Raw genomic sequence first — 57671 nt, 5'->3', positions numbered from 1 at the left:
GCGGCTCACGCGACCAGTTGGAGATCGCGCCCAATCTGTGGGCTGGGGTCGGGCTGGTGCGCGGCGGCGCGGGAACGGCGCTGGTCGGCAGCCATGCGGAGATCGCCGACCGGATCGAGGAGTACCACGCGCTGGGCATCGAGCACTTCGTGCTGTCGGGCTATCCGCATCTGGAGGAGGCGTACTGGTTCGGCGAGGGCGTGACCCCGGAGCTGGCGGCACGCGGCCTGCTGACGGACGCCCGCCCGGCCCCGGGGACGGGCGCCGCACCGCTGCTGGTCGCCGGGGGCCGCTGACGGACGAGGCTCACCGCCCAGCGGCGCCTCCGGGCGCCGCTGGGCGGCTCCAGTTCTGGTCCACCGACGGCGACTTGGCTCCCTTGCACCCGTAAGGTGACACTCGTAAGGTGACACACGTGACCTTGAGTGGGAACGGAAAGCCCTACGGGACGAGGATGCTGAGGGGCTTCGCCGGATCGTCGTGCCCGATGGTTCGGCCGCGGGATCCCCGGCCATCGGTGCTCGCCGCGCCAAGCCCGTACTCGTCCGAGTCTCCTGGCCCGCTTCTGTGGTCACCGCGTCGGCTCCCCCGCCGAAGCATCAGCTCTTGGACGAGGAAGGCGACATGACGACCACCGCATCCGAGCCCGCTTCCACCGAGGAAGCACCGTTCTTCCCCGCCCCCCGCACCTGTCCGTTCAGCGCGCCACCGCGGCACGCCGATTTCCGGGAAGCCGGCGGTCTGCACAAAGTCACCATCTGGGACGGCTCCAGGCATTGGCTGGCCACCCGGCACGCGGACATCCGCGCTGTCCTCTCCAGCCCGTCCTTCAGCGCCGACGTGCGCCATCCCGGCTTCCCGCTGGTCCACTCCAACCAGCCCGAACACGAGGGCGGTCTGTTCCTGCGCCTGGACGACCCCGAGCACGTCCGCCTCCGGCAGATGCTCACCAAGGAGTTCAGCGTCAAGCGCACCCGGGCGTTGCGCGAGAAGCTGCTGGAGATCACGGACGAGCTGATCGACGCCATGCTCGCCAAGGGCGGACAGGCGGACTTCGTCCGGGACTTCGCGCTTCCCCTGCCCTCCCGGGCCATCTGCCTCATCCTCGGCGTCCCCTACGAGGACCACGAACTCTTCGAGCGCCACGCCAACGCCGGCACCGACCTGGACGTCAGCCACGAGGAGCGCGCACGGACGCAGCGGGAGGCGTTCGAGTACTACGCGGCCCTCGTCGCGCGCAAACGGCGTGAACCCGCGGACGACATGATCAGTCGGCTGCTGGCCGACCACACCGGCCCGGACGGGTTCACACCGGAGATGCTGCCCGTTCTGGTCGGGATCCTGGTCGGCGCCGGGCACGAGACCACCGCCAACATGCTGGGTCTGGGGACGGTCGCGCTCCTGCTCAACCCCGGCCAGCGCGACCGGCTGCGGGCCCATCCCGAGCTGGCTCCCAGTGCCGCGGAGGAGATGCTCCGCTACTGGAGCATCGTCTCCACCGATCCACGACGCGTGGCCCTCGAAGACGTCGAGGTGGGCGGGCAGCTCGTCCGTAAGGGCGAAGGGGTCATCGTCTCCCTCATCGCCGGAAACCGGGACCCGCGTGCCTTCGGCGCCGACGAGGGCGAGTGCCCCGCGGACACGCTCGACATCGGCCGCCGCGCCCGCCACCACGTGGCGTTCGGTTTCGGCACCCACCAGTGCCTGGGCCAGAACCTGGCGCGGGTGGAGATGCAGGTCGCCTGGCCACGGCTCTTCGAACGCATCCCCGGCCTGCGGCTCGCCGTCGCCGAGGACGAGCTGCCGTTCAAGAAGAACTCCATCGTCTACGGCCTCACGTCCCTCCCGGTCACCTGGTGAGCGGCACACCGGAGAACCAGTCGTTCGAGGTCGGCGGGCACGCCGACGGCCACGGCACCCGTCTGCCGGGCAAAACCGTGCTGGTGACCGGCGCCGGAAGCTCGGGCGACTTCCTGGGCACCGGAGCGGCCACGGCGATCCTGATGGCCGCCCAGGGTGCCACCGTCGGCATCCTCGACATCAGCGGTGAGCGCGCGGAGCACACCGTGAGGCGCATCGAGGAGAGCGGCGGCCGGGCGATCGCCCTCACCGCGGACATCACCGATGAGGAAGCAGCACGGGCCGCGGTGGACGACTTCGCGGACCGGGCCGGACGCCTGGACGCGCTCGTCAACAACGCGGGCATCAGCGGCGAGGGCGGTATCGCGGCCACCACACGCGCGGGCTGGGACCGGGTTTTCGCCCTCAACGTCACCGCGGCCATGCAGGTGGCCCGCGCCGCACACCCCCACCTCGTGCGCGGCGGTGGGGGATCCGTGGTCAACGTCTCCTCCATCGCGGCCGTCCGCGGATTCGGCAGCGGCGCGTACGGGGCCAGCAAGGGCGCGCTCCAGTCGCTGACCATCGATTTGGCCTACAGCTGGGGCCGGGACAACATCCGCGTCAACTGCCTCGTACCCGGCCACCTGCACACCCCCATCGGCGACCACGGCGGCGAAGAGGGCCGCCGGATGCGCCGCGCCGCCAACCTGCTCGGTGTCGAGGGCACGGCCTGGGATCTCGCCTGGGCGGTCCTCTTCCTCGCCGGTGCGGAATCACGCTGGATCACCGGCGCGGTGATACCGGTGGACGCGGGCACCACCGCGGTCACCGCACTGGCCATGCTGCCGCACCTCGCCGAACCCCGACAGGGCACCGGGAATCCGCACGGCCCCCCGGGTACCGCAGAATGAGATCCATGAACGAGGACACCGCGGCCGACACCACCCGCAGGCGCAATCCCCGCGGCCAGGGGGACCGGCTCCGCGCGGACATTCTGGCTGCCGTGGCGCGGCTCCTCGACCAGAAGCTCACCGACAACCACCTCCCGGTGTCTCTCCGGGAGGTGGCACGCGAAGTCGGCATCGCCGCTCAGAGCATGTATCTGCACTTCGCCGACAAGGACCAACTCGCCCGCGCCGTTGCCGAGGACGGCTACCAGCGTGTCGTCGCGGCCATGCGCGACGCCGACACCGAGGCCGCTGCCCTCGGAGCCGACGTCGGCGAACGCCTCCGCGCCCAGGCGAACGCCTTCTGCACCTTCGCCCGCACCGAGCGCGGCGTCATCCGCCTCATGTTCGGCCACAACTCCTCAAGCTTCGGCGAGCCCGACCAGACCCACCCGGCCCGCCTGCTGTGGCAGCAGTGGCTGGACGCCATCCACACCTGCGAAAATGCGGGGCTGGACTGGCCGGACGGCGCCGAACAGACCGCGATACACCTGTGGTCCGCCCTCTTCGGCCGCTTCGCCCTGTGGACCTCCACGTTCGAGCGGCACGATGCGCGGGACCTCACCGTCTTCGTCGACCGCATCGTCGACACGCTCCTGCGCGACGCACGCCGGTGACCGCTGTCGGCAGACCCGCACCGTGGAGCTTCGCACCGGCCCCGCGAGTCAGGGCCCGCCGTCGACGAACAGCAGCCTGCGGTTGAGGGCGTCCTTGCGGATCTCCAGCGCCTCGGCGTACTCAGGCCACTCGTACCAACGGCTGACGCCCCCGTGCGAGGTAGCGGCCGCCGTAGCGGGCGATCGACGCGGCCGCCAGCTCGCGGTAGGTGTCGGCTCGCGGCTCATCGACCACCTCGACCTCGGAGATTACGTACGCCGGCATGCTCTGCATCAGCTCCTTCGGGCTTCGGTGACGAACTCGGCCCAGGCGGCGGCCGGGACGACGAGGGCGGGGCCGGTCTTGTCCTTGGAGTCGCGGATACCGACCTCGGCGGTGTGGGTGAGGTGGGCGATCTCCACGCATACGGTTCCCTCGTTCTGGCTGTAGGAGGACTTGATCCAGCAGCTCTCTGGGGCGATATCGCGTGCCAGGCGGGTCATCTCAAACCTCTCGGGCTAGTCGTTGCAGGAATGCCGGTGTCTCGGATGGGGCGAGGGCGCCCGCCCGCAGAGCGTCGAACCTGCGGGTGAAGGACCACACAGCCGTGTCCTTGTCATTGATCTCCGTCCCCTGGGCCGCATCGATTTGCACGATCGTCGGCAGCGGGACACCAAAGTCCAACAGGCTGAAGTTGGAGGCCGAGCGGTAGGTCGCGGTGGCCATCGGGAGGATCTGCACTGTCACGTTGTCGAGTTGGGCGAGCCGCTCGATCTCCTCGTACTGCTCACGCATCACGTCGGGACCACCGAGCACCCGGCGCAGCGCGGCTTCGTCCTGGACGACCCAAAGCTCCAGCGGGTCGCCCCTGCGGTGCAACGCCTTCTTGCGTTCCATACGGATCTGGGTGTTGCGCTCGACGAACTCAGTCGTGTACTCGTGCACGGGTTTGGCGGACAGGAACATCTCCCGGGCGTACCGCTCGGTCTGCAGCAGGCCGAAAACCACGTTCGGTTGCCAGGCGCGGCTACTGCGGGTGCCGGTCTCCAGGCCGACGTACAGCGCCATCCCGGACGGCATGACGTTGCGGTAGACGGACCACCAACCCCGGTTGCTCGACTCCCGGTGGACGTCGAGAAGGAATTCCACATCCTCCTCGTCGTCAACCCCATATCGGTCCAGCAGGATCCGGAGTTCCGCGGCTGTCTTGAGCCCGGTCAGGCCATTCTCCACTCGGTGGAGCTTCGAAGGGGAGAACGTCAACCCATCCACCGCCTCCGCCAGGGTGAATCCGGCTCTGTCCCTCAATTGTTTGAGTTCGTGGCCGAGTTGCATGCGACGGACAGTGGGTCCTGTTGGTGCTGCCACGAGTACGCCTCCCGGTGGGTTGAGTCTGCCATGTCGTGGTGCGAGTTCAGAGTCTGGCACCGGGAATCCGCCGTGTTCTGACAACAGCTCACTCGGTCATATATGCCATCTCAAGCGAGAATTTCAATCGCTCTTGCAGGACAACTCTCACAGCCTCGAAGCTGTTTCCGCCATCACGTCCCCCTTCCATGGAGCCGCCCCATGCCATCCCCACGCCCACGCCTCCTCCCCTGGCCCGCAGAGAACGGCAAGCCCTGCTACCTCGTCTCCGACGACTCCGGCGCGGGCTACATCTCACGGCTCGCCGACGAGATGGAGACGGTGCAGCTCCGCACCGGAGCCGAGCTGCTGGCGCACGCTCGCCCGCTCCTCCGGGACCGCAAGGCGCACGCCGGTGAGCTGCGCTTCGTGGGGCACCGGCTCGCCGAGGCGCTGCATGACGCGCTGCGGGTGGCCGAGAGCCGGGGCATGCGGCTGGAGGACCGGGAAGATCCGGCGCCGGAGCCGAGTTAGTAGAAGCATGAACAACGTGGAGGTCGTGGTCGTGGGCGCCGGGCAGGCGGGGCTGTCCAGCGTCTATCACCTGCGGCGGGCGGGGTACGAACCAGAGACCGGGTTCGTGGTGCTCGACCACTCCCCCGCCCCCGGCGGCGCGTGGCAGTTCCGGTGGCCGTCGCTGACGTACGGCAAGGTGCACGGGATGTACGACCTGCCCGGGATGCGGTTGACCAGCGACGATGCCGACCCCGAGCGGCCGTCGTCCGAGGTGATCCCGGCGTACTTCGCACGCTACGAGCGCGCCTTCGACCTGCGAGTTGTCCGCCCTGTCCACGTCACCGCCGTACGCGACACCGACGACGGCAGGCTGCTGGTCGAGACCTCGGCCGGGACGTGGTCCGCCCGCGCGCTGATCAACGCGACCGGCACCTGGGACCGCCCCTTCTGGCCGCGCTACCCGGGGCAGGAGACCTTCCGGGGGCGGCAGGTGCACACGGCCCAGTACCCGGGGCCGGAGGCGTTCGCCGGGCAGCGGGTGGTCGTGGTCGGGGGCGGGACGTCCGGGGTGCAGCATCTGCTGGAGATCGCCGACGTGGCGGCCGCGACCACCTGGGTCACCCGCCGCCCGCCGGTGTTCCGCAGCGGTCCGTTCGGCGAGGACCAGGGGCGGGCCGCGGTGTCGCTGGTGGAGGAGCGCGTACGGCGGGGGCTGCCTCCGCAGAGCGTGGTGTCGGTGACCGGGCTGCCCATGACGGAGGCGATGGAGCGGGCCCGCGCACGGGGCGTGCTGGACCGGCTGCCGATGTTCGACCGGATCACCCCGGACGGGGTGAGCTGGGCGGACGGTCGCACGGTGGCGGCGGACGTCATCCTCTGGGCCACCGGTTTCCGCGCCGCGATCGACCACCTGGCCCCGCTGCGGCTGCGCGAGCCGGGCGGCGGGATCGCCGTCGAGGGGACCAGGGCCGTCCGGGATCCGCGGGTGCACCTGGTCGGGTACGGGCCGTCGGCGAGCACGATCGGGGCGAACCGGGCGGGCCGGGCCGCCGTACGCGAGATCCGGGCGCTGCTGGACGCCGCCTCCGTCCCGGCTGCGGTCTGACGGGCGGGAACAGCCCGCGGCTCACGCGCCCGGCTTCGGCGCCAGCGTCGAGTCCCGTACGACCAGTTCCGGCTGGAGGACGATGCGCCGGTGGCGGTGGGCGTCGGCGTCCTCGCCCGTCTCCTCGATCAGCAGCTCCGCCGCCGTACGCCCCATCCGGAACGCGGGCTGGCGCACCGAGGTCAGCGGCACCGCCGCGGCCGCCGCGAACTCGATGTCGTCGTACCCCACCAGCGCCACCTCGCCCGGCACCGACACCCCGGCCGCGAAGAGCGCCTGGAGCACACCCAGCGCCAGCAGGTCGTTCGCACAGAACACCGCGGTCGGCCGGGGCGAGATGCCCAGCAGCCGCGCACCGGCGTCGCGGCCCGCCGCCACGTCCAGCCGCTCGGCCTCGATGTGCAGCAGCGCCTCCGGCGGCAGGCCCTCCTCGGCGAGCGCGGCGAGCGCCCCGGCGCGGCGGTCCTGGCACTGCGGCAGGTGCATCGGGCCGCTGACGTACACCAGCCCGCGGTGGCCCTGAGCGATCAGGTGGCGGGCGGCGAGCGCGCCGCCCTCGATGTCGTCGACGGAGACCGAACAGCCGTCGGCGCTGGGCACCTCGCGGTCGACGAGGACGAAGGGGATGTCGTGGCGGCGGAAGTTCTCCAGGTTGCCGCCGGTGGCGTCGGCGGGGGTCACCAGGACGCCGCGCACCCGGTGCTCGGCGAAGAGCCCCAGGTAGTCGGCCTCCTCGTCGGCGCTCTGCGCGCTGTTGCACACCATGACGCCGAGGCCCGCGTCCCGGGCGGCGCGCTCGGCGCCGCTGGCCACGTCCACGAAGAAGGGGTTCGCCATGTCCAGCACCAGCAGCGAGATGATCCGGCTGCGCCCGGCGCGCAGCTGGCGCGCGGATTCGCTGCGTACGTAACCCAGCCGCTCGATCGCGGCCTGCACCCGGTCGCGGGTGCCCTCGGCGACCATCTCCGGCCGGTTGATCACGTTCGAGACGGTGCCGACGGACACTCCCGCCTGCCGCGCGACGTCCTTGATCCCCACCATGCGTCCCACGACCTCGGCCTCCGCCTTTCCGCGGCCCACCTCGGCCGCGGGACCCATGCTATGGCGTGGGCGGCGGAGAATTCCTCCAGCCCCGCCGCGGGTGCGCCCCCGGCCATGGAGGCCAGAGGGTTACGGGCAGTTCTCGGTGGATCCGTCGGCGCTGACGCGCAGCGCGCCGCCGGAGGTGTTGGCGCTGCCGGTCAGGCAGTATCCGCCGACGTTCTGGAACATGAGGTCGGCGGGGCTGTCGTCGCCGCGCTGCGCGATGAAGTGGTCGAAGCGCAGATCTCCGCCGTTGTTGGCGATCACCGCCGGACGGCCGTCGTCCTTCGCGAACCGCACCGAACTGTCGGTGAAGGTGATGCGGTCGGTGTTGTGGAGGTACCAGCCGAAGGCGGGGCGGGTGCCGATGCTCTTCGGGTTGTAGTCCTTGGCGTCGTTGCCGGGTACGCCGGTGGACATGGTGCCGTTGCCGCCGGGCACGGTCAGGTCGACCCCGGTGAAGGTGACGTCGCTGATGTGGTTGCTTCCCGACTCGCCCCACAGCGTGGGGCTGAAGGAGGGGCTGTTGCCGGTGCCGGTGATGTTGTCGTAGGTGATGCCGCTGATGTGGCCGACGCCCGGGTTGTTTCCGCAGCGTTTTCTCGTCCCGATCTTCTGCATGATGGGCGAGTGGACGTTCTTCATGGTGATGTCGCGGTAGTGGACGTCGGAGATGTCGCCTCCGTCCATGGACACCATGCCGAGACCGGACTTGTCCGCGCCGTTGATGGTGATGCCCTGGAAGTCGTAGTCCGTGAAGTCGCCGCAGGTCTCGGAGCCGAACATCAGGGCGTTGCAGCACTTCGCGGAGAGCTTGCTGTCCCGCACCTTCACATGACCGTTGGGGAGCTTGGCGCCGAGGGCGTAGTCGCTCTTGAAGACGAGCGCGTCGTCGTTGGCCGCGATGTTCGCGTCCGTGATGGTGGCGTTGGTGGTGCTGATGACGTTCCATCCGTCGCGGTCGCTCGCGGTGTCGATCGTGAGGTGGTCGGATGTCACGCCGTCACAGCCGTTGGTGAGCGCCGCGAAGTGGCCGCCGCGGCGGAGGGTGATCCCGCTGAGGCTGAGCCCCTTGCAGCGGGTCAGTGAGATGATCTTGTCTGCCTCTCCGGAATCCGGGTTGCCGGTGATGAGGTTGCCGGCGCCGTCGATCGTGCCGGAGCCGGTGAAGCCGATGTTGGTGAGCTTGTCGCCGTAGAACATGGCGTTGTGGAAGTGGCTGTGCCCGTAGTCCTGGTAGTCGTCGTACGGGTTGGACTCGGGCTTGTCGTAGGTGTCCGCGCTGGACCCGAGGATGGTGGCGCCGGAGTCGAGCTGGAGGGTGACGTTGCTCTTCAGGTGCACGGTGTTCTTGGACTTGTACTGTCCGGAGGGGAACTCCACGATCCCGCCTCCGGCGGCGGCCGCCGCGTTGACGGCCTTCTCGATCGCGCCGGTGTCATTGGTGGACCCGTCGGCCTTCGCCCCGTAGTCCTTGACGTCGAAGGTGGCTGCGGGCTTGGCGAGGGGCGCGGCCAGGGTGGGCGCCTGGGCGGACCCGAAGACGATGGCGAGGATGAGCGCCGCTGACGCGGCGATTCTCTTCACTGTTCCTTCTCCTTCGCATATCGCTGGATGTTCACTTCACGGTGATCCGATGTATGCGCCGAAAGGTTCAGACCATCGTGGAATGTACTCAGCCCGTCGAAGGTGTCAATGGACGTCGCGAATCCGGACTTGGTCAGCCGCGCAGCCGGGTCAGGCTCGATCCTCGGACGACGAGTTCGGGTCGTAGGACGATCCGCCGGTGGCGATGGTCATCGGACCCCTCACCCGTCTCGTCGATCAGCAGCTCCGCCGCCGTACGCCCCATCCGGAACGCCGGCCGGCGTACGGACGTCAGCGGCACCGCAGCGGCCGCCGCGAACTCGATGTCGTCGTAACCCACCAGCGCCACCTCGCCCGGCACCGACACCCCCGCCGCGTACAGCGCCTGCAACACCCCCAGCGCCAGCAGGTCGTTCGCGCAGAACACCGCCGTGGGGCGCGGCGCCATGCCCAGCAGTCGCGCCCCCGCGTCCCGGCCGCCCGCCACGTCCAGCCGCTCCACCTCCACATGGCGCAGCGCGGTCTCGGCGACCCCCTCCTCGCGCAGGGCGTTCAGCGCGCCGGTGCGGCGGTCGCGGCACTGGGCGAGGTGCATCGGGCCGCTGACGTACGCCAGCGCGCGATGGCCCTGGCCGAGGAGGTGGCGGGCGGCGAGCGCGCCGCCCTCGATGTCGTCGACCGACACCGAACAGCCCTCGGCGGCGGGCACTTCGCGGTCGACGAAGACGAACGGAATGCCGTGCCGCCGGAACGACGCCAGGTTGCGGCCGGTGGCGTCGGCGGGGGTGACGAGGACGCCGCGCACCCGCTGCTCGGTGAAGAGCGAGAGGTAGTCGGCCTCTTCCTCGGCGCTCTGCGCGCTGTTGCACACCATCACCCCGAGGCCCGCCTCGCGCGCCGCGCGCTCGGCGCCGCCCGCCACGTCCACGAAGAAGGGGTTCGCCATGTCGAGCACCAGCAACCCCACGATGCGGCTGTGGCCCGCGCGCAGCTGACGCGCCGACTCGCTGCGTACGTACCCCAGCCGCTCGATGGTGGACAGCACCCGGGCCCGGGTCTCCTCGGACACCGAATCCGGGCGGTTGATGACGTTGGAGACCGTGCCGACCGACACCCCGGCCTCCTTCGCCACCTCCTTGATGCCTACCGCATGGGCTCGCAACCCCCTACCCCGGCAGTCGGAAGTCGATGACGCGGAGGGCGGAGGGCGTGGTGCCGCTCGACTTCCGCTGGTACATGAACGACAGCACGCCGTCCTGGGCGAGGCGGGTGTCGTCCACGACGACCTCGCCGAAGGCGTTCAGCCCGCTGCCGTCGAAGAGCGTCTTCCAGTCGGTGTACCCCGAGGCGCTGGACGCGGCGACGATGCGGCCGTAGGGCATGACGGCGTAGGCGTTGTCGTACTTGTCGAAGGCCAGGTGGGTGCGCTGGCTGGAGTTGAGCGCCACCGGGATCTCGGTCTTCTTCCAGGCGCCCGCGGCGTCCTTGAAGAGGTGGAAGGCGCGGCCGTTCGTGGTCCGGTCGGCCACGTAGTCGGTGGTGCACTGGCCGAAGCGGCCGGGGACGTAGCTGATGACGGCGTGCGGGCGCCCGGCGGAGTCGGTGGCCTGGCTCTCCTGGTTCATCAGCGAGTGGTCGGGGTTGAGGGGATCGACGACCGTGCCGGTGTCGTTCACGGTCACCTGGTCGGCGCCGCCGGTGGTGCCGACCACGGTGCCCGCCGCGTTGCGCCAGGTGCGGCCGCGGTCGGTGCTGTAGACGTAGCCGGTGTCGTGGTTGGTGAGGCCACCGGCATTGCACATCACCGCGTTGTTCTGCTCGCGCCAGGTGTAGAAGGCGTGCAGTCGGCCGTCGGCGCCGTAGTCGATGCCGTGCAGATACATGTTGCGGGCGGTGCTGGAGCCGTGCTCGCTGGTGTACGTGCCCGTGGACGCGGACCATTCGCCGAGCGCGGTCCACTTGGTGCCGTCGTACTCGGCCAGCGCGTTGCGGCCGTTCCCGGACACCCCGACCCGGTAGCTGAGCTGGAGGCGGCCCTCGGGGGTGGCCACGAACTGCGGATACGTGAACCGGGAGGTGAGCGCGAGCCCGTCCAGGGTGGTCTGCACGGCGCCGAACTGGGCGCTGTTCCACGCGTGTCCGGCGGGGTCGTCCAGCAGCCCGGCCACCGACTTCACGTAGAAGAAGCCGCTGCTGTGCGAGTCCATGTTGAGGTGCAGCCGGCCGTCGACGCGCGAGATCCCCATGGAGATCACGTTGTGGGAGTCGTCGGCGGTGAGCTGGTGCGCCAGCCGGACGGTCTGCCAGTCCGCCCGGCCCAGCGCGCGGCGGCCGATGACGGCGGTGCGGTCGGCGGTGTACCAGACGGCGTACTGATAGCCCTTGTAGGTGAGCAGCCCGTTCTTCTGGAACGCGTTGTTGTTGACCAGGCCGTTGTACGACTCGAAGTAGATGGCCTTCGGGTCGAGCTGGGTGTCGGCGACCTTGCTGACGGCCGGGCCGGGGGCGCTCGGGGCAGCGGCGGCCGCGTTTCCGGCCGGGGTGGCGGCGGTGAGGAGGGCAGTGGCCAGCACGGCTACGGCCAGGGGTCTCATATCCGTAGGTCTCCGTGTCCTTAAGCGAGGTGGAACACTTCGGTGAGCGGTGTCATGGCCTCATCCGGCTTGGCGCCGTCCAAGGCTTCAAAGCCCCCCTCATTCTCAAAAAATGGCGCCATCTCGGCCTGCCACCGTGCGTTGACCTCGGTGGCGGCCATCGCGGCCTGCGCCGCCGCGAAGTCCTCGGTCTCCAGATAGCCGACCAGCAGCCCGTCCTCCCGCAGGAAGAGCGAGTAGTTGTGCCACCCGGCCTCGGAAAGCGCCTCCAGCATCTCCGGCCACACGGCCTCGTGCCGTTGGCGGTACTCGGCCAGCCGCTCCTGGCGGACCTTCAGCAGAAAACACACACGCCGCATCGCCGACCGCCTCAGAAGTGGAACTTGTCGATGTTGGACTTGTCGAAGACGGTGGGCGGGCCGAGGATGACCTCGCCCTGCTTGCCGATCGTGTACTCACCGAGCTTCCCGGCCTTGAACTTCTCCCCCTCGGCCCCGGTGATCTGCCCGGAGGCGAGCGCCGCGGCGGCGTACGAGCCCAGGTACCCCAGCTTCTTGGGGTCCCACAGCGCGAACTGCTCGACGGTGCCGTCCTTGACGTACTTGCGCATCTGGTTGGGCGTGCCGAGGCCGTTCAGCACGACCTTGCCCTTGTACGAGGAGTCGCTGATGTAGCGGGCGGCCGCGGCGATGCCGACCGTGGTGGGCGAGATGATGCCCTTGAGCTTGGGGTACGCCTTCAGCAGGCCCTGGGTCTCCTGGAACGACTTCTGGTCGTCGTCGTCCCCGTACACCGTCTTGACCAGCTTCATGTTCTTGTAGGCGGGCTTCTTCAGCTCGTCCTTCATGAAGCCGATCCAGGTGTTCTGGTTGGTCGCGTTCTGGGTGGCCGAGAGAATCGCGATCTCGCCCTTGTAGTCGAGCTGCTTCGCCAGGTGCTTCACCTGGCTGCGGCCGATTTCCTCCGAACTGGCCTGGTTGATGAACACCTGGCGGCACGCCGGGGCGGTGTCCGAGTCGTACGCGACGACCTTGATGTTCTTCTTCATGGCCTGCTTGAGCGGGCCGCACACCGCGTTGGGGTCGTTGGCGGCGATGAGGATGGCGTCCTGCCGCTGCTGGACCAGGGTGTTGATGTACGACACCTGGGAGGAGGCGCTGGCGTCGGACGGGCCGACCTCCTTGCCCTTGCCGCCGAACTCCCGGGCGGCGCCGATCCCCGAGGTGTCCAGGATCTTCAGGTACGGGTTGTTGATCTGCTTGGGCAGGAAGGCGAGCTTCAGCCCCTTCTTCAGCGGCGCGTCGGGGTCCGCCTTGGCATCGCTCTTGGCGGGACCGCTGTTGTCGGTGTCCTTCTTGGTGGTGCCGCCGCAGCCGGCGAGGGTGACGGCGAGGGCGCAGACCGCGACGGCGGTGGCGGCGGCGCGGCGCCTTGGAATATGGCTGCGGCGCGCAGCGCCTCGTTTGAGGGTGGTGGCGGGTGACGGGAGGGCGGAGCGCTGGATCATGGGTGACCTTTCAGGCTGTATCTGTGTCAACTCGTCGTGGCGGCGCGCCGATGGCGCCAGGCGCTCACGGTGGTGATCATGCGGGGCGTGAGGACGGACGCCACCAGCAGCAGCCCGGTGACGATCACCTGGACCTCGTTGGCCACGTCGTTGAGGGTCAGCAGGTTCTTCAGGACGCCGATGAGCAGCACCCCGGCGACCGCGCCGAACAGGGTGCCCTTGCCGCCGTCGAAGTCCACGCCGCCCAGCAGGACGGCGGCGATGACCAGCATTTCGAAGCCCTGCCCGTTGTCGGCGCGGGCGCTCCCGTACCGCAGGGTGAACACCACCCCGGCGAAGGCCGAGACCAGCCCCGCCACCACGAACAGCAGCAGCTTGACCCGCTTGACGCGGATGCCCGCGAAGTACGCGGCGTCCTCCTGGGCGCCGATGGCGAACAGCGACCGGCCGAGCCTCGTGGAGTGCAGCACCACGGCGGCGACGACGGCCAGCACGATGAACAGCGCCACCGGATAGGTGAGGAAGGTCCCGGGCACGGTGGTGGTGTCGACCGCCCACTTCGCGTACGTCTCGGGGAAGTCGGTGATGGCGTTCGAGCCGAGTACCACCGAGGCCAGCCCCCGGTACAGCGCGAGCGTGCCGATGGTGACGGCGAGCGACGGCAGCCCGACCCGGGTGACGAGCCAGCCGTTGAGCAGCCCGCCCGCCACGCCGACCAGCAGCACGACCGGCACGATGGTCTCGAACGCCCAGCCCTGGTCCCACAGTTCACCGGCCAGCGCGCTGGACAGCCCCAGCATCGAGGCCACCGACAGATCGACCTGCCCGGCCACCACCAGCAGCGTCATCGGCAGCGCCATCAGCGCGACCTCGGCGATGTCGTTGAAGGCGAAGGCGAGGTTGTCGCGGCTCGCGAAGCCGTCCGTCGTAGCGAGCCCGGTGACGAAGACGACCACCAGCAGCACCCCGACGGCGGTGTCCCACCTCGGCTTCATCGCGCGCTCCTCTTCCTCAGCGCACGGGTCATGCGCACGTTCACGATCCGGTCCACGCTGATGGCGGCCAGCAGCAGCGCGCCCGCGATGGCGTCCGCCCAGAAGGAGTCGACCTTCAGCACGGCCAGCGCGCTGCCGATGGTGGTGAGCAGCAGCGCCCCCAGTGCCGCGCCCCACACGGTGCCGGTGCCGCCGACGATGGCGACGCCGCCGACCACGACCGCGCTGACCACGGTCAGCTCCCAGCCGTGCGCGTTGTCCGCGACGACGGTCCCGAAGCGGGCCAGCCACAGGGCGCCCGCGAAGCCCGAGACGGCGCCGGAGAAGAGGTACGCGCCGAGCACCCGGCGCCGGATGGGCACCCCGGCGAGCCGGGCGGCCTCGGGGCTGGAGCCGATGGCGTACAGCTCCCGGCCGCTGCGGTACGTCCGCAGGAAGTACGCGGTCCCGGCGAGCGCCACGAAGGAGATCAGCGGCAGATAGGGCAGCCCCAGCACGCTGCCGCTGCCCAGGTCCAGCACGGACTGCGGCACGTCGGCGGCGTTGATCTGCTCGCCCTGCGCCCACCAGTAGTCCAGGCCCTGGATGATGTAGAGCATCCCGAGCGTGACCACCAGCGCGGGCACCTTGCCGAAGCTGACGAGCGATCCGCTGACCAGGCCGCAGACCGCGCCGACGACGACGCCGAGCAGCAGCACCGTCAGCACGCCGTGGTCCGTGCCGGAGACGAACTTCCCGCAGGCGAAGGCGGACAGGCCCACCACGGAGCCCACCGACAGGTCGATGTTGCGGGTGATGACCACGACGGACTGCCCGACCGCGAGCAGCACCAGGATCGCGGCGTTCAGCAGCAGGTCCTTGATGCCCTGGTCGTTCAGGAAGCGGGGCTCGGCGACCCAGGTGAACAGCACCAGCAGCACCAGCGCGCCCGCGATGCTGATCTCCCGCGCCCGGAAGACGGCGTCGACGAGCGAGCGAGCCGAGCGGTCCGCATCCGCCGCCGGTGCGGGTTTGTCGACCGTGACCGTCATGCAGCCCTCCCGTTCAGTCCCGTCGCGGCGGCCATCACCGACTCCTCGGTGGCCTCGGCGCGCGGGATCTCGGCCACCATGCGGCCCTCGTGCATCACCAGCACCCGGTCGGCCATGCCGAGCACCTCGGGCAGATCGGAGGAGATCATCAGCACCGCGAGCCCGTCGGCGGCCAGCGACGACAGCAGCCGGTGCACCTCGGCCTTCGTCCCGACGTCGATGCCGCGCGTCGGCTCGTCCACGATGAGCACCGCCGGGTCGGTGGCCAGCCACTTCGCCAGCACCACCTTCTGCTGGTTGCCGCCGGACAGCACCGCGACGTGGTCGCCGAGGCTGCCGTACTTCAGCTGCAGCCGTACCGCCCAGTCCGACGCCCGCCCGCGCTCCAGCGCGCGCTTGACCATCCCCGCGCGGCCCAGCCTGTCCAGGCCGGTCAGCCCGATGTTGCGTTCGATGGACATCTCCATGACCAGGCCGCGCTGGCGCCGGTCCTCGGGCACGAGCGCGAGCCCGGCGTCCATCGCGGCGGTCGGCGAGCCGGGCCGCAGCACCGTGCCGCCCACCCGCACCTCGCCCGCGTCCGCCCGGTCCACGCCGAAGACGGCCTGCGCGACCTCGCTGCGCCCGGCGCCGACCAGCCCCGCGAGCGCGACGATCTCCCCGCGCCGCACGTCGAACGACACGTCCCGGAAGACGCCCTCCCGGGTCAGCCTGCGCACCGACAGCGCCGTCTCGCCGACCCGCGTCCGCTGCTTGGGATACAGCTCCTCCAGGTCCCGGCCGACCATGCGGCGTACGAGGTCGTCCTGCGTCAGCCCGTCCAGCGGCTCGGACGCCACCCAGCGCCCGTCCCGCAGCGTGGTGACCCGCTGGCACAGCTCGAAGATCTCCTCCAGCCGGTGCGAGATGAACAGCACCGCCGCGCCCTCCGCGCGCAGCGCCTCGACGACCGCGAAGAGCCGGGCGGTCTCGCTGCCGGTCAGTGCCGCCGTCGGCTCGTCCATGATCAGTACGCGGGCGTCGAAGGAGAGCGCCTTGGCGATCTCGACGATCTGCTGGTCGGCGATGGACAGCCCGCGCGCGGGCCGGTCCGGGTCGAGGTCGACACCGAGGCGCGCCATCAGACCGGCGGTCGAGGCGCGCACCGCCTTGTGGTCGATCCGGCCGAACGCCCGCCGGGGCTGGCGGCCCATGAAGATGTTCTCGGCGATCGACAGATCGGGGAAGAGCGTCGGCTCCTGGTAGATCACGGCGATGCCCACGTCGCGGGCGTCGGCGGGACCGTGGAAGACCACCGGCCGCCCGTCCAGCAGCACCTCGCCGGAGTCCGGCCGGTGCACCCCGGCCAGCGCCTTGATGAGCGTCGACTTGCCCGCGCCGTTCTCCCCGGCCAGGGCGTGCGCCTCACCGGCGAAGAGCTCCAGCGAGACGTTCCGAAGGGCCCGTACGGCGCCGAAGGACTTGTTCACCCCCTTGAGGGCGAGGACCGGAACAGACTGACTCACGGAGTCTCCTGAAGCACGCGAATGAAATGTTTCAATCTGGATTCCGGGAAGCTAGCTCCGAGCCATGCACCCGTCAAGGGGGTGCGCGGCAGGTAAATCCCGTACCTGCGCGACCACTTGACGCACCCCGGCCATCGCCCCTACGGTCCAGGCGCCTGTTCGATTGAATCGTTTTCATCCAGCCGTTCCTGGAGGAAGCCCGTGATCAGCAGACGCCACCTGCTCGCCACCACCGCTGCCACCGGTACGGCCCTCACGGGTCTGCCCGCCCTCACCCCGACCGCCGCCGCGGAGAGCCGCCCCACCGCGGGACTGCGGATCCGGAGCACCACCGTCGAGTACGCCACCCATCCGCTCGGCCTGGACACGCCCCGCCCCCGGCTGAGCTGGATCCTCGAATCCGACGCCCGCGACCAGTCGCAGAGCGCCTACCGCATCCGGGTCGCCACCTCCCCGGACCGGCTCGGCGACCCCGACGTCTGGGACAGCGGCAAGCGGACATCGAGCCGGTCGGTCCTGGTCGACTACGACGGCCCTGCCCTGCGCCCCCGCACCCGCTACCACTGGTCCGTACGCGTCTGGGACGACCGCGGCCGCCCCTCCCCGTGGTCCGCCCCGGACTGGTGGGAGACCGGGCTGCTCGGCGCCGGGCAGTGGCAGGCGCGCTGGATCACCGCGCCCACCGAGGTGACCGCGCCCCCGCAACTGGACGGCGCCTCCTGGATCTGGTTCCCCGAAGGCGACCCGGCCACCGACGCCCCGGTGGCCACCCGCTGGTTCCGCACCACCGTCCGGGCCATCACCGGCACCGTCCGGCGCGCCCGCCTGGTGGTGACGGCCGACGACGGCTTCACCGCCCACGTGAACGGCACCGAGGTCGCCACCCGCGAGGCGCTGGGCGTGGCCAAGGCGTGGGCCCACCCGGTCACCGTCGACGTCACCGAACACCTGCGGCAAGGAGCGGCCACGCTCGCGATCGCGGCCACCAACGCCGAGCAGGGCCCGGCCGGTCTGCTGGCCACCCTGGAGCTCACCACCGAGGACGGCGTCACCCACCACCACACGGACCGGACCTGGCGCACCACCGACCAGCGGCCACCCGCCACCTGGACCTCCCCCGGCCACGACGACAGCGACTGGACAGACGCCAAGGAACTCGCCCTCTGGGGCAGCGGGCCGTGGGGCAGGGTGCTGCCCCAGCAGTCGCCCGCCCAGCTGCGCCGCACCTTCACGCTCGCGGGCAAGCCCGTCGCCCGCGCCCGGCTGTACGCCACGGCGCTCGGCCTGTACGAGGCCCACCTCAACGGCGTCCGCGTCGGCCACGACCAGCTGACCCCCGGCTGGACCGACTACCGAAGGCGCGTGCAGTACCAGACGTACGACGTCACCCGTGCGCTGCGGCGCGGCGCCAACGCCCTCGGCGTGACCCTCGCCCCCGGCTGGTACGCCGGAAACGTCGCCTGGCTCGGCCAGCACCAGTACGGCACCCACCCCGCGCTGCTCGCCCAGCTGGAGGTCACGTACACCGACGGCAGCACCGAGCGCGTCACCACCGGCCCCGAGTGGCGCGCCGCCACCGGTCCGCTGCTGACCGCCGACCTGCTGATGGGCGAGGCGTACGACGCCCGTATGGAGACCCCGGGCTGGACCTCACCGGGCTTCGACGACTCCGGATGGCGGCCCGCCACCACCGCCGAGAACGTCACCACCGAGGTGGTGGCCCAGGTCGACGCGCCGACCCGGGTGGAACGCGAGCTCACCCCCGTCAAACGCACCGAACCCACCCCGGGCGTCCACGTCTTCGACCTGGGTCAGAACATGGTCGGCAGTGTCCGCCTCAGGGTCTCGGGACCGGCCGGCCGCACGGTCCGGATCCGCCACGCCGAGGTGCTGAACCCCGACGGCACCGCGTACACGGCCAATCTGCGCACCGCCCACCCCGTCGACACGTACACCCTGAAGGGCGGTGGCACCGAGACCTACGAACCGCGCTTCACCTTCCACGGCTTCCGCTACGTCGAGGTCACCGGCTACCCCGGCACACCGCCTCTCGACGCGGTGACCGGCCGGGTCATGCACACCGCCGCCCCGTTCACCATGTCCTTCCGCACCGACGTGCCGATGCTCAACCAGCTCCACTCCAACATCACCTGGGGTCAGCGCGGCAACTTCCTGTCCGTCCCCACCGACACCCCGGCCCGCGACGAACGGCTCGGCTGGACCGGGGACATCAACGTCTTCTCCGGCACGGCCGCGTACACCATGGAGTCGGCCCGCTTCCTCACCAAATGGCTCCGGGACCTGCGCGACGGGCAGGGCGCGGACGGCGCCTTCCCCGATGTGGCACCGGTCGTCAGCGGCCTCGGCAGCGGCACCGCGGGCTGGGGCGACGCCGGGGTGACCGTCCCCTGGAACCTGTACCAGGCGTACGGCGACACCCGGGTGCTGCGCGAGAACTGGGCCGCCATGCGCGGCTGGATCGCGTACCTGGAGAAGCACAGCTCGGACCTGCTGCGCCCCGCCGAGGGCTACGGCGACTGGCTCAACGTCGACGCCGAGACCCCCAAGGACGTCATCGGCACCGCCTACTTCGCGCACGCCACCGACCTCGTCGCCCGCACGGCACACGTCCTCGGCGAGGACCCCGCCCGCTACGAGGACCTGCTGGCCCGCGTCAAGAGCGCGTTCACCGCCGCGTACGTCTCCGCCGACGGCAGGATCAAGGGCGACACGCAGACGGGTTACGTCCTGGCGCTCTCCATGGACCTGCTGCCCGCCGCCCTGCGCCGCCCGGCGGCCGACCGCCTCGTCGCCCTGATCGAGGCCCGCGACGGACACCTGTCCACCGGCTTCCTCGGCACCCCGCGGCTGCTCCCGACGCTCACCGCGACCGGCCACACCGACCTCGCCCACCGCCTCCTCCAGCAGCGCACCTTCCCCTCCTGGGGGTACCAGATCGACCGGGGCTCGACCACGATGTGGGAGCGCTGGGACTCCATCAAGCCGGACGGCGGCTTCCAGGACGTCGGGATGAACTCCTTCAACCACTACGCCTACGGCTCGGTCGGCGAGTGGATGTACCAGAACATCACCGGCATCACCCCCGCCGCCCCCGGCTTCCGCCGGATCCTCATCCGGCCGCGCCCCGGCGGCGAGGTGCGTTCCGCCGAGGGCCGCCACGACTCCCCCTACGGGCCGATCGCCACCCGCTGGTCGCAGCGGGACGGGGAGTTCACGCTCGCGGTCTCGGTACCGGTCAACACCACCGCCGAGATCTGGGTGCCCGCGCGCCGCGCATCCGACGTGACCCAGCGGGGCGCCCGGTTCCTGCGGCTGTCCGACGGCTGCGCGGTGTACGCCGCGGGCTCGGGTTCGTACCGCTTCTTGACGCGCACCGACCTGCGCGATTAGCTTTCTTGAATCGTTTCATACCGAGGAGACCCATGTCTGACGTTCCGGCCGTGAAGGCGGCCCTCAAGAGCCAGGCGATCGAGACGCCGTCATGGGCGTACGGCAACTCCGGGACCCGTTTCAAGGTCTTCGCCCAGCCGGGCGTCCCCCGCACCCCGCAGGAGAAGCTGGACGACGCCGCGCAGGTGCACGCCTTCACCGGTGTCGCCCCCACCGTCGCCCTGCACATCCCCTGGGACAAGGTCGACGACTACGCGGCACTCGCCAAGCACGCCCAGGAGCGCGGGCTGAAGCTGGGGGCGATCAACTCCAACGTCTTCCAGGACGACGACTACAAGCTCGGCTCGGTCACCCACCCCGACCCGGCGGTCCGCCGCAAGGCCGTGGGCCACCTCCTGGAATGCGTCGACATCATGGACGCCACCGGCTCCCGCGACCTCAAGCTGTGGTTCTCCGACGGCACCAACTACCCCGGCCAGGACGACATCGCCGCCCGCCAGGACCGCCTCGCCGAGGCCCTGAGCACCGTCTACGACCGCCTCGGGGACGACCAGCGCATGCTGCTGGAGTACAAGTTCTTCGAGCCCGCCTTCTACACCACCGACGTCCCGGACTGGGGCACCGCCTACGCCCACTGCCTGAAGCTCGGCCCCAAGGCCCAGGTCTGCGTCGACACCGGCCACCACGCCCCGGGCACCAACATCGAGTTCATCGTCGCCCTGCTCCTGCGCGAGAAGAAGCTCGGCGCCTTCGACTTCAACTCCCGCTTCTACGCCGACGACGACCTCATGGTCGGCGCCGCCGACCCCTTCCAGCTCTTCCGCATCATGTACGAGGTCCACCGCGGCGGCGGCCTCACCTCGGACATCGCCTTCATGCTCGACCAGTGCCACAACATCGAGCCCAAGATCCCGGCGATCATCCGCTCCGTGATGAACGTCCAGGAGGCCACCGCCAAGGCGCTCCTGGTCGACCGCGACGCCCTCGCCGCCGCCCAGCGGTCGGGCGACGTCCTCGGCGCCAACGCGGTCCTGATGGACGCGTACAACACCGACGTACGCCCCCTCCTCGCCGAGGTCCGCGAGGAGCTGGGCGTCGACCCCGACCCGATGTCCGCGTACCGGGCCTCCGGCTGGGCGGAACGGATCGTCGCGGAGCGCGTGGGCGGCCAACAGGCCGGCTGGGGCGCCTGATCCGCGCCGCGGCCGCCGCGCCGGCCGGGCGCAGCCCCACCCCGCCGCGAAACTCACTGAGACAGGCCCGCACCCCACACATGAGGACGACATGACCGCAGAACTCCACCCCGAGGCGGCCACGCTGCTGGAGCGGAGCCACCGCCTCGGCGCCGATCCGCGCAACACCAACTACGCGGGCGGCAACACCTCCGCCAAGGGCACCGACACCGACCCCGTCACCGGCCAGGACGTCGAGCTGATGTGGGTCAAGGGCTCGGGCGGCGACCTGGGCACCCTCGCCCCGGCCGGACTCGCCGCGCTGCGCCTGGACCGCCTCCGCGCGCTCACCGGCGTCTACCCGGGGGTGGAGCGCGAGGACGAGATGGTCGCCGCGTTCGACTACTGCCTCCACGGCAAGGGCGGCGCGGCACCGTCCATCGACACCGCCATGCACGGCCTGGTCGACGCCGCCCATGTGGACCACCTCCACCCCGACTCCGGCATCGCCCTCGCCTGCGCCGCCGACGGCGAAGCGCTCACCAAGGAGTGTTTCGGCAACCAGGTGGTCTGGGTGCCCTGGCGCCGCCCCGGCTTCCAGCTGGGTCTGGACATCGCCGCCATCAAGAAGGCCAACCCCCAGGCCATCGGCTGCATCCTCGGCGGCCACGGCATCACCGCCTGGGGCGACACCTCCGAGGAGTGCGAGGCGAACTCGCTCCGCATCATCCGCACCGCCGAGGCGTTCCTCGCCGAACGCGGCAAGGCGGACCCCTTCGGCCCCGTCGTCCACACCACCCTCCCCGAGTCCGAGCGCCGTGCCCGCGCCGCCGCGCTCGCCCCGGTGATCCGCGGCCTGGCCTCCACCGACCGCCCGCAGGTCGGCCACTTCACGGACAGCGACACCGTCCTGGACTTCGTCTCCCGCGCCGAACACCCCCGCCTGGCGGCGCTGGGCACCTCGTGCCCGGACCACTTCCTCCGCACGAAGGTCCGCCCCCTGGTCCTGGACCTCCCGCCGGACGCACCGCTGGACGAGGCGATCGACCGCCTGCGCGAGCTCCACACCGCGTACCGCACCGACTACGCGGCCTACTACGACCGCCACGCCACCCCCGACTCCCCGGCGATGCGCGGCGCCGACCCGGCGATCGTGCTGATCCCGGGCGTGGGCATGTTCAGCTACGGCAAGGACAAGCAGACGGCCCGGGTCGCGGGTGAGTTCTACGTCAACGCCATCAATGTGATGCGGGGCGCCGAAGCGGTCTCGTCCTACGCGCCCATCGAGGAGTCGGAGAAGTTCCGCATCGAGTACTGGGCGCTGGAAGAGGCCAAGCTCCAGCGCATGCCCAGGCCCAAGCCCCTCGCGACCCGTGTCGCCCTGGTGACCGGCGCGGGCTCGGGCATCGGCAAGGCCATCGCGCACCGGCTGGTGGCCGAGGGCGCCTGCGTGGTGGTGGCGGACCTGAACGCGGACTCGGCGACCGCTGTCGCCACCGAGCTGGGCGGCCCCGACAAGGCGATCGCCATCGCGGCGGACGTCACCAAGGAAGACGACATCCAGGCGGCCTTCACCGAGGCGGTCCTGGCCTTCGGCGGCGTGGACCTGCTGGTGAACAACGCCGGGATCAGCATCTCCAAGCCGCTCCTCGAAACGACCGCCAAGGACTGGGACCTCCAGCACGACATCATGGCGCGCGGCTCCTTCCTCGTCTCCCGCGAGGCGGCCCGCGTGTTCATCGCCCAGAACATGGGCGGCGACATCGTCTACATCGCCTCCAAGAACGCGGTCTTCGCGGGCCCGAACAACATCGCCTACTCCGCCACCAAGGCCGACCAGGCCCATCAAGTGCGCCTGCTCGCCGCCGAGTTGGGCGGCCACGGCATCCGCGTCAACGGGGTGAACCCCGATGGCGTCGTCCAGGGCAGCGGCATCTTCGCGGGCGGCTGGGGCGCGCAGCGCGCCGCGGTGTACGGCGTGCCCGAGGAGAAGCTGGGCGAGTTCTACGCCCAGCGCACCCTGCTCAAGCGCGAGGTGCTCCCGTCCCATGTGGCGAACGCGGTCTTCGCGCTCACCGGTGGCGATCTGTCCCACACCACGGGCCTGCACATCCCGGTCGACGCGGGGGTCGCGGGGGCGTTCCTGCGCTGACGCGACCACCCCGACCACACCCACGTCAACTGACTACGAGGTTTACGTGCCACCCACAGAACACCGCTTCGCCGCCGTAGACCTCGGTGCGTCCAGCGGGCGCGTCATGGTCGGCCAGGTCACCCCGGACACGCTGACGCTCCACGAAGCGCACCGGTTCCCCAATGAACCGGTGCGCCTCTCCGGCACCCTGCACTGGAACATCCTGTCCCTCCACCAGGGCGTCCTGAACGGCCTCAAGGCGGCGGCCGCGGCCGCCGCCACCCCCCTGACCAGCATCGGCATCGACACCTGGGCGGTCGACTACGGCCTCCTCGACGCCACCGGCGCCCTGCTCGCCAACCCCGTCCACTACCGCGACACCCGCACCACCGGCGCGGCGGACAAGGTCGCGGCGGCCCTCCCGCCCCGGGCCCTCTACGCGGCCACCGGCCTCCAGCACCTCCCCTTCAACACGATCTACCAGCTCGTCGCCGCCCAGGGCACCCCCGCCCTGGCCGCCGCCCACCGACTGCTCCTGATCCCGGACCTCATCTCGTACTGGCTGACGGGCGAGGCGGGCACGGAGCTGACGAACGCGTCGACCACCCAGCTCATCGACCCGCGCACCCGCACCTGGTCCGCCCACGTCGCGGACGCCCTCGGCATCGACCTGTCGCTCTTCCCGCCGCTGCGCCGGCCCGGCGATCCGGCCGGAACCCTGCGCCCGGACGTCCTCGCCGAAACCGGCCTCCCGCACCCCACCCCGGTGACGGCGGTCGGCTCCCACGACACCGCGTCCGCCGTCGTGGGTGTCCCCGCCACGAGCCCCCGCTTCGCGTACATCGCCACCGGCACCTGGTCGCTGGCCGGGCTGGAGCTGGACGCGCCGGTCCTCACCGAGGCGAGCCGTCGGGCGAACTTCACCAATGAGCTGGGCGTGGACGGCACGGTGCGCTATCTGCGCAACATCATGGGCCTGTGGATGCTCCAGGAATGCCTGCGCACCTGGGAAAACACCGGCAGCGAGCACCACCTCCCCACCCTCCTCGCAGCGGCGGCCGAGGCCCTTCCCCTCCGCTCCGTCGTGGACGCGGGCGACCCCGCGTTCATCGCGCCCGGCGACATGCCCGACCGCATCGCCGCCGCCTGCCACCGCACCGGCCAGCCCGCCCCCCGTAACCCCGCCGAGACGACCCGCTGCGTCCTGGACTCCCTCGCCCTGGCCCACCGCCGCGCGATCGAGGACGCCGTCCGCCTGTCGGGCCGTACGGTCGACACGGTGCACATCGTGGGCGGGGGCGCGCACAACGCGCTGCTGTGCCGGCTCACCGCCGACGCCTGCGGCCTGCCGGTGGTGGCGGGCCCGGCCGAGGCGGCGGCTCTCGGGAACATCCTGGTGCAGGCCCGTACGGCCGGAATGGTCGGCGGCGGGCTGTCCGACTTGCGCGCACTGCTTCACAGCACCCAGCCACTGAGGCAGTATGAGCCCACAGGTGATCATTCGGCGTGGGACAGGGCAGCTTCCCGCCTGGAAGGCGCACGGGTCACCGAGACCGAGGCGGCCGAGGAGGAACGGTGCGGGTAGCGCTCTTCATCACCTGCGTCAACGACACGCTGTATCCGCGCACCGGCCAGGCCGTGGTCACCCTGCTGGAGCGACTGGGCGTGGAGGTGGACTTCCCACCCGAACAGAGCTGCTGCGGCCAGCCGCAGTTCAACACCGGCTACCGCCACGACACCGAGCCCCTCCTGCGCCGCTACGCCACCGCCTTCCGCGGCTACGACTACATCGTCACGCCCTCCGGATCGTGCGCCGCGATGGTGCGCGACAACTATCCGCGGATGGGGGCGCGGGCCGCAGCCGAGGGCCGGGGCCAGGAGCTGGCCGACCTGGCCGCGACGGCCGCCCCGAAGACGTACGAGCTGACCGAGTTCCTGACCAACGTCCTCAAGGTGACGGACGTCGGCGCCTACTATCCGCACACCGTGACGTACCACCCCACCTGCCACGGGCTGCGCATGCTCGGCCTGGGCGACGGGCCGCGGACGCTCCTCGCCGCGGTCAAGGGTCTCGACCTGGTGGAGCTGCCGGGCGCGGAGGAATGCTGCGGTTTCGGTGGCACGTTCGCGGTCAAGAACGCGGCGGTGTCGGCGGCGATGGGCGCGGACAAGGCGCGCAACATCACCTCGACCGGCGCCGAGGCGGTCTGCACGGTCGACAATTCCTGCCAGATGCACATCGGCGGCACACTCGCCCGCCAGGGTTCGACGGTCCGCCCCGTGCACATCGCCGAGATCCTGGCCAGCACGGAAGGAGACGTCTGGTGAGCGGAACCCACCAAGCCACCTATCTGGGGATGCCCGCCTTCCCGGTGGCGGCCGACGCCTCCACCCGCAACACCCAGCTGCGCGCCAACCTGCGCCACGCCACCCACACCATCCGCGCGAAGCGCGCCACGGCCGTGTCCGAGCTGGACGACTGGCAGCGGCTGCGCGCCGCGGGCGCGGCCATCAAGGACCGTACGCTGCGCCACCTGGACCACTATCTGGAGCAGTTGGAGAGCGCGGTCACGGCAGCCGGGGGCCAGGTGCACTGGGCGGCCGACGCCGACGAGGCGAACCGGATCGTCACCGAGCTGGTGCGGGCCACGGGCGAGCGCGAGGTCGTCAAGGTCAAGTCGATGGCGACGCAGGAGATCGGGCTGAACGGCGCCCTCGCCGGCGCCGGGATCACGGCGTACGAGACGGACCTCGCCGAGCTGATCGTGCAGCTAGGCGACGACCTCCCGTCCCACATCCTGGTCCCGGCGATCCACCGCAACCGCGGCGAGATCCGCGACATCTTCACGGAGCGGATGGCCGGATGGGGCCGCCCGGCCCCGGAGGGGCTGACCGACGCGCCCGCGGACCTGGCCGAGGCGGCGCGCCTGCACCTGCGCGAGAAGTTCCTGAACGCCAAGGTGGGGATCTCCGGCGCCAACTTCATGATCGCGGAGACCGGCACCCTGGTCGTCGTGGAGTCCGAGGGCAACGGCCGGATGTGCCTGACCCTCCCCGAGACGCTGATCTCCGTCGTCGGCATCGAGAAGGTGGTCCCCACCTTCCAGGACCTGGAGGTGTTCCTCCAGCTCCTCCCCCGCTCCTCGACCGCGGAGCGGATGAACCCGTACACCTCCACCTGGACCGGCACCACGGACGGCGACGGCCCGCGCACCTTCCACCTCGTCCTGCTGGACAACGGCCGCACCGACACACTCGCGGACACCGTGGGCCGCCAGGCGCTGCGCTGCATCCGCTGTTCGGCGTGTCTCAACGTGTGTCCGGTGTACGAGCGGGCGGGCGGCCATGCGTACGGCTCGGCGTACCCGGGCCCGATCGGCGCCATCCTCACCCCGCAACTGCGCGGCACCCAGAGCGAGTTGGATGCCTCCCTCCCGTACGCGTCCTCCCTGTGCGGCGCGTGCTACGAGGTGTGCCCGGTGGCCATCGACATCCCGGAGATCCTGGTCCACCTGCGCGAGCGGGTGGTCGAGGGCGGCCCGGCATCGGTGCGCGGCACCCGCGCGGTCGTCAAGCCCGCCAAGGGCCACGCCGCGGAGCGGGCCGCCATGCGGGCCGCGCGCTGGGCCCTGGACCACCCCGGCGTGCTGCGCACCGGCCAGCGCCTGGCCGCCCGCACCCGCCGCTTCCACCCGCGCCGCCTGCCCGGTCCGGGGCGGGCGTGGAGCGATACGCGGGAGCTGCCGAAGGTGCCGGCGGAATCGTTCCGCGACTGGTGGCAACGTACACGGGGCGATGGCGGAACCGTTGACGGCCGAGACGCGAGGAGGACCCGATGAGTTCCCGAGCCCTGGTCATGGCCCGTATCCGCCGCGCCCTGGCCGATGTTCCGCGCGCCGAGACGCCGTCCGAGGTGGCGGTCGACCGTACGTACCACCGCGCACACGGCGACCGCACCACCGCCGAGACCGTCGACCTGCTCGCGGAGAACCTCGCCGACTACCGCGCGATCGTGCACCGCACCACGGCCTCCGACCTGCCCGCTGTGATCGCGGGCTTGCTCACCGCACGCGGTGCGACGAGCGTGGTCGCCCCGTCCGGCCTGCCCGCCGAGTGGCTGGCGGCGACGGATGCCGTACGGCTGACGGACTCCCCCGACCAGACGCCCCACGACCTGGACGACGTGTCCAGCGTGGTCACCGCCTGCGCGGTGGCCATCGCCGAAACCGGCACCATCGTCCTGGACGCCGACACCGACCAGGGCCGCCGCCGCATCTCCCTCGTCCCCGACCACCACATCTGCGTGATCCGCGTCCCGGCCCAGGTCGTGGACTCGGTCCCGCAGGCCCTCGAACGCCTCGACCCGGCCCGCCCGTTGACCTGGATCTCGGGCCCGTCGGCGACGAGCGACATCGAGCTGGACCGGGTGGAAGGCGTCCACGGCCCCCGCACGCTTGAAGCGGTCCTCGTAACGGACTGAATTCCTCCACGCGTTCGAACACGCCGCATACCCTCCGTCGCTCGCGGTGACCGCGTGTCGTACGGTGCTGGTTGGATTGACGCTGTGTCGAACGGGGAGGGCGAGCAGTGAGCGGCGGCGGTGGTGGCGGTGGCGCCAAAGGCGGCAACATAGACCTGGCCTTCGACAAGGAGTCGCAGGCCGAGATCGTGAAGGGCCTGCGGGCGGCGATCGGCGAGCTGAAGGAAATCGCCTCGGCGTCGGACGCCGAGATGGGGGCGGGGTTCGAGGAGCTGTCCATGACGTCCATGGAGGCCGGACACAACGGCCTGGCCAAGGACTTCGAGGACTTCTGCGAACTGTGGGACTGGGGTGTGCGCGGCCTGATCGAGGACGCGGGCAAGCTCGCCGAGAAGGTGGGACTGGCGGCCGGTTCGCAGTGGGAGCAGGAGCAGTACGCCCAGGGGACGTTCAAGGTGGCCGCGAACTCGGTGCTGGGCAACCCGCACCTGGACGAGAAGACAGTCGTGAAGAAGGACATGGACGAGCTGATCTCGGTCGACACCTGGACGCCGGACTACAGCAAGGAGTCCTTCGAGAAGGCCGCGTCCGACGCCGAGAAGACCTGGGACACCGCCGGCGAGGAGGCGGGCCATCGGTATAAGTCGACCGGCATGCAGCAATTCGTCGACCAGGCCGCCGAGGAGAGCGCCAAGAGGGGCGAGCGCTGATGGGGCTCGGTGACCTGACGCCCGACTGGATGGACGACGCGGTCGAGAAGGGCACCGAGGCCCTGGGCGACACCGTCGAATGGGCGGGTGACAAGACCGCCGACGGCCTCGACAAGGTCGGCTGGGAGGGCGGCGCGGACTGGGTCCGCGACAAGTCCCGTTCCACCGCGAACTACCTGGGCGCGGACGTCGCCGAGATGCAGCTCGGGGAGACCGAGGACCCCAAGAAGCTGATCTACGGCAGCGTGAGCCGGATCCGCTCCACCGTGAAGCACCTGAAGGACTTCCAGTCGGCGTTCGAGAAGGTCGGCAACGGTCTGAAGGCCCTGGACTCCTCCCACTGGAAGGGCGAGGCGGCCGACGCCTTCCGCGACGAGGTGTCGGTCAAGCCGAAGGAGTGGTTCAAGGCCGCGGACGCGTGCAAGAAGGCCGCCGGGGCGCTGGAGGACTTCGCCGGGACGGTGGAGTGGGCGCAGGTCCAGGCGCAGGAGGCGATCGACGCGTACAAGGCGGCCAAGACCGCCTCGGAGAACGCCCGTTCCGCGCACAACGACAAGGTGGACGCGTACAACGCCGCCGCCAAGGCATACAACGCGAAGGTGGACGACGGCAAGGACCCGGGCGCGAAGCCCACCAAACCGGGCGATTTCCACGACCCCGGCACCGCCAAGGCGAAGGCCGCGCAGGAGAAGCTGGACGAGGCGCGGCGCCAGCGGGACGAGGCGGTCATCACGGCGCGCAAGGCGGTCCAGACGGCCAAGGACGCGGCACCGCCGAAGCCCTCGTACGGCGACCAGCTCGGGGACGGCGTTGAGGGGCTGGGCCTGGACGCGATGCACTTGACGGGCGGAGTCATCAAGGGCGTGGCGGGGCTGAACTCCTTCGCGCGCAGCCTGAATCCGATGGACCCGTACAACCTGACCCACCCGGCCGAGTACCTCACGGGCCTGAACAGCACGGCGGCCCAGCTCCACACGGTGGCCAGCAACCCGGGTCCGGCCCTCAAGAACATGTACAACGAGTTCTCCAAGGACCCCTCGGAAGGTTTTGGCCGGGCCCTCCCCGAGTTGTTCGGCACGAAGGGCCTCGGCGCCGTTCGCAAGGGGGCCACGCTGGGCAAGTCCGGTGGTCTCCTGAACAAGGCTCGCGAGGCGATCAAGGGCCGCAAACGCGGCGAGAACACCACCGATAACAAGAACAAATGCAGCGACGGAACCGACCCGGTCGACCTGGCGACGGGGAAGATGTACCTCCCGCAGACGGACGTCTCCCTGCCGGGCGCGCTGCCGCTGGTGTTCCGTCGCCAGGTGGAATCCGGCTACCGGGTGGGCCGGTGGTTCGGCCCGTCGTGGTCGAGCACGGCGGACCAGCGGCTGGAGATCGACGCTGAGGGCGTCGTCTTCGTCAGCGAGGACGGTCTGCTGCTGGAGTACCCACACCCCGCGCCCGACGTCCCGACCTTCCCGTCCGCGGGCCCTCGCTGGCTCCTCGAACGCGACTCTCATGGCGACTACACTCTCACCGACCCCGCCACCGGTCAGGTCCGCCACTTCAACGGCCCACGGGACGTGGAGCCCGGCGGCGACGGGGTCGCACCGCTGGAGCAGATATCCGATCGCTCCGGCCACTGGATCACCTTCGAATACGACGCCGAGGGCACCCCGACCGCCATCGCCCACAGCGCCGGATACGAGCTGAAGATCAGCACCGCCGAGGGTCGGATCACCGCTCTCCACCTGGCGGGCGCCGCCGAGGACGGCGGCGACCAGGAGCTGATCCGCTACGCGTACACGGACGGCAACCTCACCGGCGTGACGGGCTCCTCCGGTCTGCCTCTGCGCTTCGAATACGACGAAGAACGCCGCGTTATAGCGTGGATCGACACCAACGACCGCCGCTACGACTACGCGTACGACCACCGGGACCGCTGCGTCGCCGAGGGCGGCGAGGCGGGCCACGTATCGATCCACATCTCGTACGACGAGGTCGATCAGGCAACCGGCCACCGCGTCACGACGGTCACCACGCCCGAGGGCCACACCTCGCGGTATCTCGTCAACGACGCGGGGAAGGTGGTCGCCGAGACCGACCCCCTGGGCCACACCACCCGCACCGAGTACGACCGCTACGACCGCGTCCTCTCCCGCACCGACCCCCTGGGCCGCACCACCGCCTTCGTCTACGACGCGGCAGGCCACCTCACCCGGATCACCGCTCCCGACGGCAGCGAGTCCACGGCCTCGTACAACGACCTCGGCCTGCCGACGTCCACCACAGGCCCGGACGGCGCCACCTGGACCCAGACCTACGACGAGGCAGGCCACCGCACCTCATCCACCGACGCGGCAGGCCACACGACCCACTACACGTACGACTCGTACGGCCACCTGTCGTCGGTCACCAACGCGCTGGACGAAACCACCCTGGTCCGCTGCGACAAGGCGGGCCTGCCGGTGGAGATCACCGACCAGCTGGGGGCGGTGACCCGCTATGACCGCGACGCCTTCGGCCGCCCCGTCACCATTACCGACGCACTCGGCTCCGCCATCCACCTCACCTGGACGGTGGAGGGCAAGCTCACCCGCCGCACCAACCCCGACGGCTCCACGGAAACATGGACGTACGACGGCGAAGGCAACTGCACCACCCACACCGACCCCCTCGGCGCCACCACGACCTTCGAATACACCCACTTCGACCTGCTCGCGGCCCGCACCGGCCCGGACGGCGTCCGCTACGAGTTCGAGCACGACGCGGAGTTGCGCCTGACCCAGGTCACCAACCCCCAGGGCCTGACCTGGTCCTACACCTACGACCCCGCCGGCCGCCTGACCTCCGAGACGGACTTCGACGACCGCACCGTCACGTACGAACACGACGCGGCCGCCCAGCTGATCCGCCGTACCAATCCCCTGGGCCAGGCCGTCACCTACGAGCACGACACGCTCGGCCAGATCACCCGCAAAACCGCCGAAGACCAGGTGACCACCTTCACCTACGACCCGGCAGGCCGCCTCACCACGGCCACCGGCCCCGACACCGAGGTCGTCCACCAACACGACCGCCTGGGCCGAATCAAGTCGGAAATGATCAACGGCCGCGTACTGGCCCACTCGTATGACCCCCTGGGCCGCCGCACACGCCGCGTCACCCCGACCGGCGCGACGACGACATACACCTACGACGCGGCAGGCAACCGCACCGCCCTGACCGCCGGTGGCCACACCCTGACCTCCGAACACGATGAGGCGGGCCGCGAGACCACCCGCCGCATCGGCGACACCCTGACCATCACCAACACCTGGGACCCGCTAGGCCGCCTGACCGAACAATCCCTGACCGGCGCATCCCTCATCCAGCACCGCGCCTACACCTACCGCGCAGACGGCAATGTCACCGCCGTGAACGATCGTCTGAGCGGACCGAGCACCCTTGACCTGGACGCGGCAGGCCGGGTGACGTCCGTCCGGGCCAACGGCTGGACCGAGACCTACGCCTACGACGAAGCAGGCAACCAAACCCAGGCAACCTGGCCCACGTCCCACCCCACCGAAGCCACCGGCGAACGCACCTACACCGGCACCCGAATAACCCGCGCGGGCGCCATCCGCTACGAACACGACGACGCGGGCCGCCTCACCCTCCGCCAGAAGACCCGCCTTTCCCGGAAACCCGACACCTGGCGCTACACCTGGGACCCCGAAGACCGCCTCACCAGCGTCACCACCCCCGACGGAACCCTCTGGCGCTACCTCTACGACCCCTTCGGCCGCCGCACCGCCAAACAACGCCTCGCGGCCGACGGCGAAACCGTCCTCGAGCAAACGGACTTCACCTGGGACGGCCCCACCCTCGTAGAACAAACCACCACCACCCCGGACCTCCCGAACCCGGTCACCCTCACCTGGGACCACGACGGCCTACGTCCCATAGCCCAAACGGAACGCATCACCGAGGCCACCACCCAGCGCGAGATCGACGCCCGGTTCTTCGCCATCATCACCGACCTCGTCGGCACCCCCACCGAACTCGTCGACGAAACAGGCACCATCGCCTGGCACACCCGCTCCACCCTCTGGGGCACCACCACCTGGGCCGCCAACAGCACCGCCTACACCCCACTCCGCTTCCCCGGCCAATACTTCGACCCGGAAACCGGCCTCCACTACAATTTCCACCGCTACTACGACCCCGATTCCGCCCGCTACCTCTCCCCCGACCCCCTAGGCCTAACCCCCGCCCCCAACCCCGCAACCTACATCCCCAACCCACATACCTGGACCGACCCGTTCGGACTCTCCCCCTGCCCAGAGGAGCCGACCAGGCTCTATCGAGCTCCGCATGCCGGAAACAGATCTTTGGAATCCCAAGGACTGAATCCCAATCTCCACCCTGACACCCCCGAGGGTGGCGCCGGTACCGCGTATCTAGGCGAAAGCGAAAAGGTGGCCCAGAAATACGCCGATCAGGGAATTTACGAGGACGGCTACCATGAGTACGTAATGAAACCAGGGTTCAGGGAAGCGTTCCCCGATAGCGTGACACCAGCATATCGACGCACACACGACAACAAGCCCGACGAGTATCAATGGCTGATCCCGAGGGGCGAAATTCCGCGATTCAATTCATTCATTGCCGAGGTCAACTGGATAAACTACTACGGTGGCATCACATGGAGAGACTGACACCATCGCAGGAGTAACTCGAATGCCGAATTCCGAACATTGCTCTCCCCGCGCATTCCTCGAAGCGCTCGAGATCGGTCAGGTCTGCAGGGGGGTCGTGAAATCAGTGGCCGACTTCGGGGTATTTGTGGATCTGGGTGGCGCCGTCGGGATCGTAACCCCAGCCAACCTCTCCTGGAAGCGCATCGACCACCCCTCACAAGTCACCCGGACAGGCCAAGAGGTTCTCGTCACCGTACTGAGTGTCGATGTTGAACGCGAGCAGGCGTCAGTCTCCCTCAAGGAGTTGCACCGGGACCCCTTCCTCGACTTCACGCGCTCCCGCTTCGACTCCACCATTACGGGGACAGTCACCAAGGTGGCCCCAGTGGGAGCGTTCATGCAACTGGAAGACGATATTATCGGATTCCTGCCTGTTTCCGAATACACGCACTGCGGGCGCAGCGTAAATGTGGGTGACACCCCAACCGTAAAGGTCACCTACGTCAACGTCACTCGCCGGCAAGTAGTCTTGTCGCTCATCCGAGCTGACCAAGATTCATGACAAGGTCAGCTTGATCACGGCAACGCAGTCTCCCTCCCGGCCCCGCTGGCAGCGCAGACGCGTGGACCTTGCACGTCTACGCTGCCCACCATGCCTACCGACAGCGCCCCCGAGCCCGCTCTCATCCTCTGGGATGTGGACCAGACGTTGGTCAGTATCACGGGCGGTGTGAGCCGCAGCCTCTATGAGCGGGCCTTCGAGAAGGTGACCGGGAGGGCACTCGGGGGGCTGGCAGCCATGGCCGGCCGCACCGAGCAGGCCATCATGGTGGAGACGCTGCGTCTCAACGGCATTGATGAGCCGGAAGTACTGTTCGACGACTTCTACGCCGCCCTGACGGCGGCAGCCGAAGAGTTGGAGGGGCGGATGCGCGAGGTCGGGGTGGTGTTGCCGGGTGCCCGGGAGGCCATCGCCTCGTGTGCGGCTCGCCGTGCCGTGCAGTCGGCGGTTACCGGCAATCTTCGCCCCGTCGCCATGACCAAGCTGGCCGCGCTCGGTCTGGGCGATGGGCTCGACTTCGAGGTCGGCGGATATGGCGACGACGGCAGTGATCGGGCCGACCTCGTGCGTCGGGCGCGCAAGCGAGCGTCCGAGAAGTACGGACACGGCTTCGACGGCAAGCGGACCGTGGTCATCGGCGATACGCCGCACGATGTGCGCGGTGCCCTCGCTGTCGACGCCCTGGCCGTGGGCGTCGCCAGCGGGCGTAGCTCCGCCACGGAACTCCAGGGGGCCGGGGCGGACATCGTGTTAGCGACGCTCAGCGACTTCGCCCACCACTGTGGGGAAGCCCTCGGCTGGGGGTAGCGGCTCAGGCCGCCTCCCCCAGCACCGCCCGGATCACGTGCCGCGCGTTGCGCGCCATCGCCGGGTTCGTCGTCCGGTGGTCCGGTAGCGCGATCAGGGCCTGCGAGAGGGTCCGTGCGCGGCCGCGCGTCCAGGTCGCGTCGTCCACGCCGAGGGCCTCGCGGAAGACATCCCGAGCAGCCGCAGGCAGCAGGTTCCACGCCGGGAACAGGTCGCAGGCCGGGTCGCCCACCCCCATGCACCCGAAGTCGATCACCGAGGTCAGCCTGCCGTCACCGTCCACCAGCAAGTTGCCCGGCATCAGATCGCCGTGCAGCCACACCGGCGGCCCATCCCAGTCCGGGACGCGCAGCGCGTCCTCCCATACGGCGGTGGCTGCGTCGCAGTCGATGCCCTCCTCCGGGATGCCGCGGAGCTTCTCAATCGCCGCGCGGGTGTACGCGTCGAGCGTGGCGAGAGGGCCGCCCCGGTAGGCCTCCGGGGCATCCGCCAGGGGGATGTTCCGCATCGCCGCCACGAACTCGGCCAGGTCCTTGGCCAGCAGGAGCGGTTCGCTCAGCGCGCCCTCCTCGGGGTTCTCCCCCGCCAGCCAGCGGTGCACCGACCACGGCCACGGGTAGCCCTCGGCGGGCTCTCCGGTCCCGAGCACCTCGGGAATGGCCGTGGGCAGGTGGGGCGCGAGGCGGGGCAGCCACGTCCGCTCCGTCGTGACGTCCGAGGCTCCGCCCGCCACCAGCGGAAGCCGTACGGCCATGGCGTCGCCCAGCCGGTACACGGCGTTGACGGTGCCGCCGGACGGGAACCGCCGCACCGGCAGGTCCGCCCACTGCGGGAACTGTCCGGCGATCAGCCGCCGTACGAGGCCATCGTCGTCGAGGGGGTACAGACCGGGGCTCATGGGGCACCATCCGACCGCTGGACGCCGACGACGGCAAACGATTTTCGGACGGCAGGGCGCTGAACAGCCGTTTTTCCAACTTCACAGGCCGGCGGCTTCCCCGTAGGCGACGAACCGTCACTCGGTGTGCAGGACCCGGGCGATGGTCTGCCGAGCCGCCGCCCGCGCCGGGATCACCGCGCCCAGTGCGGCGATCGCCACCCCGGCCAGCACGGGTAGCGCCATGGTCCCGGGGTGCCATACGTCCAGCATCCGGGCCGGGAAGGTGAGTTGGGCCGCCTGTTCGGTGATCGGGATCACCACGTGGTACGCGGCGAGGCCGAGTGGCAGTCCCAGGATCCCGCCGACCAGCCCGAGCCCGGCCATGGACACCACCAGCATCACTGTGACCTGGCGTGGGGTCATGCCGATCGACTTGAGCATTCCGAGGTCGCGCCGGCGCTCCCGGGCGCTGAGCACGACGGTGTTGAACACGCCCATCGCTGCGAGCAGCGTCAGCATCAGGGTCAGCGCCGACGCGGAGCCGATGATGGTCACGGCGTCCGCGTTCACCATGGTGTTCCTCGTCGGGTACAGCCCCGGATCGGCGGCGCGCACGGCCTTCACGTAGGCGCTGTAGTCGGCGCCGGGAGCGAGCCGCACCCAGTACTGGTTGGCCTGCGCGTCCGGTGTCAGGGCGGTCACCGTCGACCAGTCCGCTCGCATCCAGTCCTCCGGCCCGGCCAGGATCTCCCCGACCAGGGTCACGCGCTCCTGCCGGCCGTCCCCCACGGTCAGGGTGAAGGAGTCACCGAGCCGCAGCGCCTGCTTGGCGAGGAATCTGCCGGAGGCCACCACCTCGCCGGGCCCGCGCATCCAACGGCCCCGCGCCAGGTCGTCCGGGAGCGTCGACCGTCCCCCGCGCACGCCCTCGATCGCCACGCCCTCGCTCCGCCCGAGGATCCGTACCTCGGTGAAGCCCACCGCGGCCACGTCCGCGACATGCGGCAGGCCGCGCAGGAGCGTCTGTGTCGCGGCGTCGTCGTGGTGCGGGGCGGCCTGATCGAACCTGGTCTGTCCTCGCCAGACGGTGGACTGTGCCTTGCCGGCTCCCTGGACCGCGTCGCCGAAGGAGATCATGGTGGCCGACAGGCCGGTGGCGAAGGTCACGGTCGCCACTCCGAGCAGGACCGAGGCGATGGTGAGCAGGGCCCGCCCGGGCCGGGCGAGGGGCAGGCCCAAGCCGAGGGTGACCGAGCGCGGGAGCCGGACCCCGGTCAGCCACCGCTGTACGGCCGGCCCCCGTCCGCCGTGCGGTGCGCTGCCCGCGCTGATGGCGCGTGCAGCGGAGAGCCGGTGTGCGCGAAGGGCCGGGATCAACGCGGCCAGCAGCACCGTGAGGGGCATGCCGAGCGCGGTGGTCGCGTACGCCCAGAAGCCGATCGTCGGGCCCACGTTCGCGGTGCCGAGGTTCGCGCCCTGGAAGACCTGGTGCAGCAGCGGCCGCGCCACCACCCCGCCCAGGGCCGTACCGACCAGCGCGCCCGCCGTGGCGGGGACGCAGACCATCACCAGGTAGACCGCGACGACCTGACGGGGCGTAAATCCCAGGGACTTGAGCACGCCGATGTGCCGGAAACCGGACACCACTGCACCGCTCACCACGTTGCCCACGATCAGGACGGCCACCAGCAGGCCGAGGACCCCGAAGGCAATGAGGAACGGCACGAACACGTTGGGGTTGGCCGCGACCTGCGCCTTCAAGGTCAGGTACGACTGATGCGCGACCAGCGATCCGGACGGCAGGCCGGCGCTCACCGCCGAGATGCCCTCACTGATCTGCCGGGCTGTCGCGGCCCGGTCGAACCGGTAGAGCATCTGGTAGGTCGTGGCATGCAGGGCCGTGATCTGCCGCGGGGAGACCCAGGCCTGCGCAGTTCCGCTCACACTGGAGGCGAGGCCCACCACCGTCAGAGGCCGCTGCCCGGGCAGCCGGATCCTCTTGCCGATCGGCGAGTGCGGCCCACTGCCCATCCCCGGCGCGTCCCGTAACGCCAGCACGATCTGGCCCGGGCCGGTGGCCCAGTGCCCGGCGAACAAGTCCAGCCGGTCGACGGGGCCACCGGGATCCGCACGCCCCACGACCGTCAGGGGGCCGGGCGCCATCCCGGGCATCTCGGCCGCCGCGCTCTCCGGCATCTCGATCACGGCCTGCCGGAACGGCCCGGCCGAGGCCCGTACGCCCGGACGTTCCGCAGTCCGTCCCACCTCCTCACCGGAGACCTTCGCCGCGTCGAACGTGGCGACGACGTGCGCGCCGTGCGCCCGGCCGAAGAGCCGGTCGAAGGGCCCGGACACGACGTCCAGCAGGCCGAGGGCGACCACGAGGGCCATGCTGGAGACCAGGACCACCACGCCGATCACGGTGGTCTGGAGCCGACGGCGGCGCACGGCCGCGCGCGAGGCCCGCCACACCGCGCTCATGCCGTCCGCTCCAGGGTCCGCTCACCGGTGATCCGGCCGTCCGCCATCGTCACCAGGCGGCTGGCGCAGCGCGTGGCCAGCCGTTCGTCATGCGTCACCAGCAGCAGGGTCTGGCCCAGTTCGTTGAGGTCGATCAGCAGGTCCATCACCTGTTCGCCCGCGTGGCTGTCCAGGGCGCCGGTCGGCTCGTCTGCCAGGAGCAGCGCGGGCCGGTTCATCAGCGCGCGGGCCACCGCCACCCGCTGGCGCTCTCCGCCGCTGAGCGCGGCGGGGTAGATGTTCCGGCGGTCGGCGATGCCGAGTTCGTCCAGCAACTCCACTGCCCGGCGCCGGGCTTGGCGGGTCGGCGTTCCGGTGAGCTGGGCGGCCAGGGCGACGTTGTCGAGCGCGGGCAGGTCGTCGATGAGGTTGAAGAACTGGAAGATCATGCCGATCCGACGGCGCCGGAAGAGCGCCAGCCCGGTCTCGTTGATCCGCCCCAGGTCCTCACCGTGCACGCTCACGTGGCCGGCGCTCGGGCGGTCGAGGCCGGCGATCATGTTCAACAGGGTCGATTTGCCGCAGCCGGACGGCCCCATCACCGCCACTGCCTCTCCGGCGCCGATCTCCAGCGACACGCCGTCCAGGGCGACGGTGTCGCCGTACTCCTTGCGCAGGTCGCTCACCAGGACGACTTCCTGGTCGCGCACGGTGACCGGGGCGGCCCCCGCGGTCGTGCCGCTGATGTCTTCGGTGGTCATGGCAGGACGGTAGGCCGCGTGGGATGTCCGGGCGTCAGCCCCCGGAGGTAACCCGGGACGATGGTCATCCTGGCGATGTACGGGGTGGCCCCACGGAGGGACGCCCGCCGGCCGGTTGCCTGGCACGATGGGCGATGTGTGGAGACCGGAAACGGGCCTGCTGCTCAGCGCCCTCGCGACGGCCGGCCTGGCGGTGGCCGCGGGTGCCATCCTGCTGCTGGCGCGCGCCCGCCGCCGCTACCGCAGGGCTCTGGAGGACCGGCGTTGGCTGCTGGAGCGCGAGCGGGAGGCCGCTGCCCGCACGGCGGTGGCGGCCGAACGGGCCCGTATCGCCCGCGAGTTGCACGACATCGTCAGCCACAAGGTCAGCCTCATGGTCGTGCAGGCGACCGCGGCCCGCGAGGTGCTGGCCACCCTGCCGGATGCGGCGGAGACGGCGCTGCAGGCCGTGGAGGGTGCCGGACGCGAGGCGATGACTGAACTGCGCCATCTGCTGGGGCTGCTGGCGCCGTCGGCCGACGGCGCCGACGATGACCGGGCCGAGCGGCACGGCGAAGGAGACCTCTCCGGGCTCGCGCCGCAGCCGAGCCTGAGCCAACTGGGCACCCTCGTCGACCGGATCGTCTTCGCCGGCCTCCCGGTAGAGGTGCGCATCTCCGGGGAACCGCGTGCGCTGCCGCCCGGTATCGACGTCACCGCCTACCGGATCATCCAGGAGGCCCTGACCAACACGCTCAAGTACGGAGACGGCAGCACGGCGACCGTGACGGTGCGCTATGCCGACCACGGTCTGCGGGTGGAGGTGCTCAGCAGCGGACCGAGCGTGCTGTCCACCGACCCCGCGAGCACGGGTACCAGGCCGGGGCTCCGCAAGGGCCGGGACGACGGAGCGGGGCGCGGCCTGATCGGCCTGCGCGAGCGCGTCGCCGTCTACGGAGGCCACTTCGACGCACGGCGCCGCATCGGCGGTGGGTACCGTGTCCGCGCCCGCATCCCCCTGGAGCGCCCGTGACCGAGCCCGCCGGAGACCGCCGCACCCACCACGCGTCGAGCCGGACCCAGAACCCTCAGGAGCCGGGCACGATTCCGAGCCGGGAGTCCGGCGCCCCACGCGTCCTCGTGGCCGACGACGAGGAACTGATCCGCACCGGCTTCCGCCTCATCCTCACCTCGCGGGGCATCGAGGTCATCGGCGAGGCCGCAGATGGCGTGCAGGCCGTCGCGGAAGCCGAGCGGCTGCGCCCCGACGTCGTTCTGATGGACATCCGGATGCCGAACCTGGATGGTCTGGAAGCCGCCAAGCACATACTGCGTCTGCTACCGGAGTGCCGGGTCCTCATGCTCACCACGTTCGACCTCGACCGCTACGTCTACGCGGCGCTCGCCGCCGGGGCGAGTGGCTTCCTGCTCAAGGACGTCACCGCCGCCCACCTCGCCGCGGCGGTGCGGCTGGTGGACACCGGCGACGCGCTGCTCGCCCCGTCGATCACCCGCCGCCTGGTCGAGCGCTTCGCGACCACCTCTGCGACCGATCGGGCCGGGGCGGATCACGGCCCCGCACCTGTGGCGACCGTGGACCGCGCACCCGCGGTCCACCGCGATCTGGCTCCGCTGACGCCCCGTGAACGGGAGGTGCTGTCCCTGATGGGCCGGGGCCTGTCGAACGCCGAGCTTGCCGAGGCCCTCACCCTGAGCGAGGCCACCGTGAAGACGCATGTGGCCCGGATCTTCGCGAAGCTCGCTCTCCGCGACCGTGCCCAGGCCGTCGTCATCGCCTACGAGACGGGCCTGGTCACCCCTGGCCGCTCCGCCGCCGAGTGACACCGCTTTGACGGCACGCCGCATCGGCACCCGCCGACGCCCTGGGTCATGGGGCACCATCCGACCGCTGGGCGGCGACGGGGGCAATCGATTTTCCATAAGACCGCGCCGGCTCGGGGGTCCGCAGGATGCCCGCCGCGCACGCGGCGATGGCGCAGAAGGCCACCGGGAGGAAGAAGGTCAGGTTGAGCGGTACGAGGTGGGTGAGCGGACCGATGACGGCGGGGCCCGCGAGCATGCCGAGGTAGCCGAGGCCCGCGACGCGGGAGACGTTGGCGCCGGCGGTGGACTGGTCGGTGTGGCCCGCGGCGCTGAAGAGCTGGGGGACGCAGCCGGAGAGTCCGGCGCCGAACACGGTCCAGCCCAGCAGGGCCAGGGGGATCCAGGGCGAGAGCGCCGCGGCGGTCATGCCGAGGGCGGCCGCGGCGGCGCCGTAGCGGAGGATGGCCACCGGGCCGGCCAGGGCGGCCACGCGGTCGGCGAGCAGGCGGCCGGCCGTCATGGCGGTGGCGAAGGCTCCATAGGCGAGGGCGGCGGTGGCGGCGGGTGCGTCCAGGACGTTGCGCAGATGGAGCGCGCTCCAGTCGTTGGCCACGCCCTCGCACAGCATGATCATCAGCGCCAGGGCGGCCAGCGCCCAGATGCGGCGGGGCGTCCTGTACCGGGTCTTCGCCGCAGGAGCATCGGGGGCCGGGGCGGGCGGCAGCAGGGCGCGGGACGCCGCCGCCGCGACGGCGAGGCCGAGGGCCGCCGCCCCGGCGAGCGTCGCCGCGGGGCTCCAGCCCCAGCCGAGGGCGCGGGCGCCGAGGAGTGAGGCGAGGACACCGCCGAGGGAGAAGGTGGCGTGGAAGGCGGACATGGCGGGCCGCCCGTAGCCGCGTTCGACCTGGACGGCGTGGGCGTTCATGCTGACGTCGAGGCAGCCGTTGCCCACGCCGAGCACCAGGAGCGCCGCCCCCAGTGTCCAGGCGTTGGTGGCCAGGCCCGGCAGGATCAGGGTGGCGCTGCACAGCGCCGCGCCCAGCGGTACGACGACGCGGGCGCCGAAGCGGTCGGTGAGGGGACCGGCGAACTGCATGGCCGTGAAGGCTCCGGCGCCGAGGATGAGCAGAAGCCAGCCGAACGCGGCGTGGCCGATCCCCGCGCGGTGCTCGATGCCGGGGATGTGGACGATCCACATCCCCATGAGGAAGCCGTTCAGGGCGAAGTAGGCGAAGGTGGCCAGCCGGGCTGCCCGCAGCGATCTCTGCATTCTTCGAACGTAGCAAACACATATGATGTTCGTAAGATTGCCTTTCGAACACCGGACATGTTCAATACGTGCATGGCAGGCACAGAGCGACTGAGGCAGATCACCGAGGCCGTACGGAGCGCGGGCCGCGTCGGGGTCGCGGAGCTGGCCGCGCTCACCGGCGCTTCGGAGATGACCATCCGGCGCGACTTGGAGGCGCTGGCCGCCGAGGGCGTCCTGGAGCGCTACCGGGGCGGGGCGAGGAGCCTGCTGCTGCGCGGCGAGGAGCCGCCGTTCGCGCTGCGCGCCCAGGACGGGCTGGAGGTCAAGCGGCGCATCGCCGCGGAGGTCGCCGGGCTGATCGCCGACGGGGAGTCCGTCGTCCTCGACAGCGGCACCACCTGCCTGGAGGTGGCCCGGGCGCTGGCGCACCGCCGGGTCACCGTGATGCCGCTGTCCCTGCACGCGGCGAACGCACTGAGCAGCGCCCCGCAGGTGACGCTGCTGGTGCCCGGCGGCCGCCCCCGGCAGGGCGAACTGGCGCTGACCGGCCCGCTGACCCAGGCGTCGCTGGCCGCGCTGCGCTTCGACACCGCGGTCATCGGCTGCTGCGGGCTCGACTCCGCGGACGGGCTGACCGCTTACGACCTGGACGACGCCGCCGTGAAGCGCGCCGCCATCGCCTCGTCCCGCCGCGTGATCGCCGTCGCGGAGGCCGCCAAACTCGCCCACACCGCCCTGGCGTTCGCCGCCGCAGTCTCCGATCTGGACGCGGTGGTGACGGACGAGACCGCGGCGGAGGAGGAGACCGGCCGGCTGGCGGCGGCCGGCGTGGTCGTACGGAAGGTATGAACGTACGGGCGCCGGGGCTGACCTGGGGCGATCCCTGCGTCAAGGGGCCGCGGGGCCGGGGCATATGCCAGAGCGAGGAGCGGGGGAACACCCCTGCAGAAGATGCGGCGTTCCTCACATACCGCGGGTAACACCCCAGTTGAGAGGTTTGGGCCACAGCGATTGTCAGTGGCTGCCCCTACTCTGTTTCCCATGCGTCCGACTCCTACTCCTCAGAGCCCTGCCTTACTGACCACCTCCACCGACCAGGCCAACGAGGCGATCCGCGTGTTCCTGCGGGCCCGGGCCGGGCGGGCTTTGCGGCCTGCCGAGCGGGCGGAGTACGGGCGGCTGCTCGGGGTGTACACGCGGGCGCTGCGCGGTGAGATGGAGCAGGCGGCCTGACAAGCGGGGCGCCGACCACACCTGGGGGCGGGCGACGCCATGCGTACAGCGGGGAGAGTCGTACTCGGTACGGCGTTAGCGGGGTTCATCGGAGTTGCGGGGATCGGGGGGTACAACCTCTACAGGGGGGTGACCGGCGGCAGTGAGCCGTCGGTTCCGGACGGCGCCGTGACGCCGGCCGAAGTCAAGGAGACGGCGCGGGACTTCCTGGCCGCCTGGGCGGACCAGAACGACCTGCGGGCCGCCGCGTTCACCAACGACGCCCAGAGCGCGGGTGCCGCGTTGAGCGGCTATCGCGAGGACGGCCGGGTGGAGAAGCTGACGCTCACGGCGGGCGAAGCGCACAGCAGCACGGTGCCGTTCCGGGTCAAGGCGGAGATCGCCTTCGGCAAGACGCGTTCGACATGGACGTACGACTCCAAGCTCACCGTCGTGCGGGGCCGGACCACGGGAAGGCCGTTGGTGGACTGGAAACCGGCGGTCATCCATCCCGAGCTGACAGCCGGTGAAACGTTACAGACGGGCATGGCGGACAATCAGCCGGTCCGGTTGCTGGACCGGAGCGGCAAGGAGCTGAAGCAGGGCCGCTATCCGTCCCTCGATCCGGTGCTGAACGCGCTGCGGTCGCGATACGGCGACAAGGCCGGTGGCGCGGCCCGGGTCGAGGTGACGGCGGTCAAGGCCGACGGGACGGGCGGGACGACGCTGCATGTGGTGACGAAGGGCAAGCCCGGGAGTCTGCGCACGACGCTGGATCAGACGGTGCAGCGGCGCGCGGAGTCGGCCGTGAGCGAGCGGAACGGGGCGTCCGTGGTGGCGCTCAGGCCCAGCACCGGGGAGATCCTCGCGGTGGCCAACTCGGACAAGGCCGAGTTCAACGCCGCGTTACAGGGACAGACGGCGCCCGGGTCGACGTTCAAGATCATCACCGCCGCCACGCTGCTGGAGTCGGGCAGGGTGACGCCCGCCCAGCCGGTTCCGTGCCCGAAGACGGCGGCGTACGCGCAGGGTATGACGTTCCACAACGTCGAGGAGAGCGAGAACCCGAGCGCCACCTTCGCGCAGGACTTCGCGGCCTCCTGCAACACCGCGTTCGTCTCGCTCGCGGGCTCCATACCCGACGGCGGGATGGCCGAGGAGGCGCGCGCGGTGTTCGGGATCGGGCTGGACTGGCGGGTGGGCGTGACCACGTTCGACGGCTCGGTGCCGACGGAGGGCGGGGACGGCAAGGCCGCGGCGGTCATCGGGCAGGGCACGGTGCAGATGAACCCGCTGACCATGGCGTCGGTGGCGGCCACCGTGCGGACGGGCGCCTTCAAACAGCCGGTGCTGGTGGCGCCGTCGGTGGACAACCGGAGGCTGGCCACCAGCGAGCGGGGGCTGACCCCGGCGGCCGTGACGCAGCTGAAGGGCATGATGCGGCTGACGGCGACGAGCGGCACCGCGGCGAGGGCGATGGCGGGCCTCGGCGGCGACATCGGCGCCAAGACCGGCTCGGCCGAGATCGACGGCCAGGCGACCACCAACGCCTGGTTCACGGCCTACCGGGACGACATGGCCGCGGCGGCCGTGGTCACGGCGGGCGGGCATGGCGGTGACGCGGCCGGGCCCGTCGTACGGCAGGTGCTCGAATCCCCCTGAGGGCTGTCGTCCTCGCTTCTGCCTCCGCTTGCCTCTGACGCTTCGTACAAGGGTTGTGCGAAGGGGTTGTCCATGGTCAGGCGCACGCTCTAGCCTGGCGCGGCATCAGCCGAGAGAGCCACAGAGGGGATTCCGGCGTGAAGCGCACGTCCCGCGACATACGCACCGCCAACCGCTACGGGGTACTGCGCCACATCGTCGCCGAATCCCCGGTGTCCCGGCAGGAGGTGGCCGCGGCGACCGGGCTGAGCCTGGCCACGGTCGCCAATCTCGTCGGCGAGCTGCTGGAGCTGGGCATGCTGATCGAGGTCGGTTACGAGGACTCCGACGGCGGCCGGCCGCGCGGGCTGGTCGCCGTCAACTCCTCCGGGGGCGCACTGATCGGGGTGGACGTCGCGGAGACGTACATCCATGTCGAGCTGTTCGACCTCGCCCTGACCGTTCTCGCCCGCGCCGACGAGGAGTTGCGCCCGGAGCGCCCGGCGGAGAACGACCCGACCAAGGTGGTGGCGCACATCGCCGCCGCCGTGGCGTCCGTGGTCGGGCAGGCGGGGATCGCGCCCGAGCGGGTGCTGGGGGCCGGGGTCAGCATGCCGGGGCAGGTGGACCGGGAGGGCGGGGTGTCGGTCTTCGCGCCCAACTGGGACTGGCACGACGTACCGCTGCTGCGGATGCTGGCCGATCACATCCCGTACCCGCTGTACCTGGACAACCCGCTGCGCGCGTGCACCGTGGCCGAGCAGTGGTTCGGCGCGGCGCGCGGGCGGGGTGACGCGGTGGTGGTGAACCTCGGTACGGGCGTGGGCGCCGGGCTCGCGCTCGGCGGGACGCTGCACCGCGGGGTCAGCAACAGCGCGGGCGAGTGGGGGCACACCACCCTCATCCTGGACGGCCGGCAGTGCCACTGCGGCAACCGGGGCTGTGTGGAGACGTACGTCGGCGCGCCCGGCATCATGCGGAATCTGCGCGAGCTGAGCCCGGACAGTCCGCTGCTGCGCCCCGACGACCAGACGGCGACCATCGAGGCCCTGGGGCGGGGGCTGGCGGACGGGGACCCGGTGGCCGTCCAGGTAGTCCGCGACACGGCCCGCTATCTCGGGGCGGGCCTCGCCGACCTGATCAATCTGCTCAACCCGGAAGTGATCGTGCTCAGCAGCTGGGTCGCGGCCGCGCTGGGCGAGGGGCTGCTGGCCGAGGTGCGCGAGGAGGTGGCCGGGCGCGCGCTGCGCCGTCCGCTGGCGAGCACCGAGATCGTGCTGTGCCCGATCCCGTCGAACCCGGTGAGCCTCGGGGCGGCGACCTTCGTGCTGGAGGGGTCACTGGCGTCCGTGGGGCTGAAGCAGCGCCGCACGGCGGCCGTGAGGACCCGTGGCGGCGTCCCTTCCTGACGGCGGGGGTGTGGGAGCGTTCCCACATCCCCGTTCCGTTCGAACGCTCGAACCGCCCCGGAACTCCCGCCGGGCACTTCGTCCAACCCCTTGCCGAAGTCTTCGTCTATGGCTAACGTCCCGCTGCACCAACGCACTTGGCCGTGAACCGTGATCGTGATCCGAGACAAGGACGCCAGATGTCGGCAATGAACAGAGCCAGGGACGCCAGGGACTGGGACCGCCGCAGCGTGCTGCGCGCCGTCGGCGGGGTGGCCGCCCTGGGCGGGCTCGCCGCCTGCGGTTCGAACACCGGCCGCGCCGGCGGAGACGGCAAGTCGATCAAGCAGATGTACCACGCCTACGGGGAGCAGGGCACCCAGCAGGCCGCCAAGAAGTTCGCCGACGCGTACGACAAGGCGAAGGTCACCATCGAGTGGGTGCCGGGCGAGTACGAATCCAAGCTGGCGACCTCCCTGCTGGGTTCGGGCCGCCCGGATGTCTTCGAATACCACCCCGATCTGCAGTTGGTGCGCTCGAAGCAGATCGTCCCGCTCGACGACGTCATCGCCGACGTCAAGGACGACTTCCTGCCGCAGGACATCACGGCGAATTCCGTGGACGGAAAGATCTACGGCATCCGCATGATCGACGACCCGCAGTTCTTCTTCTACCGCAAGTCGCTCTTCGAGGATGCCGGGGTCAAGCCTCCGACCACCTTCGACGAACTGATCGACATCGCGCACAAGCTGACCAAGGGGAAGGTCAAGGGCCTGTACATCGGCCAGAACCTGAAGACCATCAGCAAGCCGCTCGTCTGGTCCAACGGCACGCACTACCTCACCGAGGACCACAAGATCGCGTACCACACCGATGAGCTGGAGCAGACCCTCACCAAGGCGCGGGAGCTGTACAAGAGCAAGTCGCTGCTGCTGGGCGCCCCGACCGAGACCTGGGACCCGACCAGCTTCGTCCAGGGGCTGTGCGCGATCCAGTGGTGCGGGATATGGGCGATACCGGCGATCCAGAAGGCGTTCGGCGACGACTTCGGGATCTTCCCCTTCCCCAAGTCCGGCAGCAAGGGCCGCCCGGTGGTCTACAACGGCGGCTGGTCCACGTACGTATCGGCCAAGGCCAAGGACGTCGACGGGGCCAAGGAATTCGTCAAGTGGCTGTGGATCGAGCAGAAGAAGTACCAGCAGGAATGGGCCCTGGACTACGGGTTCCACATTCCCGCGCGCAAGAGCATCGCCGCCGGGGCGGACAAGCTCAAGAGCGGGGTCGCGGCCGAGGCGGTCGAGCTGTTCAACAGCCACGGCATCTTCGACGACCCGTACTGGACCGAGGGCATGTTCAACATCGTGCTCGACGCGGTGGTCAACTCGGTGCGCGACAGCAAGAACCCCGCCTCCGAACTCGACAAGGCCGATAAGAAGATCGAGCGCGAGCTGAAGAAGCTCGGCTAGGCCGGCGGGTCCGGAACTGACATGGCGACCACCACCCCCACCCAGAGCGCCGCCCCCGGCCGCGCGCCCCGCAAGGCGGCGCCCGCCGGGCGACGGCCGCGCGGTCTCGGCGGCAGCCGCGGCCGCACCCTCAACTTCTGGCTGTTCACCGGCCCGTTCCTCATCGGGCTGATCATCTTCGTCTACGTACCGATCGGCTGGAGCCTCTGGCTCAGCCTGTACAACGCGAAGGGCACCGTCGCTCCCACCGAGTTCGTCGGCCTCGGCAACTACGCCGACATGCTCAGCGACGGCGACTTCGTGGACAGCCTGATCAACTTCACGATCTTCGCCGCGATCATCGTCCCGATCACCTACGCGCTCTCCCTCGCCCTCGCGCTGCTGGTGCACCGCATCCGCTTCATGAAGGCGTTCTTCCGCTCGGTGTTCTTCCTGCCGACCGCGTGCAGCTTCGTCGTGGCCTCGCTGGTCTGGAAGATGTCGATGTTCAACGGGCTGCGCTACGGCATGGTCAACACCGTGTTGAGCTGGTTCGGCGTCGACTCCGTCGCCTGGCTCGCCTCGCCCCATCCGCCCTGGTACTGGCTGGTGATCTGCACCGCCCGGCTGTGGCTCCAGTGCGGGTTCTACATGATCCTCTTCCTGGCCGCGCTGCAGAACATCCCGCGCGAGCTGTACGAGGCGGCGGCCGTGGACGGCGCCAAGTCCGGCTGGCAGACGTTCCGCCACATCACCCTGCCGCAGCTGCGCGCCACCTCGGTCGCGGTCGTCCTGCTGCTGCTCATCGCGGCCTACCAGGCGTTCGACGAGTTCTACAACATCCTCGACGAGGGCCGCGCCACCTGGGGCAGGCCGCCGCTGGTCGAGCTGTACCTCCAGGCGCTCGGCGCCAACCAGGACTACGGGCACGCCAGCGCGGGCGCCCTCATCCTCGCCCTGCTGATCGCCATGGTCACCCTGGCCCAGGGCAAGTTCCTCGGCTTCGGAAGGGGTGACGACAAGTGACCGTCACGGCGCCCAGGCCCGCCATGGTCAAGAAGCGCACGGCGCGCTCCGTCATGAGCAGCACCGGGCTGTACGTCGCGCTCGGCGTCGCGACGCTGCTCTTCCTCGTCCCCTTCTATCTGATCATCCGCAACGCCCTGTCCACCGACCCGGACATCACCGGCGAGGACTGGAAGTTCTTCCCCACCGACCTGCAGTGGGGGAACGTCAAGGAGCTGTTCGACGACCCGTCGGTGCCGTTCGCCCAGGCGCTGTGGAACTCCACCGTGGTGGCCGTGCTGCACACCCTGGGGACCCTGCTGGTGTGCTCATTGGCCGGATACGGCCTGGCCCGCATCCCGTACAAGCACGCCAACAAGGTGCTGTACACGGTCCTGTTCACCCTCATGGTCCCGGCGGCGGTGACCTTCGTGCCGAGCTATGTGCTGGTGTCGTCCCTCGGCTGGGTCTCCTCGCTGCGCGGCCTGATCATCCCGGGCCTGTTCAGCGGCTTCACCGCGTTCCTCTTCCGCCAGTACTTCCTGGGGTTCCCCAAGGAGCTGGAGGAGGCGGCTCGCGTCGACGGGCTGGGCTACTGGGGCGCGTACTGGCGCATCGTCGTGCCCAATTCGCTCAACTTCTTCGCGGCGATCTCGGTCATCACGTTCATCAGCGGCTGGAACGCCTTCCTGTGGCCCCTGGTGATCGGCCAGGATCAGAGCTCGTGGACCGTGCAGGTCGCGCTGTCCTCGTACATGACCGCACAGACGATCAACATCCACCTGATCTTCATGGCCACGGCCGTATCGATCCTGCCACTTGTGCTCGTCTTCGTGTTTCTGCAGCGCTGGCTCGTGCAGGGTGTGGCACAGACCGGTATCAAGGGCTGACCGAGGAGAACGATGAACTCGCGCGCGCACACACCGCCGCTTCCCTACTACGAGGACGTCTCCCCCGGCACCGGGTGCCTGCCGCCGCGCGCCTGGGCCTCCGGCTCCGACGCCGCCCGGCTGAGCCTCGGCGGCACCTGGGCGTTCCGGCTGTCGCCGACCGCGGGCACCGAGGACGACTCCTTCGCCCGCCCCGGCTACGACGCCTCCGGCTGGGGCGAGATCCCGGTGCCCGCGCACTGGGTGCTGCACGGTCACGGCGCGCCGATCTACACCAATGTGAACTATCCGTTCCCGGTGGACCCGCCGCGGGTGCCCACGGAGAACCCGACCGGTGACCATCTGCGCGTCTTCGACCTGCCCGGCGACTGGCCCGCGGCCGGGGAGGCGGTGCTGCGCTTCGAGGGTGTGGAGTCCTGCGCCCGGGTCTGGCTCAACGGGGAGGAGCTGGGCACCTTCAAGGGCAGCCGGCTGCCGCACGAGTTCGCGGTCGGGAGGCTGCTGAAGCCGTCGGGGAACGTGCTGGCGGTGCGCGTGCACCAGTGGTCCTCCGGCAGCTATCTGGAGGACCAGGACCAGTGGTGGCTGCCGGGGATCTTCCGCGAGGTGACGCTGCTGCACCGCCCGGCGGAGGCCGTGACCGACTTCTTCGTGCACGCCTCGTACGACCATCTCAGCGGCGCGGGCACGCTGCGGGTCGACGCCGAGCCGGGCGGCGGCCGGGTCACCGTGCCCGAGCTGGGGCTCGACCTGGCCACCGGGGAGAGCTCCAGCGTCGCCGTCGAGCCGTGGACGGCGGAGACGCCGCGGCTGTACGAGGGCACGCTGACCACCGCGGGCGAGACCATCGCGTTGCGGATCGGTTTCCGTACGGTCGTGGTCGAGGACGGTGTGTTCAAGGTCAACGGCCGGAGGGTGCTGTTCCGGGGCGTCAACCGGCATGAGTTCCACCCGGAGACGGGCCGCGCGCTGGACCTGGCGACCATGCGCCGCGATCTGGAGCTGATGAAGCGGCACAACATCAACGCCGTGCGCACCAGCCACTATCCGCCGCACCCCGCCTTCCTCGACCTGTGCGACGAGCTGGGGCTGTGGGTCATCGACGAATGCGACCTGGAGACCCATGGCTTCGTCGACCTCGACTGGCGGAACAACCCGGTCGACGACGACCGCTGGACCCCCGCGCTGATCGACCGGGCCGCCCGGATGGTGGAGCGCGACAAGAACCACCCGTCCATCGTGATGTGGTCGCTCGGCAACGAGTGCGGCACCGGCCGCGGGCTGTCCGCGATGGCCGGCTGGATCCGGGAGCGCGATGCGTCCCGGGTGATCCACTACGAGGGCGATCTGTCCTGCGCCGACACCGGGATCTACTCCCGGATGTACGCGCCGCACGAGGAGGTCGCGCAGATCGGCACCCGTACCGAGCCGCCGTGGGGCGACCCCGCGCTGGACGCGCGGCGCCGGGCCCTGCCGTTCATCCAGTGCGAGTACGCGCACGCCATGGGCAACGGGCCGGGCGGACTGAGCGAGTATCAGCGGCTGTTCGAGACGCATGAGCGGCTGCAGGGCGGCTTCGTGTGGGAGTGGATCGACCACGGCTTCGCCCGGTACACGCCGAACGGCACGCGCTATTACGCGTACGGCGGGGACTTCGGCGAGGAGCTGCACGACGGCAACTTCGTCTGCGACGGGCTCCTCTTCCCCGACCGCACCCCGTCCCCGGGGCTGGCCGAGTACAAGAAGGTCATCGAGCCGGTGCGGATCGAGGGCGACGGGTCTTCGGGGACGGTCCGGATCACCAACGGCCATGACTTCACCGACCTGTCCCATCTCGCCTTCACCTGGACCTACGAGGCCGAGGGCGTGGCGGTCGGCTCCGGTGAGCTGACGGTGCCGCCGCTGGTCCCCGGCGAGTCCGCCGACCTCAAGCTGCCCGCGCCCGAGGCCACCGCGCCGGGCGAGGAGACCCGCTGGACGATCGAGGCGCGGCTCGCCGCGGACACCGCGTGGGGCGAGGCGGGGCACCAGGTGGCCTGGGCCCAGCTGCCCGGCGTGGCCGCCACCCCCGCCGCCGCTGCTCCGGCCGCTGTGACGGCCCCGGTGGCGCCGCGCCGCGACGGGGTCCGGATCACCCTCGGCCCGGGCACCTTCGACGCCGCGACCGGCGCCCTGACCGAACTCGGCGGGCTCACGCTCACCGGCCCCCGGCTCGACGTCTGGCGGGCCCCCACCGACAACGACAACGGCGCGTCCTGGCAGCCCGACGAGCGCTACGGGCTGATCTGGCGGGAGCTGGGTCTGCACCGGCTGCAGCACCGGGTCGACGCGGTGGACCTCGCGGACCGGGCGCTGACCGTCCGTACCCGCGTCGCCCCCGCGGCGGCCGACATCGGGCTGACGGCGGTCTACCGGTGGACGGCGGAGGGCGACCGGCTGCGGCTGGCCGTGTCCGTCACCCCGCTCGGCACGTGGACCTGCCCGCTGCCCCGGCTGGGCGTACGGCTCGGGGTGCCGGCCGAGCTGGGCGCCGCGGAGTGGTTCGGCGGCGGCCCCGGCGAGGCGTATCCGGACACCCGGGCCGCCTCCCGGCTGGGGCGCTGGGCCATGCCGGTGGACGAGCTGCAGACGCCGTACGTGCGGCCGCAGGAGAACGGGGCGCGGGCCGATGTGCGCTGGGCGCGGCTGACCGGCCCGGACGGCACGGGCCTGCGCGTCGAGGGCCACCCGCCGTTCTGGTTCACGGCCCGCCGCTGGACCTCGGAGCAGCTGGACGCGGCCGAGCACACCCCGGACCTGGTGGCCTCGCCCGACACGGTGTGGATCAACCTCGACCACGGCCAGCAGGGCATCGGCAGCCAGTCCTGCGGGCCGGGGGTGCTGGAGCCGTACCGGCTGCTCGCGGCCCCGGCGGAGTTCTCGTTCACCTTCGGCCGACTGAGTTGAGCGGGCCGGCCGGGGTCAGGTCTCCAGCACCCGGTGCAGGAACTGCTGGGTACGGGCCTCGGCCGGGTTGCCGAAGACGCGCTCGGGCGTGCCCTGTTCGAGGACGACACCGCCGTCCATGAAGACCACATGGTCGGCGGTGTCCCGGGCGAACCGCATCTCGTGGGTGACGACCACCATGGTCATGCCCTCGTCGGCCAGGGACCGCATGACGCCGGTGACCTCGCCGACCAGCTCCGGGTCGAGGGCGGAGGTGGGTTCGTCGAAGAACATGACGGCGGGGTCCATGGCGAGCGCGCGGGCGATGGCCACGCGCTGCTGCTGGCCGCCGGACAGCTGGGCCGGGTAGGCGTCCGCCTTGTCGGCGAGCCCGACCCGGGCCAGCACCTCCCGGCCCCGCTCCTCGGCCTCCTTGCGGCCGGTCTTCCGTACCTTGAGCAGCGCGAGGGTCACATTGCCCAGCGCGGTGCGGTGCGGGAACAGGTTGAACTGCTGGAAGACCATGCCGACGTGGCCGAAGATCTCGGGGGCGCGCCTGCGGTCGTGCAGCGGGACTCCGTTGACCCAGACCTCTCCGCTGTCGGCGCGTTCGAGGTCGCACATGATGCGCAGCAGGGTGCTCTTGCCGGAGCCGCTGGCTCCGATGAGCACCACGACCTCGCCGGCGCCGACCTCGATGTCGACGCCCTTGAGGACCTCCAGGTCGCCGAAGCGCTTGTGGACGCCGGACAGGGCGACCTGGGCGGTGGTGGCGGGGGTCCGCTCCATGGGGGACTTGGTGATCATCAGGCGGTCACGGCCTTTCTCTCCATGCGCCGGACGACGACCGACAGCGGGGAACAGATGACGAAGTACAGGACGGCGATGGCCAGGTACGTCACGCCCGGGTGGCCGTCCCGGTCGACGATGGCCTGGCCCTCGCGGAGGAGTTCCGCGTAGCCGATGACGACGGCGATCGAGGTGTCCTTGACGAGCGAGAGGTACTGGCCCACCAGCGGGGGCAGCACGATGGCCCGGGTCTGCGGGAGGACGACCGACCCGAAGGTCTGGACGCGGGTCAGGCCCAGGACCCGCGCCGCCTCCCACTGGCCGCGCGGTACGGCCTCGATGCCGGAGCGGAAGATCTCCGCGACGTAGGCGCCCTGGAAGAGGGTGAGCGCGAGGAGGGCGGCGCCGAAGACGGAGATGTCGCCGATGTTGAGATAGGCGGCGCCGAAGTAGATGAAGAGCATCTGGACCAGCAGCGGGGTGCCCCGGAAGACCTCCAGGTAGCAGCGGGCGAGCTGGGCCAGGACGGGGATCCGGCTGGTGCGGATGGCCGCGATGAGCAGGCCGAGCAGGGTGCACGCGGCGATGGCCGCGGCGGACAGCTCGACGGTGGCCCACAGCCCGGAGCCATACAGGTCCTTGTTGGACCACAGGACCGACCAGTCCATCACGCCTCCTTGCGGACCAGGACGAGGCGGCGGGCCGCGCTGCGCAGCCCCGCCAGGACCGACTGACGGGTGCGGATCGGGCGCAGTGGCGGTTTGAAGGCCGCGCGGCCGATGAGCTCCGCCACCAGCACGACCGCGTTGGTGAGCACCAGGTAGAGCACGGCGGCGATGCCGAAGACCTGGATGGTGAGCAGATTGCGGGAGTTGATCACCATGGCGGTCCCGGTGAGTTCGGGGACGGAGATGGCCGAGAGCAGGGACGAGCCCAGGATGATCTGGACGAGCTGGTTGACCACGGCCGGGTAGACGTTGCGCAGCGCCTGCGGGAGCACGACGTGCAGATGGGTCCGGAAGGGGCTGAGGGCCAGCACGCGGGAGGCCTCCCGCTGGCCGCCGGGGACGGCCTGGATGCCGGCCCGGAAGATCTCGGTGAGGTACGCGCCGACGTTGAGGCCGAGGGCCGCGATGCCCGCCTGTACGGGGCTGAGGCGCAGCCCGGCCGAGGGCAGGGCGAAGTAGGCGACGAACATCTGGAGCAGCACCGGGGTGTTGCGGATGACCTCGACGTACGCGGCGGCCGGGGCACGGACGAGGGCGTGGCGCGACCGGCGGGCGGAGGCGCCCAGCAGCCCGAGGGCGCAGGCGAGGACGAAGGCGGCGAGGGACAGTTTCAGGGTCAGCCAGGCCGCGGCGAGGTAGGTGGGCCAGTCCTGGAGGGCGTAGGTCCAGTCGGCGAACATGGGGTTCCTCCACGGGGGCGGCGGCCGGGGTGCCGCCGCCCGGCAGGGCTCAGTAGGACGGGTTGAGGGGATATACGGGCTTGACGCCGAACCACTTCTTGTACAGCGCCGCGTTCTGACCGGAGGTGTTGAACTCCCGCAGCCAGGTGTTGATCCACTGCAACCAGTCGGGGTCGCCCTGGCCCACCCCGATCGCGTTGTACTCCAGCGGTACGACGGAGACCTTGGTGACCTTGAGGGAGGGGTCGGACTTGGCCTGGTAGTTGAGGAAGTTGGAGTCCTCGACCATGGCGTCGGCCTGGCCCTGCTTGACCGCGAGCACGGCGGCGGCCGATGTGTCGTACTCCTGGATCTGTGCCTTCGGGTTGCCGTCCTTCACGGCGGCCCCGTTGGTGGAGCCCTTGGTGACCGCCACCTTCTTGCCCGAGAGGTCCTTCAGGCTCGCGATGTGACTGGACTTCTTCACCATCAGCACCTCACCGGCGACGATGTACGGATCGCTGAAGGCGACCTGCTTCGCGCGCTCGGCGGTGGTGGTGAAGTTGCAGATCACGGCGTCCACCTTGTGCGTGCGCAGATTGGGGATGCGGTTGGCGGAGGTGGTGTCGACGATCTTCGCCTTGACGCCCAGTGCCTTGGCCATGGCCTTGGCGACATCGACGTCGAAGCCCTGGGGCCGGTTGGCCTTGTCCGTCGATCCGAAGGGCGGGAACGTCAGACAGCTGGCCACCCGCAGGGTGCCGCTGCGGGTCACCTTCTGCAGGGTGGAGTTCTGCGACTGGGCGGCCGGGCTCTGGCTGGAGGAGCAGGCGGCGAGGAGGGAGGTGGCGGCGAGCGCGCTCACGGAGATCGCGGAGATCGCGGCCAGTCTTCGGGCATGAGGGCGTCGTCGTCCCATGGCGGGATTCCCTTCGGGGTTGGGAAGAGGCGGGAGAGATCATCGAGGCCGCGATCGTCGATGACCGTCGAGCCCGGGGGATTCTGCATTGCAGAATCGAATTCCGTAATTGGTGCGCACAAGCTAGCCGAGCCGGTCAAGGCCGTCAATGGCTGATTTCACATTCCGGCATTCGGTGCTGCTATGCAAAATCCACGAGGTCGGCTACCTTCCCGGCATGACTTCTCGGCCGGGCAGCGCCCACAGCGGCCAGGACGACCGGCCCGCCGGGCCCGGCCCTGGGCGCAACACCTCGTCCTCGCTGCGCCGGGCGCTGTCCATCGTGATGTTCCTGGCCGAGGACCGCGGACATCCGCGCGGCCTGACGCTCACCGATCTGGCCGAGGGTCTGGCCTTGAGCAAGAGCACCATCCTGCGGCTGCTGGCACCGCTGCGGGAGGTGCGCCTGGTGGACCAGGACGCCGAAAGCGGGCGCTACCGGCTGGGGCCTCAGAACGCCTTCCTCGGCCAAGTCTATTTGGAGCGGCTGGACTTCCGGGAGACCGCCGCCCCGCATTTGCACGAACTCGTCGAAGGCATAGGGGAAACGGTCCACTTGGTCGTCTTCGATCCACCGGAGATCGTTTACATCGACAAGGTCGAAAGTCCTCAGCCGGTGCGCATGCATTCACGCATCGGCAGCCGTCAGCCCGCGTACTGCACCGCCGTCGGCAAGGCGTTTCTCGCCTACGCCTCGGACGCCGTGGTGGACCAGGTGATCGCGCGGGGCATGCCGCCCCGCACCCCGTCCACCATCACCACCGCCGAGCGGCTGCGCGCCGAACTCGCCGCCGTGCGGGAGCGGGGGTACGCGATCGACGACGTGGAGAACGAGGAGGAGATCCGCTGCGTCGCGGCGCCGGTCTTCGACCACAGCGGGGCGGTCGCCACCGCGATCAGCGTCTCCGGGCCCGCCTCCCGCGTCACCCGGGAGCGCGTCGCCGAGATCGGGGAGAGCCTCCTCGCCTCCGTGAAGGCCCTGTCCGAACGCCTCGGCGGGACGCTGCCGCCCGCTCCCGCCACATAGCCGCTCGTCGAGGGCCGTTGTCAGTGGTGACCTCTACCGTGATGTCATGACTCTTCTGAGCTATGACCGTCTGTGTTCCGAGATCGTCGCGCAGACCGGGCTGCTGACCTCCGGGATCGAGGGCGCGGATCTGACGGTGCCGGTGCCGTCCTGCCCCGGCTGGAACGTGGGCCAGCTGCTGCGGCACCTCGGCGGCGGCCAGCGCTGGGCCGCGGACATGGTGCGGGCGCGGGCCACCGAGGCGCTGCCCGACGACCACTTCCGCGATCTGTCCCCGTATGCCGACGAGGACCCGGCCGTGGTCGGGCCGTGGCTCACCGAGGGCGCGGCGGAGCTGGCGGAGGCGCTGCGGGAGGCCGGGCCGGACGCGCGGATGTGGACGCCGGTGCCCGGGGGGAACACGGCGTTCTTCGCGCGCCGGTTCGTCCATGAGACGGCTCTGCACCGGGCCGACGCGATCCTCGCCCTCGGCGCGGAGTTCACGCTTCAGCAGGAGGTGGCGCTCGACGCCCTGGACGAGTGGATGGAGCTGGGCTCGCTGCCGTTCCACTTCGAGGTCCACCCCTGGATGCGCGAGCTGCTCGGCCCCGGCCGCACCCTCCACTTCCACGCCACCGACACCGGGCCGGAGGCGAACGCGGAGTGGGTGGTCGACCTCACCGGGGAGGTCATCGCCTGGCGCCGGGCGCACGAGAAGGCGGCCGTCGCGGTGCGGGGGCCGCTGACCGAGCTGCTGCTGCTCGTCTACAAGCGGCGCCCCGCGCACGGCGAGACCGTCGAGGTCCTCGGCGACGCGAAGCTGCTCGACTTCTGGCTGGAGCGGGTCAGCTTCGGCTGACCGGCGCCGGGATCGACGGATCGACGCGTACCGCCTCCGCCGACAGATGGGCGCGGTAGGCGGCGCCGTCCCACCAGGCGACCCGGACCTCGTAGCCGCCGTCGGCGGGCGCCACGTCCACGCGGGCCAGCGTCCCCAGCGCGGGCGGGTCCGGTTCGGCCGTCAGCCGGGCCAGGCAGACGAACAGATCACCGGCCGCGCCGCCGGTGGTCTCGCCGGTGAGGGCGGGGGCCACGGCCTGGCCGGTGAAGGCCGTGGCGGCGGGCAGCGGGTCGGCCGTCAGCAGGCCGTGCAGCGGCAGGAGTTCGGAGCGCAGGTCCCTCTCCGGGGCCGCCCAGCCGGTCTGGCGTACGGCGTGGCCCGGGGCCGCGCCCGCCACCAGGTGGACGCGAACCTCCGCCGCTCCGTGGG

50 protein-coding genes (2 of these 50 cut by a window edge) are annotated in these 57671 nt (G+C 70.6%); 29 read left to right on the top strand and 21 right to left on the bottom strand.

The features are described 5' to 3' along the window. The 4 genes from ACFZCY_RS33955 to ACFZCY_RS33940 all read left to right on the top strand — a co-directional run. A protein-coding gene (locus ACFZCY_RS33955; protein ID WP_391182022.1) for an LLM class flavin-dependent oxidoreductase crosses the window boundary here: on the top strand, positions 1–296 show its 3' end. 868 nt of this gene lie to the left of the window's left edge; the window shows 296 of its 1164 coding nt (coding positions 869–1164); its start codon lies off the left edge, out of view; its stop codon occupies positions 294–296. A 328-nt stretch (positions 297–624) separates the two neighbouring features. Next, positions 625–1860, top strand: coding sequence for a cytochrome P450 (locus ACFZCY_RS33950; RefSeq protein ID WP_391182018.1), 1236 nt, complete (start codon positions 625–627; stop codon positions 1858–1860). Next, positions 1857–2753, top strand: coding sequence for an SDR family oxidoreductase (locus ACFZCY_RS33945; RefSeq protein ID WP_391182015.1), 897 nt, complete (start codon positions 1857–1859; stop codon positions 2751–2753). The genes ACFZCY_RS33950 and ACFZCY_RS33945 overlap by 4 nt, the downstream gene beginning before the upstream one ends. Positions 2754–2758: 5 nt before the next feature. Next, complete coding sequence (locus tag ACFZCY_RS33940) at positions 2759–3406, top strand: WHG domain-containing protein (RefSeq protein ID WP_391182012.1); 648 nt, start codon at positions 2759–2761, stop codon at positions 3404–3406. Between the two features lie 121 nt (positions 3407–3527). Here the strand turns inward: ACFZCY_RS33940 and ACFZCY_RS33935 are convergent, their stop codons facing one another. The 3 genes from ACFZCY_RS33935 to ACFZCY_RS33925 are packed head-to-tail and all read right to left on the bottom strand — an operon-like array spanning position 3528 to position 4721. Then, positions 3528–3671 (bottom strand): DUF1330 domain-containing protein, encoded by a 144-nt coding sequence (locus ACFZCY_RS33935; RefSeq protein WP_391182009.1) that lies wholly within the window; start codon positions 3669–3671, stop codon positions 3528–3530. Between the two features lie 8 nt (positions 3672–3679). Beyond that, positions 3680–3889 carry a DUF397 domain-containing protein gene (locus ACFZCY_RS33930; protein WP_391182007.1) on the bottom strand — a complete coding sequence of 70 codons (210 nt, stop codon included), beginning with the start codon at positions 3887–3889 and terminating at the stop codon, positions 3680–3682. Position 3890: 1 nt separating this feature from the next. After that, positions 3891–4721, bottom strand: coding sequence for a Scr1 family TA system antitoxin-like transcriptional regulator (locus tag ACFZCY_RS33925; protein WP_391182005.1), 831 nt, complete (start codon positions 4719–4721; stop codon positions 3891–3893). Between the two features lie 234 nt (positions 4722–4955). On the opposite strand from ACFZCY_RS33925, the gene ACFZCY_RS33920 reads away from it, so the two are divergent. After that, positions 4956–5267, top strand: coding sequence for a hypothetical protein (locus ACFZCY_RS33920; RefSeq protein ID WP_391182002.1), 312 nt, complete (start codon positions 4956–4958; stop codon positions 5265–5267). A 7-nt stretch (positions 5268–5274) separates the two neighbouring features. Continuing rightward, entirely contained in the window at positions 5275–6354 is a 1080-nt protein-coding gene (locus ACFZCY_RS33915; protein WP_391182000.1) for an NAD(P)-binding domain-containing protein, read from the top strand. A gap of 21 nt (positions 6355–6375) precedes the next feature. On the opposite strand, the gene ACFZCY_RS33910 is transcribed toward ACFZCY_RS33915, so the two are convergent. The 9 genes from ACFZCY_RS33910 to ACFZCY_RS33870 all read right to left on the bottom strand — a co-directional run bounded on the left by ACFZCY_RS33910 (position 6376) and on the right by ACFZCY_RS33870 (position 16656). After that, the gene (locus tag ACFZCY_RS33910) at positions 6376–7395 is read right to left on the bottom strand and encodes a substrate-binding domain-containing protein (protein WP_391182278.1); all 1020 of its coding nucleotides are present in this window, start codon (positions 7393–7395) and stop codon (positions 6376–6378) included. A 129-nt stretch (positions 7396–7524) separates the two neighbouring features. Beyond that, positions 7525–9024 carry a glycosyl hydrolase family 28 protein gene (locus ACFZCY_RS33905; protein WP_391181998.1) on the bottom strand — a complete coding sequence of 500 codons (1500 nt, stop codon included), beginning with the start codon at positions 9022–9024 and terminating at the stop codon, positions 7525–7527. Positions 9025–9157: 133 nt separating this feature from the next. Further along, the gene (locus ACFZCY_RS33900; RefSeq protein WP_391181995.1) at positions 9158–10186 is read right to left on the bottom strand and encodes a substrate-binding domain-containing protein; all 1029 of its coding nucleotides are present in this window, start codon (positions 10184–10186) and stop codon (positions 9158–9160) included. Between the two features lie 4 nt (positions 10187–10190). Continuing rightward, the gene (locus ACFZCY_RS33895) at positions 10191–11618 is read right to left on the bottom strand and encodes a BNR-4 repeat-containing protein (RefSeq protein ID WP_391181992.1); all 1428 of its coding nucleotides are present in this window, start codon (positions 11616–11618) and stop codon (positions 10191–10193) included. 20 nt (positions 11619–11638) lie between these two features. Continuing rightward, positions 11639–11977 carry an L-rhamnose mutarotase gene (locus ACFZCY_RS33890; RefSeq protein ID WP_391181989.1) on the bottom strand — a complete coding sequence of 113 codons (339 nt, stop codon included), beginning with the start codon at positions 11975–11977 and terminating at the stop codon, positions 11639–11641. 11 nt (positions 11978–11988) lie between these two features. Next, the gene (gene rhaS / locus ACFZCY_RS33885) at positions 11989–13125 is read right to left on the bottom strand and encodes a rhamnose ABC transporter substrate-binding protein (RefSeq protein WP_391181986.1); all 1137 of its coding nucleotides are present in this window, start codon (positions 13123–13125) and stop codon (positions 11989–11991) included. A 26-nt stretch (positions 13126–13151) separates the two neighbouring features. Next, the gene (locus tag ACFZCY_RS33880) at positions 13152–14120 is read right to left on the bottom strand and encodes an ABC transporter permease (RefSeq protein WP_391181982.1); all 969 of its coding nucleotides are present in this window, start codon (positions 14118–14120) and stop codon (positions 13152–13154) included. After that, positions 14117–15151, bottom strand: coding sequence for an ABC transporter permease (locus ACFZCY_RS33875; protein ID WP_391181979.1), 1035 nt, complete (start codon positions 15149–15151; stop codon positions 14117–14119). The genes ACFZCY_RS33880 and ACFZCY_RS33875 overlap by 4 nt, the downstream gene beginning before the upstream one ends. Beyond that, positions 15148–16656, bottom strand: coding sequence for an ATP-binding cassette domain-containing protein (locus ACFZCY_RS33870; RefSeq protein ID WP_391181976.1), 1509 nt, complete (start codon positions 16654–16656; stop codon positions 15148–15150). Before ACFZCY_RS33870 ends, ACFZCY_RS33875 begins: the two co-directional genes overlap by 4 nt. 201 nt (positions 16657–16857) lie before the next feature. On the opposite strand from ACFZCY_RS33870, the gene ACFZCY_RS33865 reads away from it, so the two are divergent. The 11 genes from ACFZCY_RS33865 to ACFZCY_RS33815 all read left to right on the top strand — a co-directional run bounded on the left by ACFZCY_RS33865 (position 16858) and on the right by ACFZCY_RS33815 (position 34599). Continuing rightward, positions 16858–20067: an alpha-L-rhamnosidase gene (locus ACFZCY_RS33865; protein ID WP_391181973.1), complete on the top strand. Its 3210-nt coding sequence runs from the start codon at positions 16858–16860 to the stop codon at positions 20065–20067. 32 nt (positions 20068–20099) lie between these two features. Continuing rightward, positions 20100–21260 (top strand): L-rhamnose isomerase, encoded by a 1161-nt coding sequence (rhaI, locus tag ACFZCY_RS33860; protein WP_391181969.1) that lies wholly within the window; start codon positions 20100–20102, stop codon positions 21258–21260. 91 nt (positions 21261–21351) lie between these two features. Continuing rightward, on the top strand, positions 21352–23391 hold the full coding sequence (locus tag ACFZCY_RS33855; protein ID WP_391181966.1) for a bifunctional aldolase/short-chain dehydrogenase: 2040 nt from the start codon (positions 21352–21354) through the stop codon (positions 23389–23391). A 46-nt stretch (positions 23392–23437) separates the two neighbouring features. Next, the gene (locus ACFZCY_RS33850; RefSeq protein WP_391181963.1) at positions 23438–24958 is read left to right on the top strand and encodes an FGGY-family carbohydrate kinase; all 1521 of its coding nucleotides are present in this window, start codon (positions 23438–23440) and stop codon (positions 24956–24958) included. Next, entirely contained in the window at positions 24949–25701 is a 753-nt protein-coding gene (locus tag ACFZCY_RS33845; RefSeq protein ID WP_391181961.1) for a heterodisulfide reductase-related iron-sulfur binding cluster, read from the top strand. The genes ACFZCY_RS33850 and ACFZCY_RS33845 overlap by 10 nt, the downstream gene beginning before the upstream one ends. 29 nt (positions 25702–25730) lie before the next feature. Continuing rightward, a complete protein-coding gene (locus ACFZCY_RS33840) occupies positions 25731–27212 on the top strand; it encodes an LUD domain-containing protein (protein ID WP_391182275.1) in 1482 nt (493 codons plus the stop codon). Beyond that, positions 27209–27853, top strand: coding sequence for an LUD domain-containing protein (locus ACFZCY_RS33835; protein WP_391181958.1), 645 nt, complete (start codon positions 27209–27211; stop codon positions 27851–27853). Before ACFZCY_RS33840 ends, ACFZCY_RS33835 begins: the two co-directional genes overlap by 4 nt. A 107-nt stretch (positions 27854–27960) precedes the next feature. Further along, on the top strand, positions 27961–28563 hold the full coding sequence (locus tag ACFZCY_RS33830; protein WP_391181955.1) for a hypothetical protein: 603 nt from the start codon (positions 27961–27963) through the stop codon (positions 28561–28563). Beyond that, on the top strand, positions 28563–33248 hold the full coding sequence (locus ACFZCY_RS33825; protein WP_391181952.1) for a putative T7SS-secreted protein: 4686 nt from the start codon (positions 28563–28565) through the stop codon (positions 33246–33248). The genes ACFZCY_RS33830 and ACFZCY_RS33825 overlap by 1 nt, the downstream gene beginning before the upstream one ends. Before the next feature lie 22 nt (positions 33249–33270). After that, positions 33271–33792 (top strand): S1 RNA-binding domain-containing protein, encoded by a 522-nt coding sequence (locus ACFZCY_RS33820; protein ID WP_391181950.1) that lies wholly within the window; start codon positions 33271–33273, stop codon positions 33790–33792. A 90-nt stretch (positions 33793–33882) separates the two neighbouring features. Continuing rightward, positions 33883–34599 carry a haloacid dehalogenase-like hydrolase gene (locus ACFZCY_RS33815; protein ID WP_391181947.1) on the top strand — a complete coding sequence of 239 codons (717 nt, stop codon included), beginning with the start codon at positions 33883–33885 and terminating at the stop codon, positions 34597–34599. A gap of 4 nt (positions 34600–34603) precedes the next feature. Here the strand turns inward: ACFZCY_RS33815 and ACFZCY_RS33810 are convergent, their stop codons facing one another. From ACFZCY_RS33810 to ACFZCY_RS33800, 3 genes are all read right to left on the bottom strand, one after another. After that, on the bottom strand, positions 34604–35497 hold the full coding sequence (locus ACFZCY_RS33810) for a phosphotransferase (protein ID WP_391181945.1): 894 nt from the start codon (positions 35495–35497) through the stop codon (positions 34604–34606). Positions 35498–35614: 117 nt separating this feature from the next. After that, positions 35615–37960 (bottom strand): FtsX-like permease family protein, encoded by a 2346-nt coding sequence (locus ACFZCY_RS33805; protein ID WP_391181942.1) that lies wholly within the window; start codon positions 37958–37960, stop codon positions 35615–35617. Continuing rightward, positions 37957–38700, bottom strand: coding sequence for an ATP-binding cassette domain-containing protein (locus ACFZCY_RS33800; RefSeq protein WP_391181940.1), 744 nt, complete (start codon positions 38698–38700; stop codon positions 37957–37959). Before ACFZCY_RS33800 ends, ACFZCY_RS33805 begins: the two co-directional genes overlap by 4 nt. A gap of 127 nt (positions 38701–38827) precedes the next feature. On the opposite strand from ACFZCY_RS33800, the gene ACFZCY_RS33795 reads away from it, so the two are divergent. Together ACFZCY_RS33795 and ACFZCY_RS33790 are read left to right on the top strand one after the other, a co-directional pair. Then, on the top strand, positions 38828–39712 hold the full coding sequence (locus tag ACFZCY_RS33795) for a histidine kinase (protein ID WP_391181937.1): 885 nt from the start codon (positions 38828–38830) through the stop codon (positions 39710–39712). 71 nt (positions 39713–39783) lie between these two features. After that, positions 39784–40521 (top strand): response regulator, encoded by a 738-nt coding sequence (locus ACFZCY_RS33790; RefSeq protein WP_391182273.1) that lies wholly within the window; start codon positions 39784–39786, stop codon positions 40519–40521. Positions 40522–40567: 46 nt separating this feature from the next. On the opposite strand, the gene ACFZCY_RS33785 is transcribed toward ACFZCY_RS33790, so the two are convergent. Then, a complete protein-coding gene (locus ACFZCY_RS33785; protein ID WP_391181935.1) occupies positions 40568–41773 on the bottom strand; it encodes an MFS transporter in 1206 nt (401 codons plus the stop codon). 72 nt (positions 41774–41845) lie between these two features. On the opposite strand from ACFZCY_RS33785, the gene ACFZCY_RS33780 reads away from it, so the two are divergent. From ACFZCY_RS33780 to ACFZCY_RS33745, 8 genes are all read left to right on the top strand, one after another. Next, positions 41846–42604 (top strand): DeoR family transcriptional regulator, encoded by a 759-nt coding sequence (locus ACFZCY_RS33780; protein WP_391181933.1) that lies wholly within the window; start codon positions 41846–41848, stop codon positions 42602–42604. 192 nt (positions 42605–42796) lie between these two features. Continuing rightward, positions 42797–42988 (top strand): hypothetical protein, encoded by a 192-nt coding sequence (locus tag ACFZCY_RS33775; RefSeq protein WP_009713521.1) that lies wholly within the window; start codon positions 42797–42799, stop codon positions 42986–42988. Positions 42989–43027: 39 nt separating this feature from the next. Then, positions 43028–44629 (top strand): penicillin-binding transpeptidase domain-containing protein, encoded by a 1602-nt coding sequence (locus tag ACFZCY_RS33770; protein WP_391181928.1) that lies wholly within the window; start codon positions 43028–43030, stop codon positions 44627–44629. A 137-nt stretch (positions 44630–44766) separates the two neighbouring features. After that, complete coding sequence (locus ACFZCY_RS33765; RefSeq protein WP_391181926.1) at positions 44767–46017, top strand: ROK family protein; 1251 nt, start codon at positions 44767–44769, stop codon at positions 46015–46017. Between the two features lie 188 nt (positions 46018–46205). Further along, complete coding sequence (locus ACFZCY_RS33760) at positions 46206–47462, top strand: extracellular solute-binding protein (protein WP_391181924.1); 1257 nt, start codon at positions 46206–46208, stop codon at positions 47460–47462. Between the two features lie 21 nt (positions 47463–47483). After that, on the top strand, positions 47484–48467 hold the full coding sequence (locus ACFZCY_RS33755; protein ID WP_391181921.1) for an ABC transporter permease subunit: 984 nt from the start codon (positions 47484–47486) through the stop codon (positions 48465–48467). Further along, positions 48464–49336 carry an ABC transporter permease subunit gene (locus ACFZCY_RS33750; protein WP_391181918.1) on the top strand — a complete coding sequence of 291 codons (873 nt, stop codon included), beginning with the start codon at positions 48464–48466 and terminating at the stop codon, positions 49334–49336. The genes ACFZCY_RS33755 and ACFZCY_RS33750 overlap by 4 nt, the downstream gene beginning before the upstream one ends. 12 nt (positions 49337–49348) lie before the next feature. After that, a complete protein-coding gene (locus tag ACFZCY_RS33745; protein WP_391181916.1) occupies positions 49349–52282 on the top strand; it encodes a glycoside hydrolase family 2 TIM barrel-domain containing protein in 2934 nt (977 codons plus the stop codon). Between the two features lie 15 nt (positions 52283–52297). Here the strand turns inward: ACFZCY_RS33745 and ACFZCY_RS33740 are convergent, their stop codons facing one another. The 4 genes from ACFZCY_RS33740 to ACFZCY_RS33725 are packed head-to-tail and all read right to left on the bottom strand — an operon-like array spanning position 52298 to position 55356. Continuing rightward, complete coding sequence (locus ACFZCY_RS33740) at positions 52298–53068, bottom strand: ATP-binding cassette domain-containing protein (protein WP_391181913.1); 771 nt, start codon at positions 53066–53068, stop codon at positions 52298–52300. Next, the gene (locus ACFZCY_RS33735; RefSeq protein WP_391181910.1) at positions 53068–53718 is read right to left on the bottom strand and encodes an ABC transporter permease subunit; all 651 of its coding nucleotides are present in this window, start codon (positions 53716–53718) and stop codon (positions 53068–53070) included. The genes ACFZCY_RS33740 and ACFZCY_RS33735 overlap by 1 nt, the downstream gene beginning before the upstream one ends. Further along, positions 53718–54458: an amino acid ABC transporter permease gene (locus ACFZCY_RS33730; RefSeq protein ID WP_361476845.1), complete on the bottom strand. Its 741-nt coding sequence runs from the start codon at positions 54456–54458 to the stop codon at positions 53718–53720. Before ACFZCY_RS33730 ends, ACFZCY_RS33735 begins: the two co-directional genes overlap by 1 nt. Positions 54459–54507: 49 nt before the next feature. Continuing rightward, positions 54508–55356 (bottom strand): transporter substrate-binding domain-containing protein, encoded by an 849-nt coding sequence (locus tag ACFZCY_RS33725; RefSeq protein WP_391181908.1) that lies wholly within the window; start codon positions 55354–55356, stop codon positions 54508–54510. 217 nt (positions 55357–55573) lie between these two features. Between ACFZCY_RS33725 and ACFZCY_RS33720 the strand changes: the two genes are divergently transcribed. Continuing rightward, on the top strand, positions 55574–56422 hold the full coding sequence (locus ACFZCY_RS33720; RefSeq protein ID WP_391181905.1) for an IclR family transcriptional regulator C-terminal domain-containing protein: 849 nt from the start codon (positions 55574–55576) through the stop codon (positions 56420–56422). A gap of 46 nt (positions 56423–56468) precedes the next feature. Further along, positions 56469–57260, top strand: a complete 792-nt coding sequence (locus ACFZCY_RS33715) for a maleylpyruvate isomerase N-terminal domain-containing protein (RefSeq protein WP_391181902.1) — start codon at positions 56469–56471, stop codon at positions 57258–57260. Here the strand turns inward: ACFZCY_RS33715 and ACFZCY_RS33710 are convergent. Then, positions 57247–57671: the 3' end of a DUF2264 domain-containing protein gene (locus ACFZCY_RS33710; protein ID WP_391181900.1), read on the bottom strand. Its footprint extends 1498 nt past the window's final position; the window shows 425 of its 1923 coding nt (coding positions 1499–1923); its start codon lies beyond the right edge, outside the window; its stop codon occupies positions 57247–57249. The genes ACFZCY_RS33715 and ACFZCY_RS33710 overlap by 14 nt on opposite strands.

Source organism: Streptomyces sp. NPDC007983 (assembly GCF_042958345.1).
In the GTDB taxonomy this organism is placed as follows: domain Bacteria; phylum Actinomycetota; class Actinomycetes; order Streptomycetales; family Streptomycetaceae; genus Streptomyces.
This window is presented reverse-complemented; position numbering and strand designations above follow the sequence as displayed.

Coding starts and splice junctions, on each gene's coding strand:
- ACFZCY_RS33950 (WP_391182018.1), top strand. CDS start 625: ATGACGACCACCGCATCCGAGCCCGCTTCCACCGAGGAAGCACCGTTC.
- ACFZCY_RS33940 (WP_391182012.1), top strand. CDS start 2,759: ATGAACGAGGACACCGCGGCCGACACCACCCGCAGGCGCAATCCCCGC.
- ACFZCY_RS33935 (WP_391182009.1), bottom strand. CDS start 3,671: ATGCCGGCGTACGTAATCTCCGAGGTCGAGGTGGTCGATGAGCCGCGA.
- ACFZCY_RS33930 (WP_391182007.1), bottom strand. CDS start 3,889: ATGACCCGCCTGGCACGCGATATCGCCCCAGAGAGCTGCTGGATCAAG.
- ACFZCY_RS33925 (WP_391182005.1), bottom strand. CDS start 4,721: ATGCAACTCGGCCACGAACTCAAACAATTGAGGGACAGAGCCGGATTC.
- ACFZCY_RS33920 (WP_391182002.1), top strand. CDS start 4,956: ATGCCATCCCCACGCCCACGCCTCCTCCCCTGGCCCGCAGAGAACGGC.
- ACFZCY_RS33915 (WP_391182000.1), top strand. CDS start 5,275: ATGAACAACGTGGAGGTCGTGGTCGTGGGCGCCGGGCAGGCGGGGCTG.
- ACFZCY_RS33910 (WP_391182278.1), bottom strand. CDS start 7,395: ATGGTGGGGATCAAGGACGTCGCGCGGCAGGCGGGAGTGTCCGTCGGC.
- ACFZCY_RS33895 (WP_391181992.1), bottom strand. CDS start 11,618: ATGAGACCCCTGGCCGTAGCCGTGCTGGCCACTGCCCTCCTCACCGCC.
- ACFZCY_RS33890 (WP_391181989.1), bottom strand. CDS start 11,977: ATGCGGCGTGTGTGTTTTCTGCTGAAGGTCCGCCAGGAGCGGCTGGCC.
- rhaS (WP_391181986.1), bottom strand. CDS start 13,125: ATGATCCAGCGCTCCGCCCTCCCGTCACCCGCCACCACCCTCAAACGA.
- ACFZCY_RS33880 (WP_391181982.1), bottom strand. CDS start 14,120: ATGAAGCCGAGGTGGGACACCGCCGTCGGGGTGCTGCTGGTGGTCGTC.
- ACFZCY_RS33875 (WP_391181979.1), bottom strand. CDS start 15,151: ATGACGGTCACGGTCGACAAACCCGCACCGGCGGCGGATGCGGACCGC.
- rhaI (WP_391181969.1), top strand. CDS start 20,100: ATGTCTGACGTTCCGGCCGTGAAGGCGGCCCTCAAGAGCCAGGCGATC.
- ACFZCY_RS33855 (WP_391181966.1), top strand. CDS start 21,352: ATGACCGCAGAACTCCACCCCGAGGCGGCCACGCTGCTGGAGCGGAGC.
- ACFZCY_RS33840 (WP_391182275.1), top strand. CDS start 25,731: ATGCCCGCCTTCCCGGTGGCGGCCGACGCCTCCACCCGCAACACCCAG.
- ACFZCY_RS33835 (WP_391181958.1), top strand. CDS start 27,209: ATGAGTTCCCGAGCCCTGGTCATGGCCCGTATCCGCCGCGCCCTGGCC.
- ACFZCY_RS33825 (WP_391181952.1), top strand. CDS start 28,563: ATGGGGCTCGGTGACCTGACGCCCGACTGGATGGACGACGCGGTCGAG.
- ACFZCY_RS33820 (WP_391181950.1), top strand. CDS start 33,271: ATGCCGAATTCCGAACATTGCTCTCCCCGCGCATTCCTCGAAGCGCTC.
- ACFZCY_RS33815 (WP_391181947.1), top strand. CDS start 33,883: ATGCCTACCGACAGCGCCCCCGAGCCCGCTCTCATCCTCTGGGATGTG.
- ACFZCY_RS33810 (WP_391181945.1), bottom strand. CDS start 35,497: ATGAGCCCCGGTCTGTACCCCCTCGACGACGATGGCCTCGTACGGCGG.
- ACFZCY_RS33805 (WP_391181942.1), bottom strand. CDS start 37,960: ATGAGCGCGGTGTGGCGGGCCTCGCGCGCGGCCGTGCGCCGCCGTCGG.
- ACFZCY_RS33800 (WP_391181940.1), bottom strand. CDS start 38,700: ATGACCACCGAAGACATCAGCGGCACGACCGCGGGGGCCGCCCCGGTC.
- ACFZCY_RS33795 (WP_391181937.1), top strand. CDS start 38,828: ATGGGCGATGTGTGGAGACCGGAAACGGGCCTGCTGCTCAGCGCCCTC.
- ACFZCY_RS33785 (WP_391181935.1), bottom strand. CDS start 41,773: ATGCAGAGATCGCTGCGGGCAGCCCGGCTGGCCACCTTCGCCTACTTC.
- ACFZCY_RS33780 (WP_391181933.1), top strand. CDS start 41,846: ATGGCAGGCACAGAGCGACTGAGGCAGATCACCGAGGCCGTACGGAGC.
- ACFZCY_RS33775 (WP_009713521.1), top strand. CDS start 42,797: ATGCGTCCGACTCCTACTCCTCAGAGCCCTGCCTTACTGACCACCTCC.
- ACFZCY_RS33770 (WP_391181928.1), top strand. CDS start 43,028: ATGCGTACAGCGGGGAGAGTCGTACTCGGTACGGCGTTAGCGGGGTTC.
- ACFZCY_RS33760 (WP_391181924.1), top strand. CDS start 46,206: ATGAACAGAGCCAGGGACGCCAGGGACTGGGACCGCCGCAGCGTGCTG.
- ACFZCY_RS33755 (WP_391181921.1), top strand. CDS start 47,484: ATGGCGACCACCACCCCCACCCAGAGCGCCGCCCCCGGCCGCGCGCCC.
- ACFZCY_RS33745 (WP_391181916.1), top strand. CDS start 49,349: ATGAACTCGCGCGCGCACACACCGCCGCTTCCCTACTACGAGGACGTC.
- ACFZCY_RS33740 (WP_391181913.1), bottom strand. CDS start 53,068: ATGATCACCAAGTCCCCCATGGAGCGGACCCCCGCCACCACCGCCCAG.
- ACFZCY_RS33735 (WP_391181910.1), bottom strand. CDS start 53,718: ATGGACTGGTCGGTCCTGTGGTCCAACAAGGACCTGTATGGCTCCGGG.
- ACFZCY_RS33730 (WP_361476845.1), bottom strand. CDS start 54,458: ATGTTCGCCGACTGGACCTACGCCCTCCAGGACTGGCCCACCTACCTC.
- ACFZCY_RS33725 (WP_391181908.1), bottom strand. CDS start 55,356: ATGGGACGACGACGCCCTCATGCCCGAAGACTGGCCGCGATCTCCGCG.
- ACFZCY_RS33720 (WP_391181905.1), top strand. CDS start 55,574: ATGACTTCTCGGCCGGGCAGCGCCCACAGCGGCCAGGACGACCGGCCC.
- ACFZCY_RS33715 (WP_391181902.1), top strand. CDS start 56,469: ATGACTCTTCTGAGCTATGACCGTCTGTGTTCCGAGATCGTCGCGCAG.